Genomic DNA, 55846 nt, shown 5'->3' with positions numbered 1-55846 from the left:
AGCGCTCGTACGAGACCCGCGAGGGGGAGAAGCGCACCGTCGTCGAGCTGCAGGTGGACGAGATCGGTCCCTCCCTGCGCTACGCCTCCGCGAAGGTCACCCGCGCCCAGCGCTCGGGTGGCGGTGGCGGCGGCTTCGGCGGCGGTGGCGGCTACGGAGGTGGCGCCAACTCCGGCGGCGCCTCCGGCGGCGGATTCAGCTCCGGCGGCGGTCAGCAGCAGAGCGACGACCCGTGGGCCACGGCTGGCCCCGCGTCGTCCGGTGGTTCGTTCTCCGACGAGCCCCCGTTCTGATCGCCCGCCACTCCCAGAACACACACCCGTCCCCGTGGGTGCCGCACCGCTCGCCGGTGCGGACCGCGCGCGGGGATCGCACCTTGTAGAGGAGCAACACCATGGCGAAGCCTGTGGTGCGCAAGCCCAAGAAGAAGTCCAACCCGCTGAAGTCGGCCAAGATCGAGTCGGTCGACTACAAGGACACCGCGCTGCTGCGCAAGTTCATCTCCGACCGCGGCAAGATCCGTGCGCGTCGCGTGACCGGCGTCTCCGTCCAGGAGCAGCGCCAGATCGCCCGTGCGGTGAAGAACGCGCGCGAGATGGCGCTGCTGCCGTACACGTCGACGGCTCGCTGAGCGGGAAGGGAGAGAACTCATGGCCAAGCTGATCCTGACCCACGAGGTCACCGGTCTCGGTGAGCCCGGCGACGTCGTCGAGGTGAAGGACGGGTACGCCCGTAACTTCCTCGTCCCGCGCAAGCTCGCCACGCCGTGGTCCAAGGGCGCCGAGTCGCAGGTGACTGCGATCCGCAAGGCGCGCAAGGCCCGCGAGATCGCGTCGCTCGACGACGCGAAGGCGATCCGCGACTCGCTGCAGTCGAAGCCGGTCGTCGTCGAGGCGAAGGCCGGCGCTGCCGGTCGCCTCTTCGGTGCCGTGACGACGGCGGACATCGCGTCCGCCGTGACCGCCGCGGGCGCGTCGGTCGACAAGCGCAAGATCGAGATCGGCCAGCCGATCAAGGCGACGGGGGACTACACGGTCTCCGTCCGCCTCCACCCGGAGGTCTCCGCGACCCTCGCGGTGAAGGTCGTCGCTGCCTGATCTGCTGCTGAGCAGTCCTCGAAGGCCCGGTCCCTCCTCGGAGGGGCCGGGCCTTGGTGCTGTTCACGCCGTCCCGGTGACCATCCAGGCGCTGCCCCGGGCGCGCAGGCCCGTGGTGACGGCGCGGGCGGCCATGAAGACCCCCGCGAAGGCGAGCCACAACCACGCGAGGCCCGCTGCGCCGTCGGGCGCCCACTGCCGGACGGCGAGGGCGAACGGCACGTAGACCACGAGCGTGAGCATCCCGGCCCAGGCGAGGAACCGGCCGTCTCCGGCGCCGATGAGGACGCCGTCGAGCACGAACACCCAGCCCGCCATGGGCAGGAGCAGCCCGCACACGGCCATGCCGACCGCCACCGCGGCGCGCACCTCCAGGTCGGACGTGAAGAGCAGCGCGAACCACCAGCCGCCCGCGGCCATGACGACCCCGAGGGCTGCGCCCGCCGCGACCCCCCACTGCAGGGTGCGGCGCAGGACGGCCCGGACGCGCGGGACGTCGTCGGCCCCGAGCCCGTGGCCGACGAGCGCCTGCGCGGCGATGGCGAGCGCGTCGAGGGCGAAGGCGGCGAGCCCCCAGACGGAGTTCACGACCTGGTAGCCGGCGAGCGTGACCTCGCCGAGCCCGGTCGCGACGAACACGGTGAGGAGGATCGCGAGGCGCAGCGAGAGGGTGCGGACGAAGAGCGGCGCCCCGGCGCGCGCGTTCGACCAGATGCCGCCGGCCGCGGGGCGCAGGGACGCGCCGTGGCGGCGCGCGCCGCGTACGACCACGACGACGAGCACCGCGCCCATGGTGAGCTGCGCGACGGCCGTCCCGATGCCCGAGCCGGCGATCCCGAGGCCCGCACCGTAGACGAGGACGACGTTGAGGACCGCGTTGAACGTCGCGCCGCCTGCCGCGACCCACAGGGGCGTCTTCGTGTCCTGCATGCCGCGCAGGACGCCCGTGGAGGCGAGGACGAGGAGCATCCCGGGGAGGCCGAGGGCGGACCAGCGCAGGTAGACGACGGCGTGCTCGGCGACGTCGCCCGTCCCGCCCATCGCCCCGACGGCCCAGGGCGCGGTCGCCCACAGGGCGGCGGCGAGGAGCACGCCGAGCCCGACGGCGAGCCACAGGCCGTCCACGCCCGACTGGAGCGCCTCGCGCGTGTGCCCGGCGCCGATGCGGCGGGCGACGGCGGCCGTGGTCGCGTAGGCGAGGAAGACGCACAGCCCGACGAGGGTGACCAGGAGCGTCGAGGCGAGCGAGAGCCCGGCGAGCTGCGCGGTGCCGAGGTGGCCGACGACGGCGCTGTCGACGAGGACGAAGAGCGGCTCCGCGACGAGCGCGCCGAGGGCGGGGACGGCGAGCGCGAGGATCTCGCGGTCGAGCAGGGAGCGGGTGCGGCGTCCTGTGGACGACGGCGCGGGGTCGGGTGGCGTCCGGGTGTCGCCGGAGTGGCCGGGCGGTGTCCGGCGTGTCGTCGGCGTGTCGTCGGACTTTCTTTCTTCCACACCCCTGAGGGTAGTGACGAGGCTGGTCAGAGGCCCCTCGCGCTGATGTACACAGGGAGATCGTGACGTTGTCCACACGGTTATCCACCGGGTGTGCACAGTGACGGGGACTGTGTCCACAGGTTCGGGGGTCCCTGTCCACCGGGCGTGCACAGGGTCGTTTGCGGCCTGCAGGACGGCGTTCTAGTGTCGCGGGGTCGTGCCTGTCGGAGGCGGGAGGCGCGGTCACCGGGACAGTCGTGTGGGTGGCCCGCGGTAGAACACGTGTACGACGAAGGTTTGTCCCGGTCGCGCGGTCCCTCGTGGGTCGTGGCGGCTTCGGGGGAGCGAGGGGCGCATGTCGATCGAGGAGCTCGAGGAGAGCTACGGGGGCCCGGGGCCGTCAGGTTTCGACCGGACACCGCCCCAGGACGTCGCGGCGGAGATGAGCGTGCTCGGCGGCATGCTGCTGTCCAAGGACGCCATCGCCGACGTCATCGAGCAGATCCGCGGCTCCGACTTCTACCGTCCCGCGCACGAGGTCGTGTACGAGTCGATCATCGACCTCTACGGCCGCGGCGAGCCCGCCGACGCCATCACCGTCGTCGCGGAGCTCACCAAGCGCGGCGAGCTCCAGCGCATCGGTGGCGCCCCGTACATCCACGACCTCATGGCTGGCGTCCCGACCGCCGCGAACGCCGGGTACTACGCGCGCATCGTGCGCGAGCGCGCCGTGCTCCGGCGCCTCGTCGAGGCCGGCACGCGCATCGTCCAGCTCGGCTACGCGACCGACGGCGGCGACGTCGACGAGATCGTCAACAACGCCCAGGCCGAGGTCTACGCCGTCACCGAGCGTCGGACCACCGAGGACTACCTTCCGCTCTCGGAGATCCTCGGCCCGACGTTCGACGAGATCGAGGCGGCCCAGGGCCGCGGCGAGGGCATGACCGGCGTCCCCACCGGCTACTCCGACTTCGACCGGCTCACCAACGGTCTGCACCCCGGCCAGATGATCGTCGTCGCGGCGCGACCGGCCATCGGCAAGGCCCTCGCCCTCGACACGCCCCTCGTCACGCCGTCGGGCTGGACGACGATGGGCGACGTCGCGGTCGGCGACCTGCTCGTGTCCGCGGACGGAACACCCACGCGCGTCGTCGGGGCGACCGAGGTCATGGTCGACCGCCCGTGCTACGAGGTCGAGCTCGACGACGGCACGGTGATCGTCGCGGACGCGCAGCACCAGTGGGTGACCTCGACCCGCGCCCAGCGGCGCGCGGCACGCGCCGGCGAGACGCCTGAGTCGTCCGTGCGCACGACCGAGGAGCTCGCCGCCACGGTCCGGACCGCGACGGCCGACCGGCGCGCGAACCACTCGATCGCCACCGCGGCGCCGCTCGACCTTCCCGAGGCCGACCTCCCGATCCATCCCTATGCACTCGGGGTCTGGCTGGGCGACGGCAGCTCCCGACGCGCCGAGTTCACGTCCGCCGACCCCGAGATCGCGATGCGGCTCGAGGGGCTGGGCTACGTCGCGCGGCCGGACGCGGACGACCTGCGCGCGCCCGGTGCGTCGGGAACCGACCACATCCCGGCTGCGTACCTCCGCGCGAGCGAGTCCCAGCGCCGGGAGCTCCTGGCGGGTCTGCTCGATACCGACGGCACCGTCATGCCGCAGGGCAGCGTCCAGATCAGCCTGACGAACGAGCGGCTCGCACGCGAGACGCGTGAGCTCATCCTGTCGCTCGGGTACCGCACGGGATGGTCGACGAAGACCGTGAAGGGGCGGACCGAGGCGTCGTCGACGGCGTACACGATCACCTTCACGACCGAGGACGACGTGTTCTGGCTGGAGCGCAAGCGCCTCGTCCACAAGGAGCGTCGTCGCCCGGGCACCGCGCGGCCCACGTCACGGTTCGTCGTCGACGTCCGCCGGGTCGAGTCGGTGCCGGTGCGCTGCGTCGAGGTCGACCATCCCTCGCACCTGTACCTGGCAGGACGATCGATGGTGCCGACGCACAACTCCGTGCTCGGCATCAACGTCGCGACTCACGCCGCGGTGCACCACCAGATGGCGTCCGTCATCTTCTCGCTGGAGATGAGCCGCAACGAGATCACCATGCGACTTCTGGCCGCGGAGGCGCGGGTTCCGCTGACGCGGATGCGGTCCGGGAAGATGGACGAGCAGGACTGGCAGAAGCTCGCGTCGACCATGGGCAAGGTGGCGGAGGCGCCGCTGTTCATCGACGACTCGCCCAACATGTCGCTCATGGAGATCCGGGCGAAGTGCCGGCGCCTCAAGCAGCGTCACGACCTCAAGCTCGTCGTGATCGACTACCTCCAGCTCATGAGCTCCGGCAAGCGCGTCGAGTCGCGCCAGCAGGAGGTCTCGGAATTCTCGCGTGCGCTGAAGCTCCTCGCGAAGGAGCTCGAGGTCCCGGTCATCGCGATCTCGCAGCTGAACCGCGGTCCGGAGCAGCGTGGAGACAAGAAGCCGCAGATGAGCGACCTGCGTGAGTCGGGTTGCCTCACCGAGGACACGAAGATCCTGCGCGCCGACACCGGCGCAGAGACGAGCCTGGGCGAACTCTTCGCGCTCAACGCCAAGGACGTCCCCGTGTGGGCGCTCAACGACCGGCTCCAGTACGTCCGCCGCCACCTCACGCACGTGTTCCCCACGGGCGTGAAGCCCGTGTTCCGGATGCGACTGGCGTCGGGCAAGGAGATCGAGGCGACGGCGAACCACCCGTTCCTCACCTATGACGGCTGGACCGCGCTCGGAGACCTGGAGGTCGGGTCGCGCATCGGTGTGCCGCGCCACGTCCCCGGGCCGGAACGGAACCTCGAGTGGGACGACCGCAAGGTCGTCATGCTGGCTCACCTCCTCGGCGACGGGTCGTTCGTGAAGCGACAGCCGATCCGCTATGCCTCCATCGACGAGCGGAACCTCGCCACCGTCTCCGAGGCGGCGGGTGCCTTCGGGATCACCCCGATCCGCGACGACTACGCCGCGGCCCGAGTCACGACCCTGCGCCTCCCCGCGCCCTACCGGCTCGCCAGGGGTCGCCGGAACCCGATCGCCGAGTGGCTCGACGACATGGGGCTGTTCGGCGCACGCAGCCACGAGAAGTTCATCCCGACGAGCGTCTTCCACCTGCCGAAGCGCCAGATCGCGCTCTTCATCAAGCACATCTGGGCCACGGACGGCTTGGTGACGATCAACAAGAACGGGCGCAGCGGGCGGATCTACTACGCCTCGACCTCGCGCGAGATCGTCGACGGGCTGTCACGCCTCCTGCTGCGCTTCGGCATCTCGACGCGTGTACGGACGGCGACACCCAAGGGGTCGTACCGTCCCGGGTACACGCTGGACGTGAGCGGGGTGGACGACCAGCGCCGCTTCCTCCAGGAGATCGGCGTGCACGGCGACCGAGGCGATATCGCCGAGAAGCTGCTGACGATCATCCGCGAGACGCGCGCCAACACGAACGTCGACACCGTCCCGCGCCGGGTTTGGGACGACGTCCGCGACATCCTCGTCGAGCGCGGCATGACGCACCGTGAGTTCGCCGAAGCGATCGGGACCCAGTTCTGTGGCAGCGCGCCGTGGAAGAACTCTCCGTCGAGGCATCGCCTCGGCAAGATCGCGGCCGTGCTTGAGAGCGAGGAGCTCGAGATCATGGCGGTCAACGACCTCCTGTGGGACGAGGTCGTCTCGATCGAGCCGATGGGGGAGAAGCAGGTCTACGACGCCACCGTCCTCGACGGGCACAACTTCGTCGCCAACGGCATCGCCGCACACAACAGTATTGAGCAGGACGCTGACGTGGTGATCCTGCTCCACCGCGAGGACGCCTATGAGAAGGAGTCGCCGCGCGCGGGCGAGGCTGACCTGATCGTCGCCAAGCACCGTAACGGCCCTACCGACACGATCACCGTCGCGTTCCAAGGTCACTACCAGCGCTTCGCCGACATGCAGATGTAGCAACCTGAGTCGCCCCAGAGCGCCGCGTGCCGCGCGCGGCGGTCAGCCGACAGAGCTCTACCTGGATGTCATGGACGCGCCGACCACGCTGGATCGGGCCATCGCTTTGGGTGCGGAGCCGCTCGCGGATGCGGTGGCCAAGTCCTGGGGAGACGACGTGGGATACGCCCTCGCACCGGGGGGATTCGTGCTCGCCATCGCCGCCGCTCAGCCAACGAGCGTGTGAGGCCGACGGATCACCGCAGCACGGTACGACACCGCGTCTGGCTCAGAGTCTCGTCGGGGACCTTGCTGATCGTGCAAGACCACGAGACGATCATCGATCGGGAGAGGCGTGGTCCGCTGTCATCGCGCCGGCATGACTGGCCTGGCGGGTGCCGTTCCTCGAGCCTGGGCGCCTGGGGTTGCGGCTTCCCCAAGGGCACGATCTAGCGTCGCAGGCATGGACGAGTACACGACGGGTCAGGTCGCACACGCGGCGGGGTTGAGCGAGAAGGCGGTGCGGATGTACGCCGACCGCGGACTGCTCGTGGCGCATCGAGAAGGGGCTGACGCGCGGCGGATGCTCGGTGCTGACCAGGTGCCCAGGGCGCGGCTGATCCGGCTGTTGCGCGGGGTGGGCCTGTCGTTGGGCGAGGTGGACCTCGTGCTCGGTGCGACCGATGCCGTGGGCCAGTTCGACGAGCTGTGGAGCGAGAGACGCGCGTCGCTGGCGTTGTCGCTGGAGGCCGGGGAGTACGTGCGCTCAGTGCTCGCGGACGGTCCGCACCTCGACCTCGAGGTGAATCTGCGGGAGGTCCCGGGGCGTCTGGTGCTGGGCAGCGGCCGCGAGGCGACGCTGGGCGAGTTGCCTCGGGTTCTCGCCGAGGCGACGGAGTCGCTCTTCCAGGTGCTGCGGTCGGTCCAGGTGGACCTTGAGGGGCCTCCGTTCGTGGAGTATCACGAGCGAGCGACGGAGGGCTTCGCCGCGCGTATTACCGCTTGGGTTCCGGTCGCTGAGCTCCTGCGTCCTCCGCCGGGCTTCGTCCTGCGAACCGACGCTCGCCATCTCGAGTGCTTCGTCGCGCTCGACGCGAGCGGAGCTGAAGACCAGAGTCGGCTTGTGGTGATTCACGATCTCCTGTCGTTCGGGCGGGCCGCTCCCGGACACGTTCCGGTGGGCGACAACAGAGAGATCTACCTGCCGTCCTGGGGGACAGGGGAGACGGGACCGGTCATGGAGGTCGCCGTCCCCGTCGAGCCCACGCACTGAGCGCAGAACTCCCGCGCGTGCCCTCGGACGCCCGTTGACGCCACTCGGTGGCGTGCCGCACAGTGACCGTATGAAACATCTTACAGAATCTGAAAGTCCGATGCTCGTTTCGTCATCCGACATCGTGACGGGGTTGCGCGCACTGGGATTGGGACGCGGAGACGTCGCGATCGTGCACGCTTCGCTGTCTGCGTTCGGTGTCGTGCCTGGGGGCGAGCAGGTGGTCCTGCAGGCGTTGCGGGAGGTCGTGGGCCAGGAGGGGACGTTGGTGATGCCCGCGCAGAGCTGGCAGCTATGCGATCCGGACTTCCTTGACGACCCGGCGTGCGACGCGGCGACCCGGGCGAGGATCCGGGATGGGCTGCCGGTGTTCGACGTTGACCTCACGCCGACGCGTTCGATGGGGGCGTTGGCCGAGGTCTTTCGCGCGCAGCCGACGACTCGGCGCAGCCCGCACCCGCATCGCTCCTTCGCCGCCCAGGGGCCGCTCGCGGAACACATCGTTCGAACCCACCCCCTGCAGGACCCGTTCGGGCCCAACTCGCCCCTGGATCGCCTGGTCGAGCTCGATGCGATGGCTGTCCTCCTAGGGGTGGGTTTCGACAAGTGCACGGCGCTGCATCACGCAGAGCTCAAGGCCGCTGGCGCCACGCGAGAACTCGTCCGCAACGGCGCTCGCCTCGAGATGGACGGCGGCACTCAGTGGTGCAGCTGGCTAGAGCCAAAGGTGTCTTCGGCTGACTTTGCGCGGGCGGGGGATGCGCTCGAGAGCGAACCGGGTGCCGTCACTGCTGTGACCATTGGCCGCGCCAGGTGTCGTGCAGTGCGCCTGGGCGCCCTCGTTCGGTTCGCCGAACAGTGGTTCAGCAACGAACGCGGGTGAAACCCCTTGCAGTTGCTGTAAGTTTCTGCAATCGTACGAGGGCCGCCACGGAGCGAGGGACAAGGGCAGTCCAGCCTCCTGCGGTCCTACGCACACGCAGAAAGGCACACCAATGAAGGTGCAGACAAGGGCCACGGCTGGCCTGATCGCGGGGGCACTGCTCATGGCAGGAGCTCTGGGCGCTTGCTCGTCGGGAGACACCCCTGACGCCGAGGAACAAACTTCGGCCTCGACGCAACCGCTGACGGTCTGGGTCGATGCGAACCGCGCCGAGGAGCTCAAGGAGATCGCCACCCAGTTCGAGGCGGACAAGGGGGTGGCGATCAAGCTCGTGCAGAAGGAGTACGGGGACGTGATGAAGGAGGACTTCGTCAAGCAGGTCCCCACAGGCAAGGGCCCCGACGTCATCATCGGTGGCCACGACTGGCTCGGCCAGTTCGTGCAGAACGGGGTGGTGGCACCGGTCGAGCTCGGGGACAAGGCTGAGGAGTTCCCCGAGGTCGCGCTGCGCGCCATGACGTACGAGGGCACGACCTATGGGCTGCCGGTCTCGCTGGAGAACATCGCGCTGCTGCGCAACACCGCACTGGCTGACTCCACGCCGGCGACGTGGGACGAGCTGGTTGCCAAGGGGCAGGAAGTCGTAGCCAGTGGTGCTGCGGCGTACCCGGTGCTCGTGCCGTCGGGTCCGGAGTCGGATCCGTACCACCTCTACCCGCTGCAGACCTCGCTGGGTGCGCCGTTGTTCGGCACTGACGACGAGGGCAACTACGACCCGACCCAGCTCCTCATCGGTGGTGCGGGCGGGAACGAGTTCGCTGCCAAGCTGGTCGAGTGGGGGAGCGCCGGCGCGCTGAACACGAACGTCACCGGTGATATCGCCCGCGACGAGTTCGCCGCGGGCAAGGCTCCGTACATGCTCTCTGGCCCGTGGAACCTCCCGGCCTTCGACGAGGCAGGGATCGACTACGCGATCGAGGCGATCCCGCCGGCCGGGACGGAGCCGCTGACGCCGTTCGTCGGGGTGCAGGGCTTCTTCATCAGCGCGAAGAGCCAGAACGCTCTGGCCGCGAACGAGTTCGTCGTCAACTACCTCGGGCGTGAGGACGTCCAGCTCGACCTGTTCGCTGCCGGCGGTCGCCCGCCCGCGCTGACGAGTGCTTTCGAGGTCGCCTCGGAGCAGGACCCGAGCGTGGCCGCGTTCGGCGAGGTGGGCCTGGCGGGGGTGCCCATGCCGAACATCCCCGAGATGGGTGCCGTCTGGAACTACTGGGGCGCCACCGAGGCGGCGCTGATCAACAACACCGCCGGTGACCCGGCGACCGCGTGGGCGGACATGACGGCCAAGATCCAGGCCGACATCACGGGCTGAGCCCGGACTGCAGGACCCCAGGCTGGGGCGCGGTGCATGGGCGCCCCGGTCTGGTCCTGACTCAACCCACCCCCCCACGTACGACGGAGCAGCATGTCCCTCACCATTTCCCGCCCCGCGCCCCCGGCCGCCCCACGGCGAGGCGGTCTCGAGCATTCCCGGCCGGCCGTCCTGCTGGCCAAGATCGCCGCTCTGGCCGTACTGGACGCGTTGGTCGTCTACGCATCGAGCGTGCTCGCCCTGGATGGCCGCTGGCCGGTCGCCGCACTGGCGGTTCTCGGTGCTGTGGCCGTGAACGTCGTGTACCTGCGCCCCGGGATGCTGCCCGCGAAGTACCTGGTACCGGGCACCGTGTTCCTGCTCGTGTTCCAGGTTTACGTCATCGTCTTCAGCGCCTACATCGCCTTCACGAACTACGGCGACGGGCACGTCGGGAGCAAGCAGGACGCGATTGCGGTCATCGAGAGCAAGTCCGTGACAAGGGTCGAGGGATCACCCGCACTCGACATGGTCGTCCTCGAGCGCGCCGGAGACCTGTGGTTTCTCGTGACCGACCCTGACGGGAGCGCTTCGCTCGGCACCGTGGACACCCCGCTGCGTGCAGCACCGGATGCGACGTTCGACCAAGGACGTGCGGTCGGGGTCCCGGGCTACGCGACGCTCGGGTTCGCCGAGATGCTGGCGGACCAGCAGCGCATCGCCGCCATGAGCGTCCCTCTCGACGAGAACCTCGACGAGGGCGTGCTGCGCACCCCGGACGGCTCCCAGGCGTACCTCTACACCTCCACCATGACCTACGACGAGGCCACAGACACCTTCGTCGACACGGCTACGGGCGTCGTCTACTCCGACTCGGGCCGCGGCTCTTTCGCGGCCTCGGACGGAGCAGAGATCATGCCGGGCTGGAAGGTGAACGTCGGACTGGAAAACTTCGCCCGGGCCTTCGGGGAGCAGTCCATCCGTGGGCCGCTGTTGTCCGTCCTGGTCTGGACCTTCGTGTTCGCCGGTGTCACGGTCGCGGGCACGTTCGCGATCGGGGTCTTCCTCGCCATCGTCTTGGACGAGCCGCGCCTGCGGTTCCGACGCACGTTCCGCGTCCTGGTGATCCTGCCCTACGCGTTCCCCGCCTTCCTGTCCGCGCTGATCTGGGGTGGTCTGCTCAACTCTCAGTTCGGGTTCATCAACCAGGTCTTGCTCGGCGGCGCAGCAGTCCCGTGGCTGACCGACCCGCTGCTAGCGAAGGTGAGCATCCTGGTCGTGAACCTCTGGCTGGGCTATCCCTACATGTTCCTGGTCGCGACCGGGGCCCTGCAGTCGATCCCGAACGAGTACGTCGAGGCAGCCCGTGTCGACGGGGCGAACGCGTGGACAGTCTTTCGCGCCGTGAAGCTCCCCCTCCTCATGGTCTCCATGGCACCCCTGCTCATCGCCGCGTTCGCGTTCAACTTCAACAACTTCAATGTCATCTACATGCTGACCGAGGGCGGCCCGCAGGACATCTCGAGCGAGATGAACGTCGGCGCCACCGACATCCTCATCACCCTGGTCTACAAGGTCGCCTTCGGTGAGACGAGCGGGCGCGACTACGGCCTGGCGAGCGCGTTCGCCATCATCGTCTTCGTCCTCGTCGGTCTGATCTCCGTGATCAGCTTCCGCCGCACCCGAGCTCTGGAGGACATCCACTGATGCTGACCTCACCTGCCACGCAGCGCCAGCACACACGTAGTTCGGTCGGGCGTCGCCGTGGGCGCAGCCTCACGCTGGCCGGCCGCTACGTCGTGGCTATCGTCACCACGGTCGTCGCGGTGTTCCCGATCCTTTACATCGTCTCGGCCTCCTTGAACCCGCACGGCAGCCTGGTGAGCGCGAACGCGTTGTTCGCGTCCGTCCAGCTGACGAACTACGTCAGCCTGTTCACCAACCCGGTCCAGCCGTACGGCGCGTGGTTCGTGAACACTCTCGTGATCGGGCTAACCACCGCAGCCGCCACCGTGCTGCTCGGTGGCCTTGCGGCCTACGCGTTCTCAAGGATGCGGTTCCGCGGACGCCGGCTCGGACTGACCTCGATCCTGCTGATCCAGATGTTCCCTCAGCTCCTGGGCGTGGTGGCGATCTTCCTGCTGATGAACTCGATCAGCGAGGTCTTCCCCTCGATCGGCCTCGATACCCAGTCCGGACTCATCCTCGTCTACCTCGGGGGAGCTCTGGGCGTGAACACCTACCTGCTCTACGGGTTCTTCAACACGGTCCCGAGCTCGATCGACGAGGCCGCAAAGCTGGACGGCGCCGGGCACGCCCGGATCTTCTTCACGATCGTGATGCGTCTGTCGGCTCCGGTGCTCGCGGTCGTGGGGCTCTTGTCGTTCATCGCCACGACGAGCGAGTTCGTGGTCGCCAGCGTCGTGCTGACCGACCCGCACCGCCAGACTCTTGCAGTGGGACTGTTCCAGTTCGTCTCCCAGCAGACGTCTGCCAACTGGCCCGTCTTTGCCGCCGGGGCCGTGCTTGCCGCGCTCCCGGTGGTGACGCTGTTCTTCGTCCTGCAGAAGTACATCGTGGGCGGGCTGACTGCCGGCGCCGTGAAGTGACGTGACCCCAGCAGCGCACGCTGTGATGACGCGACGGCAACAGGGCCCGGAAAGTCCCCGATGTTAGCCTTGGCAACCATGACGGCGAAGCTCTCAGACATCGCCGCGCAGGCGGGCGTCAGCGAGGCAACCGTGAGTCGCGTGCTGAATGACCGCCCTGGTGTCGCCGCAGCCAAGAGGCAGGCGGTGCTCACGGCCCTGGACCTGCTCGGGTACGAGCGTCCGGCACGGCTGCGGCGACGCAGCGGTCGATCGGTCGGGTTGATCCTGCCCGAGCTCTCCAACCCCATCTTTCCGGCGTTCGCCCAGGCACTGGGATCGAACCTCGCCCGCCGCGGCTTCACGCCTGTTCTCGGCACGCAGAGCGATGGAGGCGTGCACGAGGACGAGTACATTGACATGCTCCTCGAGGCAGGTGCCGCAGCGATCGTGTTCGTCTGCGGACGTCACGCCGACACCACGCACGACCTGGCCCGATACCAGCAGCTACGAGAGCTCGGGATCCCGCTCGCGCTCGTCAACGGGCACCGCGAAGGGCTCGATGCCGCATTCTTCTCCGTCGACGACAAGGCCGGGGTGGCTCTCGCGGTCCGCCACCTGGCCTCGATGGGTCACCAGAGGATCGGTCTCGCCACCGGGCCCGTCGACTTCGTCTCCTCGCGCCGCAAGGTCGAGGCGTTCGAGGCTGTGACCGAGGCGGTGGGAGCCGACGCAAGGGTCGAGTGCGCCCCGTTCACCGAGGACGGCGGTAGCGCCGCTACGCGAGCGCTGTTGGCTCAGGACTGCACGGCGATCGTCTGCGGTAGCGACGTTACCGCTCTCGGCGCTCTGACTCAGGCCCGCCGCGACGATCTGGACGTGCCCGACGACCTGTCGGTCGTTGGCTTCGACGACTCTCTCGTCGCGCGGCACTCCTGGCCCCCGCTGACGACCATCCGCCAGCCGGTCACCGCGATGAGCCTCGCCCTCGTCGACGCCTTGGTCGGCGAGATCAACGGCATACCGGCCTCCCGCACCGAGTACGTCTTCAGCCCCGAACTCATCGTCCGGGAATCCACAGGACCCCGCCGCACTGTCTGAAAGTTCTTGCAGAGCCTGAAATCACTTGCTAGCGTGGATGGTGACCCCACGCGGTGAGCTCTTCTTCGCGTGGCCATGCGTCCATCACCCCGACGCTCGCGAAGAAGGCGATGATGCTGAAACTCTCTTCCCACCCACACCACGACGGCTCCGAGCTGTACGTTCCGCACCCTCCTCGAGCTCTGGGTGACCAGGTGCGTGTGCGGGTCCGCGTGCCCAAGGCCTTCGGGGCACCGGTCTCGGTCTTCGTCCGCGCACTGAACGACAACGAGGCACGCTTTACCCCGCTGGCACCGCTCAAGACTGCACCCCGCCGGGATGTCGATGCCGTGTGGTGGGAGGGCTCACTGAGCGCGGAGAACCCTGTCACGCGCTACCGGTTCCTGGTCAACGCCGCCGACGGCAGCGCGTGGTGGCTCAACGGTGCCGGTCTCGGTGCGAGCGAGCCGGTCGACGCGCTCGACTTCCGGATGACGACGTACCCCCCTGCGCCCGCCTGGGCGACTGACCAGGTCATCTACCAGATCTTCCCCGACCGCTTCGCACGGTCCAAGCGCGCCGGCAACCGGGAGATCCCGGACTGGGCATCCCCGGCCCAGTGGACGGACTCGGTCGTAGCGCGCGGACCGCGCACGCAGGTCCAGTTCTTCGGAGGAGATCTCGACGGAGTGGTCGAGCACCTCGACCACATCCAGTCGCTCGGCGCGACGTTGATCTATCTGACCCCGTTCTTCCCCGCACAGTCCAACCACCGGTACGACGCTTCGACGTTCGACTGGGTCGACCCGGCCCTAGGGGGAGACGGCGCCCTGGTGCGCCTCGTCCGCGCCGCCCACGAGCGAGGCATGCGCGTTATCGGCGACCTGACGACCAACCACACCGGCGCTCTGCACGAGTGGTTCCAACGCGCCTACGGAAACCCGGACGCGCCCGAGAGCGACTTCTACTACTGGAAGAACGCCGAGCAGACCGACTACATCGCCTGGTACGGCGTACGGTCCCTGCCCAAGCTGAACTGGAACTCACCCGAGCTGCGCCGCCGCTTCGTCGAAGGGCCCGACTCCGTCGTCGCGCGATGGCTCAAGCCCCCCTTCGAGCTGGACGGCTGGCGGATCGACGTGGCCAACATGACCGGCCGACTCGGGCGGGACGACCTCAACCTGGAGATCCAGAGGACGATCCGCCAGACCATGGCCGAGGTAGCGCCCGACACCGTCCTCTACGCGGAATCGACGAATGACGCCGGCCCCGACCTCGATGGTTCGGGATGGCACGGCACCATGAGCTATGCCGGGTTCACTCGACCTGTGTGGCACTGGCTTCGGACTCCTGGGTCGGGTGGCGACCTGGAGTTCGGCATCCCCTACGAGGGCCGGCCCCGCATCAGCGCACGGTCCCTCCTGGACGCTTACCGCCACTTCACCGCCACCTACCCCTGGCCCGTGCGCCTGGCAAGCCTCAACGCAATCGATACCCACGACCTCGCCCGGTTCGCCCAGCGAGCCGACGCGGCGACCCAACGGATCGCGCTCGGACTGTCCATGACCCTCCCGGGCACGCCGATGCTCTTCGCCGGCGACGAGTTCGGACTCACCGGTGAGAACGGCGAACACTCCCGTACACCCATCCCCTGGGGCGAAGTCCCTTCCCTCGCCGATGATTACCGCGCCGCCGCTATTCTCAGGGCGGCCTTTCCCGCTCTCCGGGACGGCTCACTGCGGTGGCTCTACGCCCACGACGATGCGCTGCTCTTCGTGCGTGAGGACAAAGACACTCGTCTGCTCATCCTCGCTGGGCGCGGGCCGGTGCAGATCCAGATCCCAGGAGAGAGTCTCCAGGGTGCCGAGAGAGTGCTTGGAGACGCCTCGCTCGTCGAGGGCGTTGAGCACGAGGTCAAGTCCACCCAGGCAACGTTCACCGTCTGGAATCTCCAAAACGCCTAGCCCACTGCTCCGGCCGCTCGCCCTTCGCGGCGAGCGGCCGAAGCAGACGGGCCTGACGCTAGTCAGCTCGCTCAACCTCGTTGGCGGCCCTCTCGAACTCCGCATGAACCCACGACATCCAGTCGCCAGAGTCGGCGACCAGGCAGAATTCGTTCTCTTCGGGATCGCGCAGCACGATGTAGCCGTCCACGTCCGAATTCCCCGCCTCCGTACGCACTGTTGCTGCACCCAGAGAAAAGGCGCGTCGGCAGAACCGCTCGAGGCTGTCCACCTGCACGTCTATGTGCAGACGGCTCTTGGGTACAGTCTTCCCCTCGGGGACTCGCTGAAAGGCGATGAGTAGCGGAGTAGCGTCGACCATCGCCCAATCGGCGCGCGGCGACGCCCAACGAGCCCCTAACAGCTCTCCCCAGAAGGTTCGGTTGAGACGCTTCGGCAGTGGGTGCGTCGCGGGCAGGTCATCGGCAGTGGCATGGTGATCATCTCGAGGGTGGGTCTCTCGAACGTGTAGCGCGTGCACTAGGCACCTTCTTGGTCTCTCGCGCTGACACCGTGTCGCGCTCCTGGACGAGCCGCGTCCCGCGCCGGTTTCGAGTCCTATCGTTGCCGGGTGACGGACGCACGGATCGCTCGCCAGTTCGTGGTGCTCACCTTTCTGATCGCCTATGGGCTCTCCGGTGGGCTGATCGTGGCGGTCCGCTTCGGCTACGAGGTGCACAACGTCGTCTCCACGGTCCCCGAACTCCTGGCGAACGTGCCGTTCGCGATCTACATCATCTCGCCCGCGATCGCCTCCTACGTCGTCCTGCGAGCGAACCACAGAGTCTCGGGTCTCCGAGGGTGGCTGGGGCTCGTCTTCGCCGCCCGGGGTCGTCCTGCGGGGCATCTGCTCGCCTTCTCCGCGCTCGCGGTGTACTTCGCGCTCCACCTGCTGGTCTCCGGCCCTTCCGTGCACGCGGTCCCGTGGTTCATGTTCTTCCTGTCGTTGCCGGGCAATCTCGTCATCGGCGGCATGGAGGAGGCCGGCTGGATGACCGCGCTGCAGCCCGGCCTTGATCGTCGGTGGGGATTCGTCGCCTCCTCGCTGGTGGTCGGGATCATCTGGCTCCTCTGGCACGTGCCGCTCTTCTTCATCCCTGGCACGAACCACGAGTCCGGTCTGATCGACTTCTGGATGTTCGCGGTCCAGATCATGGCGTTCCGCTTCCTCTACGGCGCGATCTTCAGGATGGCGGGCACGAACGGGGTGCTCCTGTGCATCCTCAGCCACACGGTGTTCAACGCCGCCAGCTTCACTCTCGGCATCCCGCCGACGACCTGGGCAGGAACTCTCGTCGCCAACGCGGGGGTTCTGATTCTTGCCCTCGCGTCGGTGATGCTCTCCCACAGGTCTCGGGCGACTCGTCGATGGCGCGTCGGGCGCTGAGTATCGCTCAGGGCTGCGGCGAGGCGGATGCGTGCCACCTTCCACCCCGGTTGCCTACCGGCCCCCCAGGGTGGCCCGCCAGGCGGGTCCGACCGGCGGGCGGCGGGCCGGCCCCCGTCGGTCGTGGAGTCAGCGACCGATGGTGTCGAGCTCGGCGATGTCCTCCTTCGAGAGGGTCAGCGCTGCTCCGGCGAGGTTCTCGCGCAGGTGCGCGACCTGGGAGGTACCGGGGATGAGGAGGATGTTCGCGGAGCGTTGCACGAGCCAGGCGAGGGCGACGGCCATCGGGGTGGCGTCCAGACGCGCTGCCACGTCCGAGAGGGCATCTGCCTGCAGGGGACTGAACCCTCCCAGGGGGAAGAACGGGACGTAGGCGATGCCGTCCGAGGCGAGGTCGTCGATCAGCCGGTCGTCCCCGCGGTGGGCGAGGTTGTACATGTTCTGCACGCACACGATCGGCGCGACCGCACGGGCTTCGGCGACCTGCTCGGCGGTGACGTTGCTGACTCCGAGCCGTCGGACGAGTCCCTGCTGCTGGAGCTCGACAAGCGTCTCCACGGCTTCGGTGATCGAACCGGGCTGTGGCCCGTGGGCATCGCCCATGCGCATGTTCACCAGGTCGAGCTGCTCGACGCCGAGGGACTCGAGGTTCTCTCTCACCTGGCGGCGCAGATCCGCTGGCGTGCGGGCAGTGGGCCAGCCGCCCTCGGCGTCGCGGTCTGCCCCGACCTTGGTCGAGATCAGCACCGACTCCGGGTAGGGGTGCAGCGCCTCGCGGATCAGCTCGTTGGTGACGCGCGGCCCGTAGGCGCCGCTGGTGTCGATGTGGGTGATCCCCTGCTCGACGGCGTCGCGCAGTACCGCGATCGCGCCGTCCCGATCGGTGGGCGGCCCCATCACCCAGGGTCCGGCGAGCTGCATCGCCCCGTACCCGAACCGGGTGACGGTGCGTCCGCCGAGGTCCCACGTCCCCCCGGGGAGCGTGGTCGTGTCCGTGGTCATCTCGTCATACCTCTCGTGTGCGTGCTTCATCGGCTGGTGCTCCACCTCGCCGTGCACGAGCATGAGAGAGCAACTCTCCAGAAGGAAGTGCGCACCCTGAAGTGCGTAACCTCCCCGAGCAAGGACGGGACTCATGGCGACGCAGACCGCAGCCGAACGGCGTGCCCGGGCCAGGAATGCCTACAACGCGTTCCTGACCACCTGCCCGAGCCGTCAGCTGCTGGACCGGCTCTCCGACAAGTGGGTCGTGCTGGTTCTGTGCGCGCTGGGCGGCGACGGCCCCGGCGGCGACGGGGAGCCGATCTCGCTGCGCTACTCCGAGCTGTCGCGCATGATCGCGGGGGTGAGTCAGAAGATGCTCACCCAGACCCTCCGCTCTCTCGAACGGGACGGGATGCTCACTCGCACCGTGACCCCGACGGTCCCCGTCACCGTCGACTACACGCTCACCGATCTCGGTCTCTCGCTCCAGCGGACCACGCGCCAGCTCAGGGCCTGGGCGCAGGACAACATGGACGCCGTGCAGGCCAGCCGTAGCCAGTACGACACGAACGGCTGACGAGATACACGATGATGGCCGCCGGACCTCGGGCTCCTCTGGATCACCGCGGCCGAGCGCGTCCGCACCGCGGCGGCACGACGACGTCCCACGCGCTCTCCCGGTTCCGTCGGCCCTCCGACCCCACGAGACCGTCCCAGGGTCGCCACCCGTTGACCGGCCCCACTGATCGGGCTACCCTCGCCGCCCCCATTCGGAAAGCTCGGCCGAAATTTCGGGGCGCGACACGAAGGAGTGCCTGATGGATGGATCGACCGACCGCGCGTGCGAGACGACGCGGTGCCGACGCAGAGCGACGGGCCTCGTCGCCGGTGGGCTCGCCGGCGGACTCGCGCTCGCCGTGGGCCTCGCCGTCCCGGCCGCGGCGGAGAGCGCCCCGCGCGGGGCCGGCGTCCCGGCCACGGCGACGCCTGACGTCGGGCCGCCAGCCCTGACCGGTGCGCAGCGCGCGACGCTGGAGACGTACCTGGAGGACACGTACACGTCGCTGGAGGCCATGACGGACGAGGAGACCGGTCTGCCCGCGGACAACATCGAGGGTGACCTGGACCCGGCGTCGAGCAGTGCGTACACGTCGCCGACGAACATCGGCGGCTGGCTGTGGTCCACCGTCGTCGCGCGCGACCTGGGCCTGGTCGGCGCGGACGAGGCGCGCGACCGTCTCGCGACGACGCTCGACACCGTCGCGTCGCTGGACCGGCACGAGGCGAGCGGGATGTTCTACAACTGGTACGACCCGGCGACCGGCGACCGGGTCGAGACGTGGCCGGACAGCGGCGACGTCGTCCACCAGTTCCTCAGCTCGGTGGACAACGGCTGGCTGGCCGCGGGGCTGCGCGTCGTCGCGGAGGCGAAGCCGAGCCTCGCGGACGAGGCGCGCGCGATCTACGACGACATGCACTTCGGCGCCTTCTACAATCCGGACGCGCGCCCGGACCTCGGCGTGGGGCTGCTGCGCGGCGGGTTCTGGGACGAGGAGCCGCCCGGCTGCTCCGTGGCGGGCGACTACCTCGGCACGGGCACCGACGTCTACTACACGTGCCACCACTACGACACGACGGTCTCCGAGACGCGCATCGCGACCTACCTCGGCATCGCCGAGGGCGAGGTGCCGCCCGAGGCGTACTACGCGAGCCACCGGACGTTCCCGGACACGTGCGACTGGTCGTGGCAGGAGCAGAAGCCGATCGGCGAGACGCGCGAGTACCTGGGCGTCCCCGTCTTCGAGGGCGCGTACCGGTACCGCGACCTCGCGGTCGTCCCGGGCTGGGGCGGCTCGATGTTCGAGGCGCTCATGCCGGACATGCTGGTGCCCGAGGCGGAGTGGGGCCCGACGTCGTGGGGCGTCAACCACCCGCTCGTGGTGCGCGCGCACAAGGAGCACGGCCTCGAGGAGGCCGGCTACGGGGCCTGGGGCTTCTCGCCTGCGAGCAACCCCCTCGGCGGGTACGCGGAGTACGGCGTCGACGCGATCGGCCTGCGCTCCGACGGCTACCTGTCCGACGGCGAGACCGACGTCGACCTCGGGTTCGAGGGCTGCCGCGAGGCGACGAACCCCGCGCCGGAGTTCGGCGACGGCGTCGTGACGCCGCACGCGTCGTTCCTCGGGCTCGCGTACGACACCGAGGGCGTCCTCGACAACCTCACCCACCTCGCCGACGACCTCGGCGCGTACGGGCCGGGCGGGTTCTACGACTCGGTCGCCGTCCGCTCGGGCACCGTCGCCGAGCGCTACCTGTCGCTCGACCAGGCGATGATCGTCGCCGCGATCGGCAACGTCCTCGACGACTCGCGCCTCAAGGACTACTTCGTCGACGACCAGCTCGAGCAGCGGCTGCGCCCGCTCATGGCGGCCGAGTCGTTCTCCGCCACGGCCGACCTCACGCCCGGCGTGGGCGCCGACGTGCAGGTCCAGGCACGCTGCCTCGGCCACCGGGCGGCCGTCGCCGTCCGGGCGACGAGCACGGGGGACGGCCGCGCGGACGTCACGCTCGCCACGCCCTACGGGTCGCGGTCGTTCGACGACGTCGTCCCGCACCGCAGCACCTACCAGTCGTTCGCGGCGCGCACGGCGGAGATCCCGTCGGGCACCGCGACGGTGACGGTCACGTCCGACGACGGGTCGACGACCCAGGAGCTGTCCTACCGCTACGCGGGCGTCTCCTGCGGCTGACCGGCGGCCTGCTCGCCGGTCGACCGGCACGCGACGACGGGAGGGACGCGGACCGCGTCCCTCCCGCCCGCCGCGGTCCCGGCACGCGCCGGGGCGCGCGTCAGGGTCGCGTCACGACCGCGGGGGAGCGGTGGACTCGCGGACGACGAGGCTCGTCGCGAGCTCGGTGCGCAGCGTGTGCCCGCTCGCGGTGCGCGCGCGGTGCACGAGCCCGACGGCCGACGCGCCCATCTCGACGAGCGGCTGGCGGACCGTGGTGAGCGGCGGGTCGGTCCAGGGTGCGACGGGGAGGTCGTCGAACCCGACGAGCGAGACGTCGCCCGGGACGGACCGCCCGGCCTCGCGCAGCGCCCGCAGCGCGCCGAGCGCCGTGTCGTCGCTGCACGCGAAGATCGCGGTCGGAGGGTCGTCTCGGGCGAGGAGGCGCTGCGTCCCCTCGTAGCCCGCGGGGACGCCGTACGTGCTCAGGCAGACCAGGTCGTCGTCGACGGGCACGCCCGCCTGGATCATCGCGGCACGGTAGCCGGCGAGCCGCGCGATCGCGTTGTCCTGCTCCGGGACGCCGGTGATCGTCGCGATGCGCCGGTGCCCGAGCGCCAGCAGGTGCGCGGTCGCCTCGAGCGCCCCCTGGAAGTTCGCGGCGCCCACGCTGAGCACGTCCTCCGGCGGCCGACGGCGCGGGTCGACGACGACGAGCGGCACCCCGGCCGCTGCGAGCGTCGCGCGTGCCTCGGCGTCGGGGACCGCGACGACGCTCACGAGCCCGTCCGTGCCCCGGGTCAGCGCGTGCCGGACCCACGCGCCGCAGTCGTCGGGATCCAGCTCCACGGACAGCACGACGTCGAGGCCCAGGCGTCGCGCCTCGGCGACCGCACCGCGCACGACCGCCTCGGACCACGGACCCTCGAAGTCGACGATGCGGACGTCGACGAGTCCCGTCCGCCGGGGAGTGGGAGGCCGGATCTCGTAGCCGTGGCGCCGCAGGACCTCGGCGACGCGCTCGCGCGTCGCCGCCGAGACGTCCGCGCGCGCGTTGAGCACCTTCGACACGGTCGGGACGGACACCCCGGCCTCGGCCGCGACGGCGGCGAGCGGGACGTTCCGTCGACCGGGCTGCGTGGCGCTCATCCGGCTCCTTCGGCCTCGTCGCGCCGCGGAGCGATCCCTGTCGCACGCGCCGCCGTGAGCCAGCCGTGCGGGTCGTCGCTCGCGACGAGGTCCGTCCCGGACACGAGCCACGTGGCCCCCGCGCGGAGCGCCTGCGGGACGATCGAGCGCGTGACGCCGCCGTCCAGGCCGACGGCGTGACCCGGGGCGGCGACCTGCCCGACCGTGGCGAGCGCGTCGACCTGGAACGTCGACCCGGCGTGGCCGGGGGTGATCGACATGACGAGGACGTCGGTCCCGGGCTCGACCTCCGGCACCTCGACGCCGGGCGAGAGCGCGACGCCGGCACGCGCGCCCCGGGCGCGGACGCGGTCGAGCGCGGTGTGCCAGTCGCGCGTCCCGGCGTGGACGACGACGAGCTCGCAGAAGTCGGTCCAGCGGTCGACCTCGCGCAGCGGCTCCTCGACCATGAGGTGCGCCTCGGCGGCCAGCCCGCTGGCGGCGGTCACGGCGGCTGCCTCCGCGGCGGTGAAGCCGCCCGCTGCGGCGTAGCGGCCGTCGGTCCGGTCCCAGTGGACGGTGCGGAGCCCGGCGCGCGCGAGCCGGTCGGCCTCCGAGGCGACGCGGTCGCGCGGCGTGGACCAGAACGAGGCGGCGACGCGGGTGCGGGGGGCGCTCATCGGCCCGTGCCGCGCGCGACGGGCGGGAGGTCGAGCAGGGCCTCGGCGCACCGCTGCTCGGTGACGAGGGCGGAGACGAGTCCGGACCGGGTGACGGCGTGGACGGCGGCCGCCTTCTCGTGCTCGGCGGCGACGGCGATCACCTGGGGCACGCGGGCGAGCTGGCGTGCGGAGATCGAGAGGCACCGCTCGGCGAAGTCGGGGACGAGGTCGCCCTCGGCGGTGAGGAGTATGCCCGCGATCTCGGCGCGGACCCCGCGTGCGGTGAGGTCGTCCCGCTCGTCGCGCCCGAGGACCTCGCGGAGCTGGGAGATCGGCGGGTCCCACGAGCCGATCGCCACGACCGCGACGTCGACGCGGTCGAAGAGCGAGAGCGCACGGGCGATGTCGGGCTGGCGGCGCAGCGTGGCCGCGGTCGCGGCGTCCTCGACGACCAGGGGCGCGAAGATCGCGTGCGCGTCGCCCCCGGCGCGCAGGGAGACGCGGCGGATCACCTCGACGGGGGAGTCGGAGAGGTCGGAGCCGACCGCGCCGGTGAGCTGGACGACGGTCACGGGCGGCAGCGCGGTGAGGCGCTCCGTCATGGCGGTGAGCGTCCGCCCCCAGGCGAAGCCGAGGGTGTTCCCCGGGCGCAGGGACCGGGTGAGCAGCTCCGCGGCGGCCGCGCCGACGTCCTCGCGCAGCTCGGACACGGTGTCGCGGCCCTGGACCACGAGGCACTCGTCCAGGCCCAGGTGCGAGCGCAGGCGCGCGGAGAGGGCCGGGTCGACGACGCCGGCGTCGTCGATGGTGATGGTCACGATCCCGGCCTCGAGCGCCTGCTCGAGCATCCGGGCGACCTTGAACCGTGAGACGCCGAGCTCCTCGCCGATCTCGACCTTGGAGGCCGAGTCCACGTAGTAGCGGCGGGCCACGTGTGCGAGCTCGTGGCGCGAGAAGTCCGTCATGTCACCCATTCTTGCTCATCTGAGCGCTCGTCTGCGCATGTGTTACCGATCTGTGATCGAGGCGCGTTGCTTGCGGCCTCGTGGTGTTCATACTATCGACATACGAGCAATCGCGTGCTCATATGAGCACCCGCAAGGAGGCGAGAAGTACATGTCGCGACGACGCGTCCCCGACGAGGTCGGGATCGCGGGGATCTTGGTCCTCGTGGTGGTGGTGATGAGTCTGCTGTCCCCGAACTTCCGCACCGCCGGGAACTTCGAGGTCCTGCTGCTGAACGGTGCCGTGGTGGCGCTGCTCGCGCTGGGCCAGACCTTCGTGCTGCTCACCGGTGGCATCGACCTCTCGACGGGGTCCAACCTCGCCCTCACGGGCATGGCCGCGGCGCTCGGGATGCAGGCGGGGCTGCCCTGGTGGGCCGCCACGGTCCTCGCGCTCGTCGTCGGCGTCGCGGTCGGCCTCGTCAACGGGATCTTCGTGCACTACCTGCGCCTGCCCCCGTTCATCGCGACGTTCTCGATGTTCGGCATCGCCGGGAGCATCCCCATGATCCTCACGGGCGCGGCGTCGGTCACGGTGCGCGACCCGATGTTCGCCTTCCTCGGGCGCGGCGGGGTCTTCGGCATCCCGACGCCGATCCTCATCGTGGCGCTCGTCGCCGTCGTCTTCAGCGTCCTCCTGGCGCGCACGAGCACGGGCGTCCACATCTACGCGCTCGGCGGCAACAAGGAGACGGCGCGCCTCGCGGGCATCCACACCGGGCGCACCACCCTCTTCGTCTACGCGGTCTCCGGCCTGTGCGCCGCGCTCGCCGGCGTCGTGACGACCTCGCGCCTCATGGTCGGGTACCCGTCCGCCGGGTCGGGCAACGAGCTCTTCTACTCGATCGCCGCCGCGGTGGTCGGCGGGGTGAGCCTGTTCGGCGGGGTCGGCTCGATCGGCGGCGCGCTGCTCGGCGCGGTGCTCATCGCGACCGTCTCGAACGGCATGAACGTCGTCGGCGTCGACAGCTTCTGGCAGCCGCTCGTCATCGGCGTGATCATCCTCGCCGGCGTCAGCCTCGACACCTACCGCCGCTCGCTCTCGACCACCGGGGGGAGAGGCCGCCTCTTCCTCCAGCTCCTGCAACCACGTCGCGCCGCGCGCGCCACGTCCTGACCCCCCACCGCTCGAAGGAGAGTACTCATGCGACGCAAGATCATCGTCTCGGCCCTCGCCGTGACCGCCCTCGCCCTCGCGGGCGCCTGCTCCGCCGTCGACACCGGCACCGGCACCGGCGACGCGAGCGGGAGCGGCTCGACCGACCAGGCCGAGACCACCCTGCCCGCGTCCTGCGACGGGGAGAACCCGTACGTCGCGGTCAGCCTCCCGAACCTCACCAACCCGTACTACGTGGCCATGAAGCAGGGCTTCGAGGACGGCGGCGCCGCCAACGGGTTCGACGTCGAGGTCCAGGTCGCGAACGACGACGACGCCCAGCAGCTCGCCCAGGTCGAGGCCATGCTGCAGAAGGACCCGTGCGCGCTCGCGCTGAACCCCGTGAAGTCGGAGCCCGCCGCGGGGATCGTCAAGGCGGCGAACGACGCCGGCGTGCCCGTCTTCACCGTGAACGTCATCGTCGACGAGGACGCGCTCGCCGCGCAGGGCGCGACGATCGTCCAGTACCTCGGCGCGGACAACGAGGCGGGCGGCCGCGCGATGGGTGAGAAGGTCCTCGAGGACCTCGGCGCCGACGCCGCGCTGAGCATCGGCTTCATCACCGAGCCCGACGAGCGCCCGGTCGTCATCCGCGACGAGGGCTTCACCGACGCGGTGTCGGCCAACCCGAACGCGGAGGTCGTCGCCAAGGTCGACGGCAACGTCAAGCCCGACGACTCGCTGCGCGTCACGGGCGAGATGCTCCAGGGCAACCAGGACATCAACGTCATCTGGGCCTCGACCGGCCCCGCCGTCTACGGCGCGCTCCAGGCCCTGGGCAACCGCACCGACGTCGCGCTCTACGGGTTCTGCGCCTCCGAGGAGACGCTCACCGAGGTCTACCGCGGGTGCGTCGCGCAGGAGCCGGAGAGCTACGGCACCCAGGTGACCGAGCAGATCCGCGCGTACGTCGACGGCGAGGACGTCGAGCCGGAGATCCTCCTGCCGCTCAAGGCGTTCACCGTCGGCGAGACCCCTGCGCCGGGGGAGGTCGGCTGACATGACCGACGTCACGACGTCGGTCCCGCGGGGCGCCGCCGAGGGCGGCGCCCTGCGGGCCAGCGGGATCGTCAAGAGCTTCTCGCACGTGCGGGTGCTCAAGGGCATCGACCTGACGCTCGCGGCGGGCACGGTCACCGGGCTCGTCGGGCACAACGGCGCCGGCAAGTCGACGCTGCTCCGCGTGCTCGCCGGGGCGCACCCCGCCGACGAGGGCACGGTGACCGTGGACGGCGACGCGCTGCCCCAGGGCTCCCCGACCGCCGCGCTCGACGCCGGGATCTCGACCGTCTACCAGGAGCTGTCGCTCCTGCCGAACCTCACGGTCACGCAGAACGTGTTCCTCGGCCGTGAGCTGACGCGCGGCGGAGCGCTCGACCGCCGCACCATGCGCGAGCAGTCCCGCGCGCTCGCGGACCGGTTCGGCCTCGCGGTGGACGTCGACCGCAAGCTCGGCGCCTACCCCGTCGCGACCCGCCAGCTCCTCGAGATCGCCGTGGCCGTGGCGCGTGACGCGCGCTACCTGCTGCTCGACGAGCCGACGACGAGCCTCGAGGGCGGGCAGGTCGAGCGGTTCCTCGAGACCGTGCGCGACCTGGCCCGCACCGAGGGCCTGGGGATCCTGCTCGTCGACCACAAGCTCGACGAGCTGTACGCGGTCGCCGACCACGTCGTCGCGCTCGTCGACGGCGAGGTCCGCATCGCCGGCCCGGCAGGGACGGTCGACCGGCAGGCGGTCGTGCACGCGATCGCCGGGGACGAGGCCGTCGCCTCGACGGGCGGCGTCACCGAGGCGGCGCACCGCACCGACGTCGTCCCGCTCGACGCGGGCGCACGCCCGTCCCTCGTGGTGCGGAACCTGCGCACGCCCGCGCTCGCCGACGTCAGCCTCACGGCTCACCCCGGCCGCGTGCTGGGCGTCTACGGGCTCATCGGCGCCGGCCGCACCGAGCTGCTGCGCACGCTCGTCGGCCTCGACAAGGTCCTGGCCGGGAGCATCGAGCTCGACGGTGCGCCGTACCGGCCCGCGACCCCCGCCGAGGCCCAGCGGCGCGGGCTCGTCTACCTGACCGAGGAGCGCAAGGTCGACGGCATCGTCGGCGGGCTGGACGCGACGACGAACGTCGTCCTCCCGGTCCTCGACCGGTACCGCCGGCTCGGCCTGCTCGACAAGCGGCGGATGCGCCGCGAGGCGACGGCCCTCATGGACCGCATGCAGGTCCGCGGGGACCGCGAGGGACCCGTCGAGCGCCTGTCCGGCGGCAACCAGCAGAAGGTGCTGCTCGCCCGGGTCCTGGCTCAGGCACCCCGCGTGCTGCTGCTCGACGAGCCGACCAAGGGTGTCGACATCGGCGTCAAGACCGAGATCCACCGGCTCCTGCGCTCGCTCGCGCACGACGACGGGCTCACGGTCGTCGTCGTGTCGAGCGAGGAGGAGGAGATCCTCGAGCTCGCGGACGACGTCGTCACCCTCACGGAGGGCCGGTGCGACGGCGACGTCGTCGCAGCCGGCGACCTGTCCTCCGTGGACCTGCGGCACGCGGCCTGGAGCGCCGCGTGACCACACCGAGAACCCCTGGACGAGGAGTACCCATGACCATCCCCGACACCACGACGCGACGCCGTGCCGCCGTGCTCGAGACCGCGCGGGCCGTCGTCGCGCACGAGGCGCAGGGGGTCGCCGCGAGCGTGACCGACCTGGGCGACGTGTTCCTGGACGTGGTCCAGCGGGTGTACGAGTGCACGGGCAAGGTCTTCGTCACCGGGGCCGGCACGTCCGGCGCGGTCGCGCGCCGCATGGCGCACCTGCTCTCCGTGTCTGGCACCCCGTCGGTGTTCATCTCGGGCGCGGACGCGCTGCACGGCACGATGGGCGCGATGGCCCCGGGCGACATCCTCGTCGCGATCTCCCGCGGGGGCGGGAGCGACGAGATCAACGACCTGGTCGTGCGCGCCAAGGAGCGCGGCGTCGACACGGTCGTCGCGGTCACGGCGGACGCCTCCTCGCGCCTCGCGCGGAACGCGGACGTCGTGGTCGAGCTGACGATGATCCCCGGGATCGACCCCGGCGAGGTCATCGCGATGGGCTCTACCCTCGTGACGGCAGCGTGGGGCGACGCGCTCGCCGTGGTCCTCATGCGGATGCGCGGGTACTCGTGGGCGAACGTCCTGCACTCGCACCCCTCCGGGGCGGTCGGCAAGATCGACGAGGCGCCCCAGGAGCTGCCGCCCCTCGAGCCCTACTGGAAGTAGCCATGGACCTTGTCGCAGGGGTCGACTCGTCGACCCAGTCCTGCACCGTCGAGCTGCGCCGCCGCGACGACGGCGCGCTCGTCGGGACCGCCTCCGCGCCCCACCCCCGGACCGCACCGCCCGTCAGCCGGCAGGACCCGCGGGACTGGTGGGCCGCGTTCCGGGCGGCGTTCTCGGGTGCCCTGCGCGACGCCGACGCCGACCCGGCGCAGGTCGTCGCGTTCGCCGTCGGTGCGCAGTGCCACGGGCTCGTGCTCCTGGACCGGAGCGGGGAGCCGCTGGCCCCCGCACCGCTGTGGAACGACACGACGGCGGGCCCCGCGGCGGCGCGGATCGCCGAGGAGTACGGGCTCGAGCCGTGGATGCGCGACGTCGGCATGGCGCCGTCGTCCGCCCTGACGATCATGAAGCTCGCGCACGTGGCGGAGACCGACCCCGCGCTCCTCGGGCGCGTCGCGCACGTCCTCGTGCCGCACGACTACCTCACCTACCGGCTCACCGGGTCGACGGTCACCGACCGGTCCGACGCCGCCGGGACCGGCTACCTCGACGTGCACCGCGGCGTCTGGCGGCCCGAGCTCCTGGAGCGCTTCGTCACGTCGGACGTCGCCTGGGCGGACGTCCTCCCGACCGTCCTCGGGCCCGACACCGCGGCCGGGACCGTGCGCCCGGACGTCGCGGCCGAGCTCGGGCTCGGGCTGGGCGTCGTCGTCGGACCGGGCGGGGGAGACCAGCACCTCGCCGCCGTCGGGCTCGGCCTCGTCGAGGGCGACCTCGGGGTCTCCCTCGGCACCTCCGGCGTCGTGCTCAGCCCCCGCCGCACGTCCGTCGTCGACCCGCTCGGCACGGTCGACTCCGTGTGCGACGCGACCGGCGGGTACCTGCCCCTCGCGTGCACGCTCAACGCCGCCAAGGTCACCGACATGTTCGCGCGCCTCCTCGACGTCGACCACGCGACCCTGGAGCGGCTCGCCCTCGCCGCCCCCGTCCGGGGGGAGCGGCCGACGCTCGTCGCCTACCTCGACGGCGAGCGCACCCCGCGGCGACCGGGCGCGACCGGCGTGCTCGGCGGGATCACCGGCGAGACCACCCGGGAGGACCTCGCGCTGGCCGCGTTCGAGGGTGTCGTCGCCGGCCTCGTCGGGGCGGCCCGCGCGCTCGAGCGGGTGGGCGTCGACACGAGCGGGGAGGTCGTCGTCAACGGCGGGGGCGCCCGGTCGCTCGCGTACCGGCAGGTCCTCGCCGACGCCCTCGGCCGCCCCGTCGTGCGTCGTGCGGCCCCCGAGGCGACGGCGCGCGGGGCGTGCGTCCAGGCGGTCGCCGTCCTCGAGGGCGCCACCGTCGCGGACGTCGCCGCGTCGTGGGCGCCCGCCGTGCTCGACGCCGTCCCGCCGCGCGACGCGCCCGCGACGATCGACGCCCCCTACTACGACCTGCTCGCCACGGTCGCGGACCGGCCCCGGCCGACCGTGCCCTGACCGCACCGCACCACCGCGGCCCGACCGCACCACCAGGGAGAACGCATGCTGTACATCGACTCCGCCGACCGCGACCAGGTCGAGCGGCTCCTCGCGACCGGCCTGTTCGCCGGCGTCACCACGAACCCGACGATCCTGTACCGGTCGGGGCTCACGGTCGACGACGTCCCCGCCGTGCACCGGTGGGCGCGCGCGGCCGGGGCCGAGACGGTGTTCCTCCAGGCCGTCGGCGCGGACGAGGCGGCGCTCGAGGCGCACAGCCGCGAGCTCGTCGACCTGGGGCCGGACGTCGTCGTCAAGCTGCCCGCGACGCGCGACGGCCTCGCCGTCTCCCGCCGGCTGACGCGCGAGGGGGTTCCCGTGCTCGTCACGGCCGTCTACCACGCCTCCCAGGCGCTCCTCGCGGACGCGGCCGGCGCGGGCTGGGTCGCGCCCTACGTGGGGCGGATGGGCGACCTCGGGCTCGACGGCGTCGAGCAGACGGTCGACCTCCACGCCACGCTGCGGCGAGGCCGGGCGAGCGGTGACGGCGGGTGCCGCGTGCTCGCCGCGAGCCTGCGCGACACGACCAAGGTCGCGGCGCTCGCGGCCCGCGGGATCGAGGACTTCACGCTGTCGACCGCGCTCTGCGCCGCGCTCCTGGAGAACCCGGACACCGTCGCCGCGGCGGCGCAGTTCGAGACCGACGCCCGCGCGGCGGGCTGACGACCCGGCGGACGGACGACGACGGGGGGCGGGGACGATGTCCCCGCCCCCCGTCGTGACCTGTGGGAGCGTGCGGCGCGCGGCCGTGGCCGCGGCGTGTCAGTCGTCGAGCGAGACCGTGCCGCGCGCGACGCCGCCGAGCCAGCCGAGGCTGGGCTTGGGCGTGCGCTCGAACGTCTCCGGGTCCCACGCGACGAGCCCGAACGTCGGGGCGAACGAGCCCCACTCGTAGTTGTCGATCAGCGACCAGTGCAGGTAGCCGAGCAGCGGCAGGCCCGCCTCCATCTCGGCGTGCAGCGCGCGCAGGGCGTCGCGTGTGTAGTCGATGCGCCGCGCGTCGTCCGCCGTCGCGATGCCGTTCTCGGAGACGAGGACCGGCAGGCCGGTGATCTCGTGCCCGAGGCGCGCGGCCTCCGCGATGGCGGCCGGGTAGTACTCCCACCCGGTGAGGGTCTTCTCGGAGTCCTCGGGAGCGGGCAGCGGGCCGTCCACCGTGATGCGCGTGCGCGTGTAGGCCTGGACGGCGATGAAGTCGTCGCCCTTCGCGGCTTCCAGGAAGACGGTCTCGCGCGGGTAGGCGTACTCGCGCAGGACCTCCTCGGCGCCCGGGTCGGCGAAGAACTGCTGCGGCGCGACGGGCCACCCGACGGGCACCCCGACGGTCCGCACGAGCTCCACGGCCCGGCGGTGCGCGGCGATGAGGTGCTCGGTCGCGACCGGGTCGGGCGCGTGCATCGTGCCGGCCTGGAGCTGCTCGGTGCCCTTGGCGGCCGTGATCATCATCGCGAGGATGTTCGGCTCGTTGATGGTGAACACGTGCGACGCGCGGTCGAGCAGCGGCAGCACGTGCTCGACGTACCGAGCGAACCGCTCGACGGACCGCGGGTCGGTCCAGCCGCCGTCCTCCGCGAACCAGCGCGGCGACGTGAAGTGGTGCAGCGTGACGAGCGGCGTGACCCCGTGCTCGAGGCAGCAGTCGATCATGCGGCGGTAGTGGTCGACCTCGGCCCGCGAGAAGCGGCCCTCGGCCGGCTCGATCCGCGCCCACTCGATCGAGAACCGGTATGAGGTGAGCCCGGACTCGGCCAGCAGCCGGATGTCGTCGGCGTACCGGTGGTAGGAGTCGGCGGCGTCGCCCGACGGCTCGGCGAGGGTCGAGGCCGGGTCGACCTCGCGCGCCCACCAGTCGCTGTTGACGTTGTTGCCCTCGATCTGGTGGGCCGCCGTGGCGGCGCCCCAGACGAAGGACTCGGGGAAGGTGATCGACACAGGCACTCCTCGTCGGTCGCCGGTCACTTGATGCCGGTCATGGCGATGCCCTGCACGAAGTAGCGCTGCAGGAACAGGAACAGGATGAGGATCGGCGTCACGACGAGCACGGACCCGGCCATGAGCAGGCCGTAGTAGGTGCCGTTCGAGCCGACCGAGTACAGCGAGAGCGCGACGGGAAGGGTGTACATGTTCTCCGTCTGCGCGACGACCAGGGGCCACAGGAAGTTGTTCCACGACCCGAGGAACGTGAGGATGCTCAGCGTCGCGAGCGGCGGCCCGCACTGGGGGAGCACGATCCGGAAGAAGACCCGGAACTCGCCCGCGCCGTCGATCCGGGCGGCCTCGATGAGCGCGTCCGGGATGCCGAGCATGAACTGCCTCATGAGGAACACGCCGAGCGGGCCGGCGAGGAACGGCAGGATGAGCGCCGGGTAGGTGTTGACGAGCCCCATGTTGGACACGAGCACGAACATCGGCACGAGCGTGACGACGCCCGGGACCATGAGCGTGAGCATGACGAGCGCGAACAGCACCTTCTTGCCGGGGAACTGCATCTTCGCGAGGGCGTAGCCGACCATCGAGCAGAAGATGATGTTGCCGAGCACCACGACGACGGCGACGACGATCGAGTTGGTGAAGTACTGCCCGTAGTTGAGCTGGGACAGCCACCGCTCGTAGTTGTCGAGCGTCGGGTTCTCGGGCCACCAGGTGATGGGCCGCTGCAGGAGCTCGCCCTGCGTCTTGAAGCTGCCGAGCGCCATCCAGATGAACGGCATGAGGGTCAGGAGCAGCCCGACGACGAGCGCCGTGTACGTGGCGCCGCGCGACCAGCGGATCGGGCGTCGCGGCCGACGGCGGAGCGCGCCCTCCGGCGTCGACGTCGCGGAGGTGGTCCGCGAGGACGTGACGGTCATGTCAATCCTCCTTCGACCGCAGCAGGCGGAACTGGACGGCGGCCAGCGCGGCGATCAGCGCGAACAGGACGTACGCGGCCGCGGAGGCGAACGCGTAGTTGCCGTAGCCGAACTGGTTGTAGACGTAGTAGCTGATGGTCAGCGTGGAGTTGACCGGGCCGCCCTTGGTCATGACGAACGGCTCCTCGAACACCTGGAGGAAGCCGACGGACAGCAGCACGGCGCCGAGCAGCAGGGTGGGGCGCATGAGCGGGACCGTGATGGAGCGGAAGCGGCGCCACGAGCCGGCGCCGTCGACCTCGGCGGCCTCGTAGACGTCGCGCGGGATCGCCTGCAGGCCGGCCAGGAAGATGATCATGAGCGTGCCCATGTTGCGCCAGGCGGCCATGACGATGATCGACGGCATGGCCCACGTGCTGTCGTTGAGCCAGTCGGGGCCGTCGATGCCGACCCAGCCGAGCACGGTGTTGACGAGGCCGGAGTCCTGGAGGATGAACCGCCACACGACCGCCACCGCCACGATCGACGTCACGACGGGCGTGTAGTAGCCGACACGGAAGACGCTGCGGAACTTCTCGATGCCCGAGTTGAGAGCGACGGCGAGTGTGAGCCCGAGCACCATCGTCAGCGGGATGCCGACGAGGACGAAGTAGAAGGTGTTGAGCAGCGCCTTGCGGAACAGCTCGTCCTGGAAGACGCCGGTGAAGTTCTCGAGCCCGACGAAGTTCACCGCGAACGGCGTCTTGATGTCACGGATCGTGAGGTCCGAGAACGACATCCCGAACGACGCGAGCAGCGGCCCCAGCATGAAGACCGCGAAGATCGCGACGAACGGGAGAGCGAACAGCCAGGCGACGAGCGCTTGCCGTCGCCGGTGGACGGCGCCGGCCGTGCGCCGGCGCCGTCCCTCGGTGGTGGTGGTCATGACTGACGGGCCCTGTTACCAGCCGAGCCCGAGCGTGTCGGCCTTGGCCTGGATCGCCTTCGCGGCGTCCTCGGACGTGACCTGACCGTTCGCGACCTTCTCGGCCTCGGTCTCGATCGTCGCGGAGAGCTCGTCCCAGCTGGGCACGGTCGGCGGGGCGATCGTGTTGTCGAGCTGCTCCTGGAGCACCTGGGTGCGCGGGTTGGACGTCAGCGGCTCGTAGTCCCACGCGGTGGTGAGGGCGGGCAGGTCGCTCGTGGCGTCGAACCAGGCCTGCTGCGTCTCGGGCTGGGCGAGCCAGCGCACGAGCTTCCACGCGCCGTCGGGGTTCTCGGCCTCGGCGAAGACGCCGAGGTGGCCGCCGCCGATGTACGAGTCGTTGTTCGCGGAGCCCGCGGGCACCGGGACGGTGGCGACGTTCTGCTCGACCCAGTCCTCGCCCTGCAGGTCGGCGAGCACGTTGACCATCCACGGGCCGGAGATGAACGCCGGGTCGGAGCCGTCGACGAACGCGCTGTTCTGCGAGTCGCCGTAGCCCGACAGCGGGGACAGACCCTCGGTGAAGAACGACGCGTAGTAGTCGAGCGCGTCGATCATCGCCTGGTTGTCGAGGTCGAACGCGTCGCCCGCCTCGTTGAGGACCGAACCGCCGGCCTGCGAGTAGAACGGCAGGATGACCTGCGTGGAGTCCTCCGCGTCGCCCATCGGGAGCTGGAGGCCGTAGGTCGAGCCGTTCGCCTGCATGGCCTGCGCGAAGGCGGTGAGCTCCTCCCACGACGTGGGCGCCTCGACCCCGGCCGCCTTGGCCAGGTCGGAGCGGTAGTACAGGACACGGGTCTCGACGTACCACGGCACGCCGTACTCGACTCCGTCCGCGACGGTGGAGGCGGCCGCGCCCTCGACGAAGTCGGCGCTGTCGACGAGGCCGTCCGGGACGGGCGCGAGGCCGCCGGTGGCGACCATCGTCGGCATGAAGGACGAGCCGATCATGATGGCGTCGGGCACGGTACCCGCGGCGACGGCGGTCTGGAACTTCGTCATGACGTCGGCCCACGGGATCGTGGTGACCTCGACGTTCGCGTCGGGGTTCTCGTCGGTGAAGCCCTGGACGAAGTCGGGCAGCTTCTCGCCCTCCTCACCCATCGCCCAGATCGTGATGTCACCCTCCGCGGGGGCGTCGTCGACCGTCGTGGTGGACCCGGCTGCGGTCCCCTCACCCGTCGACTCGTCGTCCGCGCGACCGCACGCGGTCAGGGCCAGGAGTCCGACGACGCCGATGGCGACCGCCTTGCGTCCGAGCTTCATGAGCAATCCTCCTCATCGAGCAGTCGGCTCGTCTGGTGTGAGCCGCTGTGGAAACTACCTTAGCGTGCGCTCGGTTAGTATTTTCAACCGGGGCGTCCAGGCCGTACCGTTGGCGCCGAGAGACTGGCGAAGGAGACGGTGATGAACGAGAGCGACTCCGCAGGTGGCGGCGCCACGACGGGGACGGCGGGGGCCGTGGGGAACCGAGCGACGACGACCGCGACCCGCGGCACGACGGCGGCCGGGCTGCCCGACCGACGCATCGTCCGGGGCGAGCAGCGCCGTCGCGAGATCCTGCGCACGGCCGTCGAGGTGTTCGGCGAGCAGGGCTTCCGCGGCAGCTCGCTGCGCGAGATCGCGGCGCGCGTCGGCATCTCCGAGGCCGGGCTCCTGCACCACTTCGGCAGCAAGGCGGGCCTCCTGACGGCGACGCTCGAGGAGCGCGACCGGCGCGACCTCGTGCGCCGCACCGAGGACGAGGCCGCCGGCGCGGACCTCCTCACGACCATCCGCGACCAGGTCCGGCGCAACGCCGAGACCCCCGGCCTCGTGTCCCTGCACGTGGTGGTCGCCGCCGAGGCGACGGACACCGCCCACCCGGCCCACGACGTCGTGCGCGACCGCTACCGCGCCCTGCGCCACCAGGACGACACGCGCTTCCAGGACGCCGTCGCGCGCGGCGAGCTGCGCCCCGAGGTCGACCCGCAGGCGATCGGCCAGCTCTTCTCCGCCGTCATGGACGGCCTGCAGCTCCAGTGGCTGCTGGACCCCGACAACGTCGACATGGTCGCCCTCTTCGACCAGTTCCTCGCGCTGCTGCGCCCCGAGGGCACGACCCCCGCAGCACCCGAGACCCGCACCACCGAGCAGGAGACCGCGTGACCCTCACCGCCAGCCCCGCACGCACGACCCCCCTCGCGGGCGCGACGCTCGCCTCGGGCGAGCTGACCGTCGAGCTCACCGGCGGGGGTGACGTGCGCGCCGTGAGCACGGGCGGCCTGCTCGTCAACCAGTACCTGCCGGGCGAGCACGACCGCATGCCCGGCGGCGTCCTGCTGCGCGCGACCCGCGCGGACGGCGGCGTCGAGGTCGCGCGACTCACGGGGTCGTCACCTGCGGTGACGTCGGTCGAGGTCGGCACCGACCGCGTCGTGTGGTCGGGCGAGGCGCTCGGGCTCGCCACGCGCGTCGCGCTGACGCTCGACGGGCGCACGCTCGTCTGGCGGGTCGACCTCACGGCCGGGCCCGCCACGCCCGCGGACGTCCGCTACGACGTCGTGCACGCGCAGGACCTCGCGCTCGCGCCGCCCGCCGCGGCGCTGTCGAGCGAGCCGTACGTGTGCCAGTACCTGCTGCACCGTGCGATGGAGCACCCCGACGCGGGCACCGTGCTCGTCAGCCGGCAGACCATGTCCGCCCAGCCGCGCCTCCCGCTGGCCGTCGCGTTCCTCGTCGAGGGCGCGGTCGCGCACCTCACGGACTCGCTCCAGGTCTTCACCGCGCGGGCGCGGCGCGACGGCGTCCCGCACGGCCTGCTCGGGCCCGTGGACTCCGGCGTGCTCCAGTACGAGTACGCGATGCCGACCCTCGTCTCGCGTCCCCTCGACCTGTCCGGCGGGACGGCCCGCGTGCACGCGGTGACCGTCGTCGACCCCGACGCGCCGGGCCCGCTCGCCGCGCACCTCGACGAGGTGGCAGGCTGGGCCGCGGCCGCGGTCGCCGCCGCGGCGGACGAGCGCGCGACCACCCCGCTGCCGCGGTCCGGGTCCGTGCTGCGCGACGCGCCGCTCCTCGCGGGCGACGAGCTCGGCGAGGCCGACCTGCTCGCCGCCGTCGGGCTCGGCTCTGACGACGTGCTGCTGCCCGAGCGCGACGCCGACGGCACGCTGCTGTCGTTCTTCACCGCGACCGGGACGCACGTCGTCGACGCGCGCAAGGACACCGTGACCGAGCGCTCGCACGGGCACGTGCTCAAGGCGGGCGACGACGTGCTGCCCACCGACGACGTCCTCTCCACGACGGCGTTCGCGCCCGGGGTCTTCGCCTCGCACGTCGTGCTCGGCAACACCACGGCCAACCGGCTCGCGACCGTGCACCGGCACCACCTCAACCTGCTGCGCAGCAGCGGGCTGCGCGTGCTCGTCGAGGACGGCCACGGGCCCCGGCTGCTCGGGCTGCCCTCCGCGCTCGTCCTCGACGTCGGGGGCGTCCGCTGGGTCTACGAGACGCCGCTCGGCCGCGTGGACGTGCGGACCGTCGCGCACGACCGCGAGAACCGGATCGACGTGGACGTGCGCTGCGACCGACCACTGCACGTCACCGCGACCCTCGAGCTCGACGACGAGGCGGGCGGCTGGGTCGTCGAGCACGTGGCCCCGGCGGCGGACGCCGGCGAGGCCGTCGTCGTGCACCCCGTCCCGGGCGGCGACGTCGACGCGCACTACCCGGACCTGCGGTACGTCGTGGCGTCGAGCGCGCCGGTCGCGCTCGACCCGGAGGCTCCCGCGGGCACGTCCGCCGGGACCGCGCACCGCCTCACGAGCACGACCGACACCGGCGCGCTCCGGGTCGCGATCACCGCCTCGCTCCAGGGACCCGACGCCGCGCTCGCCCTCACGGAGCCTGCGCACGACCCGCTCGCCGACCTCGGCGCGACCCTCGCGGGCCACCTCGCGACCGTCCGGGGGGTCGTGCGCGGCCTGCGGTTCGCGCCCCACGCGGAGCTGGAGACGCAGGAGCTCGACCTGCTCGTGCTCTGGTACGCGCACGACGCCCTGATCCACTTCCTCGTCCCGCACGGCCTGGAGCAGTACTCGGGCGCGGCGTGGGGCACGCGCGACGTGTGCCAGGGACCGTTCGAGCTCGCGCTCGCAGGCGGGCGGCACGACGTCGCGCGGGCGATCGTGCTGCGCGTCCTCGCGCACCAGCACACGTGGGGCGAGTTCCCGCAGTGGTTCATGTTCGACGCGTACGGCGAGCGCTACAACGACTCCTCGCACGGCGACGTCGTGGTGTGGCCGCTGTTCGCGCTCGCGCAGTACCTGGAGGCGAGCGGCGACCTCGCGGTGCTCGACGAGCCGGTCCCGTTCTGGGACCACGCGCACCGTCGCCCCGCGCGGACCGGGCCCGACGCCGAGGCGACCGTCCGCGACCACGTCGCCCGCCTGCTCGACCACCTCGACCGCGATCGCCTGCCCGGCACCGCCCTGCCCGCGTACGGCGAGGGCGACTGGGACGACACGCTCCAGCCCGCCGACCCGCGCATGCGGACGGACCTCGCGTCCACGTGGACGTCCGCGCTGCTCGTGCAGGCCGCCGAGCTGCTCGCCCGCACCACGTCCGGCAGCGGCGACCACGCCGCCCTCTCGGCGCGCGCCGGGGCCCTGGCCGCCGAGGTGCGTGCCGACCTGCGCGAGCGCGCGCTCGTCGACGGCGTCCTGGCCGGGTACGTGCGGCACGGGTCCGACGGCGACGAGCTCGTGATCCACCCGTCCGACACGGTCTCCGGGATGCGGTACCGCCTCATCCCCATGACGCAGTCGATCATCGCGGGCATCCTCACGCCCGAGGAGGCGGACCACCACGAGCGCCTCGTGGTCGAGCACCTCCACTTCCCCGACGGCGTGCGCCTCATGGACCACCCCGCCGCGTTCGACGAGGGCGTCCCGCACACGTTCCTGCGGGCCGAGCAGGCGGCGAACGTCGGCCGCGAGATCGGGCTCATGTACGTGCACGCGCACATCCGCTACGTCGAGGCGCTCGCGGCCCTGGGCCGCGGCCGCGCGCTCGACGAGCTGCTGCGCATCAGCCCCGTCGACCTGGGTCGTCGCCTCGCGCACGCCGCGCCGCGGCAGCGCAACGCGTACTTCTCGTCGAGCGACGCCGACTTCCCGGACCGCCAGAGCTTCGCGCGCGACTTCGACCGGCTGCGCGACGGCACGGTGGGCGTGCGCGGCGGGTGGCGCGTGTACTCCAGCGGGCCGGGCATCTACCTGCGTCAGCTCGTCCAGGGCGTGCTCGGCCTCACGGAGCGCTCGGGGTCGACCGGCGCGCTCGTCGTCGACCCCGTGCTGCCCGCCGCGGCCGACGGCCTGGCCGTCGACCTCTCGCTCGCCGGGCGGACGCGCCGGGTCGTCTACCGGGTCGCCGAGCCGGGCGAGAGCGTCCGGGTGCGCGCAGGGTCCGACCTCGGCGCGCTCGTCGACGTCCCCACGACCCCGCGGGCGGGCGACTACCGCGAGCGCGGCGTCGTCATCGCGACGGGCGACCTGGGTGACGCGACGCTCGTCGAGATCACCGTGCCCGCGGGGTCGTAGACCCCGAGATCTCGCCGTCCCGAGCCGTTCCCCGCGCGTGGGTCGGAGGCGCTAGCCTTCGGACCACGCCGCCGTCGGGACGGCGACACCCGCGACGAAGGAACACGCCGTGAGCCAGCCTCCGTATCAGCAGCACCCGGGCGGCGACGCCCAGCAGCCCCCGCAGGCCCCCGGGCCGTACGGGCAGGGCCAGCCCGCCTACGGGCAGCCGGCCGCCCCCGGTCCCTACGGGGCGCAGGCGCCGTACGGCCAGGGCCAGCCCGCGTACGGCCAGCCCGCGCAGCCCGAGCAGCACCAGCCGGCCTACGGGCAGATGGCTCCGCAGGCTCCGCCCGTGGCGCCGTACGCGCCGCAGGGGCAGCAGCCCTACGGGGCGCCGTACCCGCCGCAGGGCCAGCAGCCGTACGGCGCCCCCTACGGCCAGCCCGGCTACGGCGCGTACGCCCCCGTCGGCCCGCAGCCGATGACGTGGCGCACGATCCTCGCATACGTGTTCAGCCCGATCGCGGTGTTCTTCCTGCCGATCGTGTTCGGCGTGCTCGCGATCGTCTTCTCGGCGATCGCGGTCCGCCGGAACGAGAAGACGGCGAAGATCGCGCTCGGGGTCGCGATCGCGTGCACCGCGGTGGGCTTCATCCTGGGCGCGATCAGCGGCTACCAGGCGGCCAGCCAGTACTTCTGACGGTCACCCGGGCAGGCCGACCAGGACGCCCGCCCTGCTCAGCCGCAGTCGACCCCGGCGTACGGCGTCTCGACGACGACCGGTCCGTCGTCGCCCGCGACCGTCAGCGTGGCCGTGCCCGCCTCGACCGACGCTGCCCGCGTGCTGAACGCCTGGTAGGCGTTGCGGCCCGGCCGGACGTCGGCGAACGAGCGCTCGCCCGTGGCCGCGCCGAGGGTGAGGTCCACGGCGTCCTCCCCGACGTTCAGCGCGCGCACGGCGACGTGCGCCGTCCCGGCCAGGCACCGCGCGTCGACCTCGACGTGGACGGGCGGGAGCTCGCGGACCCGCACGTCGCGGTAGGTGACGACGTCGGGCGCGGACCCGTGCGCCTGCAGGCCGACGTACCCGACGAGGCCGCGGCTGCTGGAGTCCGGGTCGAGCGGGCGGTCGGGGAACGGGACGCCCGGCAGGTTCTCGTACTCGTTGATGACGACCCCGTCGCGGATCACGGTGTAGTGCTGCCCGACGACGCGCACCTCCAGCTCGTTCCACGTGCCCTTCGCGGTGGGTCGGGCGCGGTCGAGCCCGATGTCGGCGAACCCGTAGACCGAGCCGGTCTTGCGCGGGTCGTTCGACCCTCCCTCGGGCGAGTCGTTCACCTGGATCTCGTGGCCGCAGTTCACGGCGATCCACGAGAGGTTGCCGGTCTCGTTGCCGTTGAACGTCGTCGGGCACCCGTCGACGGGCCCGGAGAGGTCCGGGAACCGGACCTGGACGCCGCTGTTGGCGCGCGCGTCGCCGGGAGCGTCGTCGCGGAACTGCACGACGAGCGAGAAGTCGCCGTACTGGCGCACCGGGTACCAGAGCGTCCCGAACCCGCCGCCCGCGCCCGCGCGGGAGCGGATCGTGCCGTCGTCGAGCAGGTCGAAACCGCCGTCGCCCGCGTACTCCCAGGCCTCGAACGACGCCGCGGTGCCGTCGAAGATCACGTCGTACCCGTCGTCGGGCGCCGCCGCCCGGGGTACCGCGGCGCCGGGTGCCGCGGTCTCGGGTGCCGTGGGCACGACCGCCGCGGCCGGCGCCGCGAGCGCGACCCCGACGGCGAGCGCGACCGCCCCGGCGAGGCGGGCGCGGTGCGCCCGGCGGAGGACGGGGGGACGGGTGGTGCTCGACATCGGAACTCCCTCGTTCGACGCGTGTCCCTCCACCCTCCCACGGATGCCGGGCGCTCTCCACGGCACGGGGAGCGAGCGCGCACCCGGGGGCCCCGCCCGTCCGCACCCGCGTGCGCGCGTCGGGCGCGGTGGGAGAATCGACCGGTGTCCGGAGCCGAGGAGCGAGTGCTGGAGTCCGCCCGGGTCGCGGCGATGCTGCGCGACGAGATCCTGGACGGGGTGCGCGTCCCGGGGTCCCGGCTGGTCGAGCGGGACCTGGCAGCCGACTTCGGCGTGAGTCGCATCCCCGTCCGCGACGCGCTCAAGGCGCTCGAGGGGGAAGGGCTCGTCGTGCTGCGGCCGCACACGTGGGCGGTGGTGCGGGAGTTCTCGGAGGCGGACCTCGCCGACCTCGACGAGGTCCGTGAGGTGCTGGAACCGCTGGCGTTCCGTCTCGCGGCGGAGCGGCACGGCGCCGAGGGCCTGGACCGGCTCCGGCGCGCGCTCGCGAGCGAGCAGGAGGGGGCGCGCACGGCCGACAGCGTCGGGTCGCGCCGTTCGGCGGCCGACTTCCACGAGATCGTGACCGAGCTCGCGGACAACCGGCTCCTGCGGGACATGATGCAGGGCATCCGCAGCCGCGTGCGCTGGGCGCTGTCGCAGCACGACGACCTCGCGCACGTGACCGAGGAGCACGCGGAGCTGTTCGAGGCGGTCGCGTCGCGGGACGGCGCGCGTGCCGCCACGCTGGCGGAGGCGCACGTGGACAGCAGCCGTCGTCAGCGCGCCGCGCACGTCGCGGCGCTGCGCGCCGGGGGCTGAGCGACCCGACGTCGGCGCCGGGACGCCGCGACCTCAGACGGGGCCGGACGTCCCCTCGTGCGACGTCGCCGGGCGGGCCGGGATCTCCACGGCCTTCTGCCACGAGCCGACCAGGCGGCCGTCGCTCGTCTCGAGCCGGAACGGCGCGAGCGGGAGGTTGCCCGCGCGGCGTCGCGCGCGGAGCACGTCGATGGCGTCCTCGTCGCTGTCCGCGCCGAACGGCTCGCCGCGCCGGGCGCCCGTGGCGGTGACCACGTGGTAGCTGGTCATGCTGTCGTCGTCGTGGTGGACCTCGTCGGCGAGCGCGGCGACCTCCTTGGCCACCTCGAGGTTCGGCAGCGCGACCCAGGTGCGTCCCGGCCCGTCGAGCGTCCACGTGTCGGCGTCGTCGCGCCGGATCACGTACTCGCGCGACGCGTTGCGGGCACGCCAGGTCCCGTTGTCTACGGCAGTCCAGGTGAGCATGTTCATGAGCGCTGGTTGCGGGTCGGACGGCGGTCCGGTCTCTCGTCGGTCGAGCGGTAGTTCCCCCTGCCCGTCGTCCGGTGACCCACCCGCAGCGTACGCTGCCCGCCCCGCGGGCGTGTCCACCCTGGGGAGGAGATCACCCGTCAGACAGGTCACACGCCGTCCGCCGTACGGACGACCCGCCGCGGCAGGGGTGGTGTCAGGAGCCGAGCGGGGCGACGGGCGCCCGCCAGTCCGTGCCGACCGGGATGTTCTTCACGGGTACCGCCAACGCGTCGCCGCCGTCGAGCCACGGCATCCCCGGCGCGAGGGTGCCGAAGCCCGGGCGGCCCTGCGACGGCCCGAAGGTGGGGAGGTGCGCGCCGTAGATCGCCAAGGTCTCCTGGATCGGCCGGTAGCACCCGGTCCGGGTGCTCGGGTCGTACGCCTGGATCGTGCCGAGCGCGCGCAGGCCGGTGGCGTCCGAGCGCCAGACCGGGGCGCCCGCGTCGCCGAGGTCCGTGCGCATGTCCGTGCAGAGCAGCGTCATCCCGCGGAACATGACGGCCCCGGTGATCCGGCCCTCGGTCCAGCCGCTCCCGATTCCCATCTTGCCCACGAGCATCCCCCGCGGCTGCGCCGCGGACGCGGTCCATCCCACGACGCGGCCGTCGCCCGGCGTCCTCCCCGTGAGTGGGTCGCGGACGACCTGGTACGCGTCGTCCCCCGGGACCTCGCGCACGAGGGCGTTCCCGTCAGGGTAGTTCTGGGAGAACGTCCAGCCGTAGAGGCGGTCGCTGCCTCGCACCGACGAGAAGATCACCGAGCACGCTCGCGGACCGAGGAGGAAGGTCCCGCTGTCCCCGGCGACCGCGTAGCCGCCCGTGCAGGCGCCCTCGTAGCCCCCGGACGCCGTCCCGCCGTTGTGGAAGATCATGGGGTCGCCGGGCCGGAAGACGTAGCCCCCTGCCGCCGGGGCCGTGACGCCGGGAGCGGCGACGGCCGTGACCGTGCCTCCCGTCGCCGCGCCGGCGTCCTGCCCGAGCGCGGTCGCGGTGCCCAGGCCGAGCGCCAGGGCACAGATCGTGCCGAGCGCCACGTGCAGTCGTCTCCCCATGGACCGATCCTGGCGTCCCGACGGTCCGCGCGCCAGGGGTGGCGCCACGTGCGTCGTGGGCCGTGAGGGTCCCGCACGACCGCGCGCGCGACTCCGCTACCCTGCACGAGCCGCCCGCGACGAGAGGACCCGTCCGATGTCCCACCCCACCGACCCGAACGAGCCGGTCGACGACCACACCGTCATGCGGCCGCCGCGACGGTACGGGGACGACGGCGGGACGAGCCCGGGCGGACAGGGCGCCTCCGCCTCCGGCTACGGGTACCCCCACGCGCAGGCGCCGTACGACACCGACCCCTACGGCACGGGAGGTCGCCGGGGCCCCGGGCAGCAGGGCGACCCGCACGCGACGCTCCCGCCCGCGGACACCGGGGCGACCTGGCCGCCCGCGGGGACGGCGCCGGGGTACGCGCCGCCGCCACCGCCTCCCGGCCCGTACGCGGGCCCGTCGGCGCCCGGCGCGCCGTACGGCAGCCCGCCCGCTCCGTACGCGTCGGGGCCGGCCTACGGCGCGCCGGACGACGCGACGGTCGTGCCGGGGCCGCCGGCCCCGTCGTCGGACCCCTACGGCTTCTCCCCGTACACGACGCCGCCCGGTCGCGGCTCGCGGAAGTGGCTCGTCCCCGTCCTGGCGGGCGTGGGGGCGTTCGTGCTCGTCGCGGGCGGCCTCGGCGTGTGGCTCGCGGTGCGCGACGACGCGTCGCCCGCCCCGGAGCCGACGACCGCCGAGCAGGCGCCCGCGACGGACACCCCGGCGGAGCCGGAGGAGACCGACGAGCCGGAGGCGACCGAGGAGCCGGTGGACACCGACGTCACCGACGACGACCCGTGGCTCGAGCAGCAGTACCGCGCGGGCGCGGAGATGGACCCGGAGTCGGGCCCGGCGCTGGCGCCGATGTCGTGGGACTACTTCTCCGACAACGACTACCTCGTCAACGAGGACCGCATCGCGCTCGTGGCGCGGCGCGACTTCGCGTGCGACGACCTGCCCGCGATCCCCGCCATCGAGGCGATCGCGGGCTCGTGCCAGGCCGGGTTCGAGGCCCGCGTCGTGTCCGACGACGGCCCGACCCTCGCGCTCGACCTGGTCCTGGTGGACGTCGGGTCGGAGGAGGAGGCCGAGCGCGTGGCCGCCGCCTTCAACGCCGCACCCGAGGGCGACCCCCTCGCCGACACCTCGGGCCCTGCGCACCCCACCCTCGCCGCCGCGGTGCCGCAGCCGGGGTTCCAGGGCTCGTACGCGCTGCTCGACGACGGGGACTCGCCGGGGGTCATGCTCAACACCGGGACCGTCGTCATGCTGTACCGGCTCGGCATCGACGACGGGCTGGAGCGCGACCAGATCCTGCCCGTCGCGCAGGCCGTCGGGTTCGTCATCACGGACCACGAGCTCGCCAAGTCGTTCGGCGAGAAGAAGTGGCTGGACACCAAGGCCGGCTGAGCGGTCGGCGGCCGGGCTGGTTACCCTGGGGGCGGTGATGGATCCCGCCGGGGCATAGCCGCCCGAACCGCCGCCAGGGCTGATGGTTCCTGTCTCGTCGCACGTCGGCGGGCAGGGTGCTGCCCGCGGGAAGAGGTCCGCATGAGAGCCAGACCCGTGCCCCAGCCCGCGCTCGACCGCATGGTCCCGTTCGCCGGGCACCCCGTGGTCGTGGGCGTCGTGCCGGGCGGCGACCCGCTGGTCGTGCGGACGGCCGCGGCCTGGGCGGGAGCCGCCGGGTCGCGCGTCGTCGCCGCGTACGCCGACACCTCCCGCCACGTGGTCGAGGAGCACCCCGACGGCTCGGTGACGCACGCGCCGCTCGACCCGGACTCCGCCGACGACATCTGGCAGGACGTCGAGGCGCGCCTGCGGGACGAGGTCGACGCGGGGCTGCGGGGCACAGGCGTGGCGTGGGGCCTGCGCTACCTCGCGGGCCGCCCCGACCGCGCGCTGACGCACCTCGCGCGGGCGGTCGACGCCGCGGTGATCGTCGTGGGGACGCGCGCGCCCGGGTCGACGGCGCACCTGCGCGAGCTCGTCGAGGGGTCCGTCGCCGCGCACCTGGCCCACCACCAGCACCGCCCCGTGCTCACGGTCCCCCTCGCGGTCGTGGACTGGAAGGAGCTCCGCACGCCGTGGGAGAGGTGAGACGACGGACCCCGCTCCTCGCGCTCGCGGGCCTCGTCGCGGTCGGGGGAGCGGTCGGCACGACGGCGCGCGCGCTCCTCGAGCAGGCGTTCGCCCCCGTGCCCGGGTCGTGGCCGTGGACGACGTTCTGGATCAACCTCGCGGGGTCGTTCGTGCTCGGCGTGCTGCTCGAGACGCTGCTCCGCTCGGGTCCGGACGCCGGGTGGCGGCGGGGCGTGCGCCTCGGCTGCGGGACGGGCGTGCTCGGCGGCTTCACGACGTACTCGACGTTCGTCGTCGAGGTCGAGCGGCTCGCGAGCGGGGGGCACGCCGCCCTCGGCGCCGCGTACGCGCTGGGGAGCGTCGCGCTCGGCGTCGCGGCCGCGGTGGGCGGGATCGCGCTCGCCGCTGTGGCTCGACGGCGGCTGGTCGCCCGGGGCGGTGCGGCGCGGTGACGGGCGTGCCCGAGCTGGCGCTCGTCGCCCTCGCCGGTGGGCTCGGCGCGGCGTCGCGGTTCCTGCTGGACACGCTCGTGGCCCGGCACAACCGGTGGTCGACGCCGCTCGGCACGGTCGTCGTGAACGTCACCGCGTGCTTCCTCCTGGGCCTGCTCACGGGCTGGGGAGTGACGCACCCGGGGCACGGGGACGTCGCGGCGGTGCTCGGGGTCGGGTTCCTGGGCGGCTACTCGACGTTCTCGACGGCCTCCGTGGAGGGTGCGCGCCTCCTGCTCGCGGGCCGCGGCGCCGTCGCGCTGCTGCACGCGCTCGGGATGCTCGTCGTGTGCCTCGCGGCCGCGGTGGCGGGGATCGCGCTCGGGGGCGCGTGACCGGGCGCGCCTTCGATTTGGTGCAACCTGAGGGTTGCGCCCGGGTGGAGGTCCGTGCAACTCTGGGGTTGCACGCAGTTGCCCTTCCCAGCGGAGAAGAAGCACCATGACCACCACCAACGAGCCGGCCGTCGTGGACCGCGAGTCGTACACCGTGTCCCGGACCGTGACCATCGACGCCCCGGCGGCCCGCGTCTGGGCGGCGCTCACCCAGGAGGACCTCATCAGCGGCTGGTTCGGCCAGCGGACCGAGCTGCCGGACCTGCGCGTCGGCGGCGAGGGCGTGTTCAGCTGGCCGGACGCGCCCGACGTCCAGGTGCGCATCGAGGAGTACGACCCCACGACGGCGTTCGCCTTCCGGTGGGGGACCCCGGTGGGGCAGGTCATGGACGAGACCAGCTCGACCGTCGCGCGCTTCACGCTCGAGCCTCAGGGGCCGACGACCGTCCTGCGCGTCGTCGAGACCGGGTTCGACCTCGTCGCCGACCCCGACGGGCTGCTCGAGAGCCACCAGCAGGGGTGGACGAGCGAGCTCGACGAGCTCGTCGAGCTCCTCGAGGGGGCGCTCGCGGCCGAGGGCGGTCGCGCGTGACCGCACCCGCGACGGAGCTCGCCCCCGTGTTCTCGGCGCTCGCGGACGACACGCGATGGCGGATCCTCCAGGAGCTCGGCAGCGCGGACCTCTCGGCGTCCGCGCTCGCCGAGCGTCTGCCGGTGAGCCGCCAGGCCATCGCGAAGCACCTGGGGGTGCTCGCGGAGGTGGAGCTCGTGGAGTCCGTCCGCGTGGGCCGCGAGGTCCGCTACCGCGCGGTCGGCGCCCGGCTGGAGGAGACCGCGCGCGCCCTCGAGGCCATCGGCGCGGCCTGGGACCGCCGCCTCGCGGCGATCAAGCGCATCGCGGAGTCGTAGCGGTCGTCGGTCAGGAGCCGGGGGCGGGGACCGGGTGCGCCTCGAGCGCCGTCGCGACGGCGTGCAGGTTGTGCGCCATGAGGCGGCCCGTCTCCCGCGCCCACTCGTGGCCGTGGCCGGTCTGCACGTAGTCCGGGCCGGGCCCGGGGCCCTGGTTCCAGTAGGTCCAGGCCTGGCCGGGGATCGTGTAGCCGATGTCGGCGAGCGCACCGCTGACCTCCGAGATGACGTGGTGCGCGCCGTCCTCGTTGCCCGTCACCACGACGCCCGCCACCCGGTTGTAGGCGACCGGCGCGCCGTCGGGCCCGTCCTCGGAGAGCATCGCGTCCATGCGCTCGAGCATGCGCTGGGCGACCGACGACGGGCGGCCCAGCCACGTCGGCGTGAGGACGACGAGGATCTGTGACCCCAGCAGCCGCTCGTGCACGCCCGGCCACTCGTCGCCCTCGCCGGCGTCGGTGACGACGCCCGGCAGGACGTCGAGGTCGACGAGCCGGACGTGCTCGACCTCGACGCCGCGGTCCTGGAGCGCCTCGGCGACCACGCGACCGAGCGCCTCGGTGTTGGACGGCTCCGGTGACTTCTTGAGCGTGCAGCTCACGAACAGCGCCTTCATGGGTCCTCCCGTGTCGCCGGGCGGGGCGCGGTGTCGTCGTGCCTCCGCCCGGACGTCCGACGGCGGGTGGCTTCACCGTCCCGTCCAGCGTCACGGGGCGACGGCCCGCTCGCAACGCGCCGAGCGCTGCACCCTCGGCCGAGCGCTGCACGCGGAAGTGCCTCCCTCGACCGGATGTGCCTCTCCGGCCGACCGTCGCGCCCGACGTCAGGGGAGCGCCGGGTCCTCCTGCCGGTACCCCGCGGCGAGGCGGACCTCCCCCTGCCCGACGGCGGCGACGTCGTCCCACGGCACGAGGAACGTCCCGCGGTGGCGGCGACGGACGAGCTGCGGGACCGGCCACGGGGCCGTCACGCCCGTGCGTTCGTACCCGAGCATCGACGACCCGGTCCGCGGGCTCACGAGGATCCCGACGACCCGCGCCCGCCCGACCCGGCTGCGTCGCCGGACGCTCGCGCTCAGCGCCCGGTCCTCGGGGTGCGCGTCGTCGGGGTCGTCCGCTCCGTCGGACGGGCCGTCGTCGGGCAGCGTGTCGAGCGCGAGCCGGACGTCCACGAGGAACCCGAGGCCCGCGCCGTCCGGCCCCAGGACGCGCGCGTCGAGCAGGTCGCCGAGGATCACCGCTCCTCCTCCGGGTCGTGCCGGCCGCCGGGGACGCGGCCGACGACGTGCTCGCGCAGCCAGTCCTCGGTCCAGTGCAGGTCGAGCGAGTCCGCGCGGACGGTGAGCTCGAGCGCCGTGCCCACGTGCCCGACGTCGGACCACGGCACGCGCTCCCAGCGCGACGCGGGCGGTCGGCCGCCGAGGAGACGCGTCACGAGCACCGGGCCGGTGAGGAGCGCGCCGACCTCCGCCGGCTCGCCGGGCACCGCGTCGCGCCGGGCGTCGTCCGACCGGTCGCCCGGCCCGGTGCCGTCCGCGGCGACCAGCTCGAGGTCGTCGACGGTCGTGACCGGCTCGCCGTCGACGTCGAGCACCTGGCGGCTGAGCAGGTGCAGGCGCGCGTCCACGACGCGCACCCCCGTCGGCGTGGAGGCGTCCCGGCTCATGACCCCGCTCCCGTCGCGATCATCAGGGGTATCGCCGCGACGGCCGCGACGACCACGATCACCAGGTACACCATGCCCAGCGCGTTGGTCGCGCGCCCGTTGACGTGCTCGCCCATGTACTCCGGGTCGTTCGCGACCAGGAGGATCGGCACGTACGTGAGGGGCAGCGCGACGGCCGAGAACACGACCGACATCTCGGTGACCGCCACCGGGTCGACGCTCGTCATGAGGATCGCCACGGCGAGCAGCAGCGCGACGACCATCGACACGTGGAAGCGTGCGGCGCGTGCCGGGCGGCGAAACTTCCCCCACGACCAGCCGAGGTACTGCGCGAGCGTGTAGCCGCTCGACAGCGCGGTCTCCAGCGCCGCGCCGAACGTCGCCGCGACGATCCCGACGATCACGACCGCGAGCAGGAGCGTCCCGCCGGCCTCCGCCACGGGGAGCACGATCTGCGACAGCGACGACACCCCGATGCCCGCCGGGAGGAGCACCACGGCCGCGCACGCGGCGATCGCGACGGACAGCAGCCCGCCGAGCGGGAACCCGACGAGCACGTTGACCCGGTTCTGCGCGAGGTCCTTCGCGGTCCACCCCTCCTCGACGGCGCCGGAGGAGAAGAAGAACACCTCGTACGGCGTCATCGCGGCCCCGAACAGCGCGACGGCGTAGTACCAGTACGTCGCGACGTGCTCCGTCGCCGGGGGCGAGGGCGGCACGGCCTGGCGCAGCAGCTCGCCCCAGTCCGGGCCGAGCAGGAAGAGCGCGACCCCGAACCCCACGAGCAGCAGCCCGAGCAGCCCCGCGACGTTCTCCATGACCTGGAACTTCACGCGCCACAGCACGAGCCAGACGGCGAGCGCCGCCACCGGGATCCACAGCCGCGGCTCGACGCTGCTCGCGAGGTGCAGCGCGAGCGCGATGCCGCCCACCTCGGCGGTGAGCGTGAGCAGGTTGATCGCGAACGACGACGCGAGGTTCGCGCCCGCCGCGCGGGGGCCGAGGCGCTCGCGGATGATCTCGAACGTCGCGCGCCCGCTCACGGCCGCCACGCGGCCGGACATCGACGCGAACAGGCAGATGCCGACGACGCCGACGACCACGACCCACACGAGCGACAGCCCGAACCGCGACCCGACCACGGCGTTCGTCACCAGATCGCCGATGTCGACGAACCCGCCGATCGCCGTGAGGATGCCGAGCGCGACCCCCAGGAGCCGCTTCACGCGCCACCCGCCCCGTCCGAACTCGAGGCCGACCTCGCCCGCGCCGCCGACGACGTGGACACGGCGCTGGCCCTGCGCGTGAGATCACGGGTCGCGGTGCCGCCGTCCTAGGAGAGCCGGTGCGGATGGTTTTGCGATCTGTACCGGATCTGTGGACAGAGACAAGCGATTCCGTTACCTTATGGCCACCTCGGACGATCTCTCGGGGCAACTACCGAGAGGATGACAACGTGGATTCCATGGGTAGGAAGGTGGCCGGGACGCTGACCGCGTTCGCGCTTGGTGTCGCGGCAACGGTGGGAGTGGCGGGTTCAGCATCCGCGATCGACAGCCGGTGCGGCGTGTACCCGTCGTCGCCGACGAGCGGGGCTGGCAAGATCTATTTCAGCTCTACGACGACGTGCGGCACCAACGCCTTCGTGGCTGAGTCGTGGGCGCGGCTCGAGGGTACCAAGACCGTCACCGCACCGATCAAGTACTCGAGCGGTACGACGACCCTCACGGCGTCCTCGTCCACCAGCTGCACCGGCGGTTCGTACCGCACCGCGGGTGGAGGAGTCGACATCTGGACGAGTGCCGCCGAGAAGCGCACCGCCTACAAGCCGCTCTCTTGCTGATCGGCGAACTGCTCGCGTGATCAATCGTGGAGTGAAGGGTCTTGCCCTGGTCGTGCTTGCCGTCTCGTTCACCGCGTGCAGCGGGGGCGGGGCGGCCAGCACGACCGCTGGGGTCGAGCCGTACGAGGGTGGCGAGATCTCCGAGGCGCAGTACAAGGGGATCGTGCAGTACGCGCGGGACTGCATGGAGGAGAAGGGCTACCCGGTCGGTGACGTCTACCAGCGTGAGGACGAGTTGACGTACACCTTCGATCTGGACGGTACGGCTGCCGAGATGGGCGAGGTGGAGCAGCGGCAGGACGATCTGCTGGCGTGTGAGTCCGAGATGAACTACGCGGACGCCGAGATCGCCTACCAGGACCAGAACGTGCTCTCGGGCGCCGAGCGCGAGGAGAAGTTCGCGGAGTTCGCCGAGTGCATGGCGAGCACCGGCGTCGAGGTGACGGCAGCCGACGACGGCGCGGCCGTGATCGAGAAGATCCGCGCGTTCGTCGATGCGGGAGGCGCCGAGCACCCGGTGATGTCCTGTTACGACCGGTTCTCCGTGCGCTTGTACGGGTTCGAATGAGCAGGACGACGAGCGCTGGGCGCCCCCGCGGCACGTGGTACACCGTCGCGGTGGTCGTGCTCGTGCTGGGTGCCGTGGCGGTGTCGTGGGTGGTGACGCGAGGGTCGGCGGGCGCGTTGGCAGAACTGGATCCGGACCCGGTCGCGGTGTCCGTGCCTGTCGGTGAGACGGTGGTGGACTTCTCGGAGCCGGCGTCGTTGTCGGGTGTGCCGGAGCAGGCGCCGCCGGTGGTGTCCTCGGGCCGGTCGGGCACGGTGACCGCGGTCACTATCGGTCCGGGGGACGCGGTGGCGTCCGGGGCACCGGTGTTCGCGGTCGACGGTGTGCAGGTCGTGGCGTACGCGGACGACGCGGTGCTCTTCCGCTCCCTCTCTGCAGGGGCGAAGGGCCCGGACGTGGCTGCGGCACAGAGGGTGCTGTCGGTGCTGGTCCCGGAGCAGGCGGTCGAGGCGACCGGGACGATGGACGCCGCGACGGTGCGGCTCGTGCGCGCGTACGAGAGTGCGCTCGGGGCATCGTCACCGACGGGGACGGTGGACCCGACCTGGTTCGTCCACCTGCCCTACGACGGCTACGTCGCGCAGACGGTCGAGGTCGTCGCGGGCGCCCCGGCCCCGGCTGCGGGCGAGGAGGTCCTCACCGCGGCGGCGACGATCACCGAGGCGAGCGTGTCCGGGACGACACGCGGCCCCGCAGGGCCGTACGAGTTCCTCGTCTCGGGAGTCGCCGTGCCTCTGGAGCGCGCCGAGGACGGGACATGGACGGTGCCCGACCTCGCCGCCGCGGCGAGCGTGCTCCTCTCCGGCGAGGTACCTGCGCAGGGACCGGTTCGGGTCGAGGGGCGGACCCGGTTCGTCGACGGTGCCCCGGGGCAGTCCGTCCCGGGCGCGTCGGTCGTGACCGACGAGTCGGGGGCGACGTGCGTCGTGCTCGCCGACACGCGGGAGCCCGTGGCCGTCACGGTGCTGGGCGCATCGCTCAACGGCGCCGCCCAGCTCGCGCCCGACCTGCCCTCGGCTGTGGAGGTGCTGGTCAACCCGCTGCAGGTCGTTGGTGACGTGACGTGTCCCTGACCCTGCGCGGGATCACCGTCACCTATCCCGGTTCGGCGCTGCCGACCGTGCTCGACCTCGACCTCGACGTCCCGGTCGGCACGTCGCTCGCGCTCATGGGTCCGTCAGGCGCGGGCAAGTCCACCGTGCTCGCCGTCGCCGGGCTCCTGCTCGCCCCTGACCGGGGGGAGATCCTGGTCGCAGGCACGCCACGGACCGTGCGCGACGCACCGACCGTGCTCGGTGACGAGCTCGGCTGGGTCCTGCAGACCGTCAACCTCCTGCCGCGCCGCACCGCACTGGACAACGTGACCTTGCCCGCCCTGGCGCGCGGGCGTCGGCGCGTCGCGAGCGAGGACCGTGCCCGCGATCTGCTCGACGCCGTCGGCATCACGGCTCACGACCAGGTCGCGCGCACCCTGTCCGGAGGGCAGGCGCAGCGTGTAGGCGTCGCCCGCGCGCTCATGACGGCCCCGGCCGTCATCGTCGCGGACGAACCCACTGCCAACCTCGACCTTGCCACCGCGAGGTCTGTGGCGCGGACCCTGTTCGAGGCGACGGCAGGGACCACCGTCCTGCTCGCCACGCACGATCCCGCGATCGCCGAGATGGCCGACCGGGTCGTCCACCTCGAACCCGTCACCGCTGCCTCACGGACGCAGGAGAGCGCCGATGTGGCGTCCTGACGAGCTTGCCGCCGAGGCGCGCCGCAACCTCGGCCCGCGTCACGCCATGACCGCGGCCTTGGCGTTCCTGGTGCTCGCCGCGGTACTCGCGTTCGTCGTCGTCCAAGCCCAGCAGGCGCTTGCCCAGGAGGCGCAGCGCCGCGTGGGCGGGTCGCTCGTCTGGACGATCACCGCCGACGACGGCATCACCTTTCCCGGTACCGCCTGCACCCGCCTCGCCCTCGTCCCCGGCATCGCCGCTGCGGGCGGCGTCACCGCGAGTGCGCCGGGACCCTTCTACCCCTACCGCGGCTCCCGATCCGTTCAGGCCGTGGGCCTGACCGGCAGCGCCGTCCAGGTCTTCTACCCCGACGCCCCACCCAGCACCGCGACGCTCGGCGCAGACCTGCAGTCCCTCGGTACCGTCGGCCCCGGCGGGTGGCTCCACGATGCTGACGGCGACCGCGTCGCCCGACTCGACATCACTGTCCCCGCCACCGTGCCTCTCGGCCTGCTCACCTCCGGGGTCACCGTCCCCGCTCCCGCCGACGCCCCGCTCAGCCAGTGCTGGATCCGCACCGAACCCGGCGCGGTCGAGACCGGGCACGACCTGCTGGCCTACACCTTCACGGGCCTGCCCGCGACCATCGCCCCCTTCTCCCCGCCCGCGGCCGACGTCCTCGGCCCCGCCGACCAATGGAGCGCCGCGATCGCACTACAACCCTGGGCCGTCGGCGCCATCCTGCTCGGACTCGTCGCCACCCTCGCCACCTGGTCACGGCGCACCGAGCTCGCCGTCTACCGGGCCTTCGGCACGAGGACCGCCACCCTCACCACGCTCGTCGCCGTCGAGCTCGCCCTCGTCCTCGCCCCAGCGCTCCCCGCCGCCGTGCTCGTCACGACCACCGTCCTCGCTGCCACGAATGGTGGCATCGCCACCCCGGTCTTGACGGTCGCCCTCACCCAGGCAGGCGCCGCCGCACTCGCCGGCTATGCGCTAGCCGTCGCGTTCACCCCCCTCGTCCTGCGCGGCCGCGTCACTGATCAGCTCAAGGACCGCTGACCAGCGGACCCCGCTCCGCGCCGGCACCATGACGCACACGAAACGTGGTCCTCGCCATCGCCTACGTCCCGTGCGCCAGTACCGAGTACCACTCGATCGGCGACCTGCACGACCTTGCCCTGGACGGCACCTCGCCCGAGGTCGTCGGCGAGGTGCGTCGTCAGGGGCGCAGCAGGGACTTGATCGCGCGCCGCTCGTCCATCGCGGCGTAGCCCTCGGCGGCGTCGTCGAGGGAGAGCTCGAGGTCGAACACGCGCGCGGGGTCGATGCGACGCTCGAGCACGAGGTCGATCAGCTCGGGCAGGTACTGGCGGACCGGCGCCGGGCCACCCGACCAGTGCACGTGCCGGTAGAACATGTCGACGACGGGAAGCTCGACGCCGTGCGGCAGCCCGACGACGCCGACGTGTCCGCCCGGGCGCACGGCCCCGAGCGCCTGGGCCATCGACCCCGGTGTGCCGACGGCCTCGACCACGCCGTGCGCGCCCAGCCCGTCGGTGAGGTCGCGGACCCGCGCGACGCCGTCGTCGCCCCGCTCGGCGACGACCTCCGTCGCGCCGAACGCCCGCGCGAGCTCCTGGCGGGGCGCGTGCCGGCTCATGGCGATGACCTGCTCCGCCCCGAGCTGCGCGGCGGCGAGGACCGCGAGCAGGCCGACGGCGCCGTCGCCCACCACCACGATCGTCCGGCCCGGTCCCGCCTGCGCCTCGCGGGCGCCGAACCAGCCGGTGCCCAGGACGTCGGACGCGGTGAGCAGCCCGGGCAGGAGGTCGTCGTCGGGCCGCTCGGGCGTCGCGACGAGCGTCCCGTCGGCGAGCGGGACGCGCAGCAGCTCGGCCTGGGCGCCGCGCACGGGCTCGCGGTGGACGCACGACGTCTGGTAGCCGGCGCGGCAGATCGGGCACGTGTTGTCGGACGCGAAGAAGGACCCGACGACGAGCTGTCCCGGGTGCACGGTCCGGACGTCGGCGCCCACCTCCTCGACGGTGCCGACGTACTCGTGGCCCATCGCCACGGGGTGCTCGATCGGGTTCGCCCCGCGGTACGTCCACAGGTCCGAGCCGCACACGCACGCGGCCTCGACGCGCACGACCGCGTCGGTCGGTGCGAGCAGTCGCGGGTCGTCGCGCTGCTCGACGCGGACGTCGTACGGGGCGTGGATGACGGTCGCGCGCACGGTGGCTCCCCTCGGGGCGGACAGGACGACGCCGTCGAGCCTATGGCGGTCCGACCGGGCCTGCTCGGGTCGTGCGTCAGGGCTCCTCGGCCCGCAGCGTCCGGACGGTGTTGCTCGCGTCGTACGTGAAGCTCAGGCGTCGTCCGACGACCTCCTCGGCGACCTCCTCGAGCGTGGTCGACCGGGCGAAGGCGTGCGCCCGGAGCACGGCGAGCGCGTCGCGGGGCGCGACCCGGAGCTGGACCGTGACCATCCCCGTCGCCTGGTGCACCTCGGCGCGCGTCGACCAGTCGAGCGACTGCAGGTCGGCCAGGAGCGACAGCCCGACGACGTCCGCGAGGAACTGCACGTCGACCGGCTCGCGCGCGAGCGTGGACGAGGCGGTGAGCAGGCTGAGCACCCCCACGACCTGGCCACCGGCGTGCATCGGGACGGCGTGGTACGTGCCGTCGATCGGTCCGACGACGCGGGAGAACACTGGGAAGGCGCCGCCGTCACGGCTCCCGTCGGCCTCACGCACCACGACGCGGTCCTCGGCGAGCGCGAGCCGGGCCGGCCCCTCGCCCAGGGTGTCCTCGAGGTCCTCGACGCGCGCCGCGACCCCGTCGACCGTTGCGACCGTGAGGCGGTCGTCCGCCGTCGCGGCGACCGTCAGCGCGGCGCTCTCGGCGCCGAGCACCGTGGCGCACGCCTGACACATGCGCTCGGGCATCGGCAGGTCGCCGTCGGACTCGGCGAGCGCTCGGGCGAGGAGGCCCAGCAGCTCCGACGCGCCCACGTCCGCCTCCGTCCGGTCCTCGTGCTCCTCGTCCAGTTTTCCACCACCCCGGGCGCT

Annotated in this window: 55 protein-coding genes and 1 riboswitch (1 of these 56 cut by a window edge); of the genes, 36 read left to right on the top strand and 19 right to left on the bottom strand. The window is 72.2% G+C overall.

Annotated elements, in window-relative coordinates:
• The 3 genes from ACZ402_RS13755 to rplI all read left to right on the top strand — a co-directional run.
• A protein-coding gene (locus tag ACZ402_RS13755; protein WP_021481583.1) for a single-stranded DNA-binding protein crosses the window boundary here: on the top strand, positions 1-293 show its 3' portion. It extends 253 nt beyond the left edge of the window; the window shows 293 of its 546 coding nt (coding positions 254-546); the start codon falls outside the window, past its left edge; it ends in the stop codon at positions 291-293.
• 101 nt (positions 294-394) lie between these two features.
• Positions 395-631, top strand: coding sequence for a 30S ribosomal protein S18 (rpsR, locus tag ACZ402_RS13750; protein WP_021481584.1), 237 nt, complete (start codon positions 395-397; stop codon positions 629-631).
• Between the two features lie 19 nt (positions 632-650).
• Positions 651-1097 (top strand): 50S ribosomal protein L9, encoded by a 447-nt coding sequence (gene rplI, locus ACZ402_RS13745; protein ID WP_047230914.1) that lies wholly within the window; start codon positions 651-653, stop codon positions 1095-1097.
• A 63-nt stretch (positions 1098-1160) separates the two neighbouring features.
• On the opposite strand, the gene ACZ402_RS13740 is transcribed toward rplI, so the two are convergent.
• The gene (locus ACZ402_RS13740) at positions 1161-2471 is read right to left on the bottom strand and encodes an MATE family efflux transporter (protein WP_375823490.1); all 1311 of its coding nucleotides are present in this window, start codon (positions 2469-2471) and stop codon (positions 1161-1163) included.
• Positions 2472-2928: 457 nt separating this feature from the next.
• Between ACZ402_RS13740 and ACZ402_RS13735 the strand changes: the two genes are divergently transcribed.
• The 9 genes from ACZ402_RS13735 to ACZ402_RS13695 all read left to right on the top strand — a co-directional run bounded on the left by ACZ402_RS13735 (position 2929) and on the right by ACZ402_RS13695 (position 15670).
• Complete coding sequence (locus ACZ402_RS13735; protein ID WP_375823258.1) at positions 2929-6552, top strand: replicative DNA helicase; 3624 nt, start codon at positions 2929-2931, stop codon at positions 6550-6552.
• A 70-nt stretch (positions 6553-6622) separates the two neighbouring features.
• On the top strand, positions 6623-6778 hold the full coding sequence (locus tag ACZ402_RS13730) for a hypothetical protein (RefSeq protein ID WP_375823259.1): 156 nt from the start codon (positions 6623-6625) through the stop codon (positions 6776-6778).
• Between the two features lie 216 nt (positions 6779-6994).
• The gene (locus ACZ402_RS13725; RefSeq protein ID WP_375823260.1) at positions 6995-7804 is read left to right on the top strand and encodes a MerR family transcriptional regulator; all 810 of its coding nucleotides are present in this window, start codon (positions 6995-6997) and stop codon (positions 7802-7804) included.
• 100 nt (positions 7805-7904) lie between these two features.
• The gene (locus ACZ402_RS13720; RefSeq protein ID WP_375823261.1) at positions 7905-8687 is read left to right on the top strand and encodes an AAC(3) family N-acetyltransferase; all 783 of its coding nucleotides are present in this window, start codon (positions 7905-7907) and stop codon (positions 8685-8687) included.
• A 112-nt stretch (positions 8688-8799) separates the two neighbouring features.
• A complete protein-coding gene (locus ACZ402_RS13715; protein WP_465272267.1) occupies positions 8800-10059 on the top strand; it encodes a sugar ABC transporter substrate-binding protein in 1260 nt (419 codons plus the stop codon).
• 93 nt (positions 10060-10152) lie between these two features.
• A complete protein-coding gene (locus tag ACZ402_RS13710; RefSeq protein ID WP_375823263.1) occupies positions 10153-11745 on the top strand; it encodes an ABC transporter permease subunit in 1593 nt (530 codons plus the stop codon).
• Positions 11745-12647: a sugar ABC transporter permease gene (locus ACZ402_RS13705; protein ID WP_375823264.1), complete on the top strand. Its 903-nt coding sequence runs from the start codon at positions 11745-11747 to the stop codon at positions 12645-12647. The genes ACZ402_RS13710 and ACZ402_RS13705 overlap by 1 nt, the downstream gene beginning before the upstream one ends.
• A 78-nt stretch (positions 12648-12725) precedes the next feature.
• Positions 12726-13727: a LacI family DNA-binding transcriptional regulator gene (locus tag ACZ402_RS13700; protein ID WP_375823265.1), complete on the top strand. Its 1002-nt coding sequence runs from the start codon at positions 12726-12728 to the stop codon at positions 13725-13727.
• A gap of 53 nt (positions 13728-13780) precedes the next feature.
• The gene (locus tag ACZ402_RS13695; RefSeq protein ID WP_375823266.1) at positions 13781-15670 is read left to right on the top strand and encodes a glycoside hydrolase family 13 protein; all 1890 of its coding nucleotides are present in this window, start codon (positions 13781-13783) and stop codon (positions 15668-15670) included.
• 58 nt (positions 15671-15728) lie between these two features.
• On the opposite strand, the gene ACZ402_RS13690 is transcribed toward ACZ402_RS13695, so the two are convergent.
• Positions 15729-16190 carry a VOC family protein gene (locus ACZ402_RS13690; RefSeq protein ID WP_465272266.1) on the bottom strand — a complete coding sequence of 154 codons (462 nt, stop codon included), beginning with the start codon at positions 16188-16190 and terminating at the stop codon, positions 15729-15731.
• A gap of 90 nt (positions 16191-16280) precedes the next feature.
• Here ACZ402_RS13690 and ACZ402_RS13685 point away from each other — a divergent pair, with 90 nt between their 5' ends.
• Entirely contained in the window at positions 16281-17096 is an 816-nt protein-coding gene (locus ACZ402_RS13685) for a CPBP family intramembrane glutamic endopeptidase (RefSeq protein ID WP_375823268.1), read from the top strand.
• A gap of 129 nt (positions 17097-17225) precedes the next feature.
• Here the strand turns inward: ACZ402_RS13685 and ACZ402_RS13680 are convergent, their stop codons facing one another.
• Positions 17226-18098, bottom strand: a complete 873-nt coding sequence (locus ACZ402_RS13680) for an aldo/keto reductase family oxidoreductase (protein WP_375823491.1) — start codon at positions 18096-18098, stop codon at positions 17226-17228.
• Between the two features lie 133 nt (positions 18099-18231).
• On the opposite strand from ACZ402_RS13680, the gene ACZ402_RS13675 reads away from it, so the two are divergent.
• Both ACZ402_RS13675 and ACZ402_RS13670 read left to right on the top strand, forming a co-directional pair.
• Entirely contained in the window at positions 18232-18657 is a 426-nt protein-coding gene (locus ACZ402_RS13675; RefSeq protein ID WP_375823269.1) for a winged helix-turn-helix transcriptional regulator, read from the top strand.
• 241 nt (positions 18658-18898) lie between these two features.
• A complete protein-coding gene (locus ACZ402_RS13670) occupies positions 18899-20830 on the top strand; it encodes a glucoamylase family protein (protein ID WP_375823270.1) in 1932 nt (643 codons plus the stop codon).
• 111 nt (positions 20831-20941) lie between these two features.
• Here ACZ402_RS13670 and ACZ402_RS13665 read toward each other — a convergent pair whose 3' ends face one another.
• The 3 genes from ACZ402_RS13665 to ACZ402_RS13655 are packed head-to-tail and all read right to left on the bottom strand — an operon-like array spanning position 20942 to position 23564.
• The gene (locus tag ACZ402_RS13665; protein WP_375823271.1) at positions 20942-21958 is read right to left on the bottom strand and encodes a LacI family DNA-binding transcriptional regulator; all 1017 of its coding nucleotides are present in this window, start codon (positions 21956-21958) and stop codon (positions 20942-20944) included.
• Positions 21955-22617, bottom strand: coding sequence for a beta/alpha barrel domain-containing protein (locus ACZ402_RS13660; RefSeq protein ID WP_375823272.1), 663 nt, complete (start codon positions 22615-22617; stop codon positions 21955-21957). The genes ACZ402_RS13665 and ACZ402_RS13660 overlap by 4 nt, the downstream gene beginning before the upstream one ends.
• On the bottom strand, positions 22614-23564 hold the full coding sequence (locus tag ACZ402_RS13655) for a sugar-binding transcriptional regulator (protein ID WP_375823273.1): 951 nt from the start codon (positions 23562-23564) through the stop codon (positions 22614-22616). Before ACZ402_RS13655 ends, ACZ402_RS13660 begins: the two co-directional genes overlap by 4 nt.
• Before the next feature lie 151 nt (positions 23565-23715).
• On the opposite strand from ACZ402_RS13655, the gene ACZ402_RS13650 reads away from it, so the two are divergent.
• Genes ACZ402_RS13650 through ACZ402_RS13625 form a run of 6 tightly spaced genes read left to right on the top strand, consistent with a single transcriptional unit; the run spans position 23716 to position 30194 of the window.
• Positions 23716-24720, top strand: coding sequence for an ABC transporter permease (locus ACZ402_RS13650; RefSeq protein WP_375823274.1), 1005 nt, complete (start codon positions 23716-23718; stop codon positions 24718-24720).
• Between the two features lie 27 nt (positions 24721-24747).
• Entirely contained in the window at positions 24748-25758 is a 1011-nt protein-coding gene (locus ACZ402_RS13645; RefSeq protein ID WP_375823275.1) for a substrate-binding domain-containing protein, read from the top strand.
• Position 25759: 1 nt separating this feature from the next.
• Positions 25760-27319 (top strand): sugar ABC transporter ATP-binding protein, encoded by a 1560-nt coding sequence (locus tag ACZ402_RS13640; protein WP_375823276.1) that lies wholly within the window; start codon positions 25760-25762, stop codon positions 27317-27319.
• A 32-nt stretch (positions 27320-27351) separates the two neighbouring features.
• Positions 27352-28011 (top strand): KpsF/GutQ family sugar-phosphate isomerase, encoded by a 660-nt coding sequence (locus ACZ402_RS13635; RefSeq protein WP_087470396.1) that lies wholly within the window; start codon positions 27352-27354, stop codon positions 28009-28011.
• A gap of 2 nt (positions 28012-28013) precedes the next feature.
• Entirely contained in the window at positions 28014-29489 is a 1476-nt protein-coding gene (locus tag ACZ402_RS13630; protein ID WP_375823277.1) for an FGGY family carbohydrate kinase, read from the top strand.
• Between the two features lie 45 nt (positions 29490-29534).
• Positions 29535-30194, top strand: coding sequence for a transaldolase family protein (locus tag ACZ402_RS13625; protein ID WP_375823278.1), 660 nt, complete (start codon positions 29535-29537; stop codon positions 30192-30194).
• A gap of 99 nt (positions 30195-30293) precedes the next feature.
• On the opposite strand, the gene ACZ402_RS13620 is transcribed toward ACZ402_RS13625, so the two are convergent.
• Genes ACZ402_RS13620 through ACZ402_RS13605 form a run of 4 tightly spaced genes read right to left on the bottom strand, consistent with a single transcriptional unit; the run spans position 30294 to position 34610 of the window.
• On the bottom strand, positions 30294-31463 hold the full coding sequence (locus tag ACZ402_RS13620) for a glycoside hydrolase family 1 protein (RefSeq protein ID WP_375823279.1): 1170 nt from the start codon (positions 31461-31463) through the stop codon (positions 30294-30296).
• Between the two features lie 23 nt (positions 31464-31486).
• The gene (locus tag ACZ402_RS13615; RefSeq protein ID WP_375823280.1) at positions 31487-32380 is read right to left on the bottom strand and encodes a carbohydrate ABC transporter permease; all 894 of its coding nucleotides are present in this window, start codon (positions 32378-32380) and stop codon (positions 31487-31489) included.
• A gap of 1 nt (position 32381) precedes the next feature.
• Positions 32382-33305: a carbohydrate ABC transporter permease gene (locus ACZ402_RS13610; protein ID WP_375823281.1), complete on the bottom strand. Its 924-nt coding sequence runs from the start codon at positions 33303-33305 to the stop codon at positions 32382-32384.
• Between the two features lie 15 nt (positions 33306-33320).
• On the bottom strand, positions 33321-34610 hold the full coding sequence (locus tag ACZ402_RS13605; RefSeq protein ID WP_375823282.1) for an extracellular solute-binding protein: 1290 nt from the start codon (positions 34608-34610) through the stop codon (positions 33321-33323).
• Between the two features lie 141 nt (positions 34611-34751).
• Here ACZ402_RS13605 and ACZ402_RS13600 point away from each other — a divergent pair, with 141 nt between their 5' ends.
• From ACZ402_RS13600 to ACZ402_RS13590, 3 genes are all read left to right on the top strand, one after another.
• Positions 34752-35492: a TetR/AcrR family transcriptional regulator gene (locus ACZ402_RS13600; protein ID WP_087470391.1), complete on the top strand. Its 741-nt coding sequence runs from the start codon at positions 34752-34754 to the stop codon at positions 35490-35492.
• On the top strand, positions 35489-38926 hold the full coding sequence (locus tag ACZ402_RS13595; protein WP_375823283.1) for a GH36-type glycosyl hydrolase domain-containing protein: 3438 nt from the start codon (positions 35489-35491) through the stop codon (positions 38924-38926). The genes ACZ402_RS13600 and ACZ402_RS13595 overlap by 4 nt, the downstream gene beginning before the upstream one ends.
• A 109-nt stretch (positions 38927-39035) precedes the next feature.
• Positions 39036-39608, top strand: coding sequence for a hypothetical protein (locus tag ACZ402_RS13590; protein ID WP_375823284.1), 573 nt, complete (start codon positions 39036-39038; stop codon positions 39606-39608).
• Positions 39609-39646: 38 nt separating this feature from the next.
• Here the strand turns inward: ACZ402_RS13590 and ACZ402_RS13585 are convergent, their stop codons facing one another.
• Positions 39647-40765 carry a 3-keto-disaccharide hydrolase gene (locus tag ACZ402_RS13585; RefSeq protein WP_375823285.1) on the bottom strand — a complete coding sequence of 373 codons (1119 nt, stop codon included), beginning with the start codon at positions 40763-40765 and terminating at the stop codon, positions 39647-39649.
• Positions 40766-40909: 144 nt separating this feature from the next.
• Between ACZ402_RS13585 and ACZ402_RS13580 the strand changes: the two genes are divergently transcribed.
• Positions 40910-41566: a GntR family transcriptional regulator gene (locus ACZ402_RS13580; RefSeq protein ID WP_375823286.1), complete on the top strand. Its 657-nt coding sequence runs from the start codon at positions 40910-40912 to the stop codon at positions 41564-41566.
• Positions 41567-41599: 33 nt separating this feature from the next.
• Here the strand turns inward: ACZ402_RS13580 and ACZ402_RS13575 are convergent, their stop codons facing one another.
• Positions 41600-42037, bottom strand: coding sequence for a hypothetical protein (locus tag ACZ402_RS13575; protein ID WP_375823287.1), 438 nt, complete (start codon positions 42035-42037; stop codon positions 41600-41602).
• Between the two features lie 196 nt (positions 42038-42233).
• The gene (locus ACZ402_RS13570; RefSeq protein ID WP_375823288.1) at positions 42234-43130 is read right to left on the bottom strand and encodes a chymotrypsin family serine protease; all 897 of its coding nucleotides are present in this window, start codon (positions 43128-43130) and stop codon (positions 42234-42236) included.
• Positions 43131-43266: 136 nt separating this feature from the next.
• Here ACZ402_RS13570 and ACZ402_RS13565 point away from each other — a divergent pair, with 136 nt between their 5' ends.
• The 6 genes from ACZ402_RS13565 (at position 43267) to ACZ402_RS13540 (ending at position 46978) form a co-directional block, all read left to right on the top strand.
• Positions 43267-44571 (top strand): hypothetical protein, encoded by a 1305-nt coding sequence (locus ACZ402_RS13565; RefSeq protein ID WP_375823289.1) that lies wholly within the window; start codon positions 43267-43269, stop codon positions 44569-44571.
• 24 nt (positions 44572-44595) lie between these two features.
• Positions 44596-44670, top strand: a riboswitch (Fluoride riboswitch).
• A gap of 42 nt (positions 44671-44712) precedes the next feature.
• Positions 44713-45261 carry a universal stress protein gene (locus ACZ402_RS13560; protein WP_375823290.1) on the top strand — a complete coding sequence of 183 codons (549 nt, stop codon included), beginning with the start codon at positions 44713-44715 and terminating at the stop codon, positions 45259-45261.
• A complete protein-coding gene (locus tag ACZ402_RS13555; RefSeq protein WP_375823291.1) occupies positions 45258-45695 on the top strand; it encodes a fluoride efflux transporter FluC in 438 nt (145 codons plus the stop codon). The genes ACZ402_RS13560 and ACZ402_RS13555 overlap by 4 nt, the downstream gene beginning before the upstream one ends.
• Positions 45692-46069, top strand: coding sequence for a fluoride efflux transporter FluC (locus ACZ402_RS13550; RefSeq protein WP_375823292.1), 378 nt, complete (start codon positions 45692-45694; stop codon positions 46067-46069). The genes ACZ402_RS13555 and ACZ402_RS13550 overlap by 4 nt, the downstream gene beginning before the upstream one ends.
• A gap of 106 nt (positions 46070-46175) precedes the next feature.
• Positions 46176-46661: an SRPBCC domain-containing protein gene (locus tag ACZ402_RS13545; protein ID WP_375823293.1), complete on the top strand. Its 486-nt coding sequence runs from the start codon at positions 46176-46178 to the stop codon at positions 46659-46661.
• Positions 46658-46978 (top strand): ArsR/SmtB family transcription factor, encoded by a 321-nt coding sequence (locus ACZ402_RS13540; protein ID WP_375823294.1) that lies wholly within the window; start codon positions 46658-46660, stop codon positions 46976-46978. The genes ACZ402_RS13545 and ACZ402_RS13540 overlap by 4 nt, the downstream gene beginning before the upstream one ends.
• Positions 46979-46988: 10 nt before the next feature.
• On the opposite strand, the gene ACZ402_RS13535 is transcribed toward ACZ402_RS13540, so the two are convergent.
• From ACZ402_RS13535 to ACZ402_RS13520, 4 genes are all read right to left on the bottom strand, one after another.
• A complete protein-coding gene (locus ACZ402_RS13535) occupies positions 46989-47594 on the bottom strand; it encodes a flavodoxin family protein (protein WP_375823295.1) in 606 nt (201 codons plus the stop codon).
• Between the two features lie 207 nt (positions 47595-47801).
• Complete coding sequence (locus ACZ402_RS13530) at positions 47802-48215, bottom strand: PRC-barrel domain containing protein (protein ID WP_375823296.1); 414 nt, start codon at positions 48213-48215, stop codon at positions 47802-47804.
• The gene (locus tag ACZ402_RS13525; RefSeq protein ID WP_375823297.1) at positions 48212-48643 is read right to left on the bottom strand and encodes a hypothetical protein; all 432 of its coding nucleotides are present in this window, start codon (positions 48641-48643) and stop codon (positions 48212-48214) included. The genes ACZ402_RS13530 and ACZ402_RS13525 overlap by 4 nt, the downstream gene beginning before the upstream one ends.
• Positions 48640-49869 carry an NRAMP family divalent metal transporter gene (locus tag ACZ402_RS13520; RefSeq protein ID WP_375823298.1) on the bottom strand — a complete coding sequence of 410 codons (1230 nt, stop codon included), beginning with the start codon at positions 49867-49869 and terminating at the stop codon, positions 48640-48642. Before ACZ402_RS13520 ends, ACZ402_RS13525 begins: the two co-directional genes overlap by 4 nt.
• Positions 49870-50099: 230 nt before the next feature.
• Here ACZ402_RS13520 and ACZ402_RS13515 point away from each other — a divergent pair, with 230 nt between their 5' ends.
• Genes ACZ402_RS13515 through ACZ402_RS13495 form a run of 5 tightly spaced genes read left to right on the top strand, consistent with a single transcriptional unit; the run spans position 50100 to position 53834 of the window.
• Entirely contained in the window at positions 50100-50486 is a 387-nt protein-coding gene (locus ACZ402_RS13515) for a hypothetical protein (protein ID WP_375823299.1), read from the top strand.
• A 31-nt stretch (positions 50487-50517) separates the two neighbouring features.
• Positions 50518-51054 carry a hypothetical protein gene (locus ACZ402_RS13510; protein ID WP_375823300.1) on the top strand — a complete coding sequence of 179 codons (537 nt, stop codon included), beginning with the start codon at positions 50518-50520 and terminating at the stop codon, positions 51052-51054.
• Positions 51051-52127, top strand: a complete 1077-nt coding sequence (locus ACZ402_RS13505) for a hypothetical protein (protein ID WP_375823301.1) — start codon at positions 51051-51053, stop codon at positions 52125-52127. The genes ACZ402_RS13510 and ACZ402_RS13505 overlap by 4 nt, the downstream gene beginning before the upstream one ends.
• Positions 52118-52792: an ABC transporter ATP-binding protein gene (locus ACZ402_RS13500; protein WP_375823302.1), complete on the top strand. Its 675-nt coding sequence runs from the start codon at positions 52118-52120 to the stop codon at positions 52790-52792. The genes ACZ402_RS13505 and ACZ402_RS13500 overlap by 10 nt, the downstream gene beginning before the upstream one ends.
• The gene (locus tag ACZ402_RS13495; RefSeq protein WP_375823303.1) at positions 52779-53834 is read left to right on the top strand and encodes a hypothetical protein; all 1056 of its coding nucleotides are present in this window, start codon (positions 52779-52781) and stop codon (positions 53832-53834) included. Before ACZ402_RS13500 ends, ACZ402_RS13495 begins: the two co-directional genes overlap by 14 nt.
• Positions 53835-53994: 160 nt before the next feature.
• Here ACZ402_RS13495 and ACZ402_RS13490 read toward each other — a convergent pair whose 3' ends face one another.
• Positions 53995-55011: a zinc-binding dehydrogenase gene (locus ACZ402_RS13490; protein ID WP_375823304.1), complete on the bottom strand. Its 1017-nt coding sequence runs from the start codon at positions 55009-55011 to the stop codon at positions 53995-53997.
• A 76-nt stretch (positions 55012-55087) separates the two neighbouring features.
• A complete protein-coding gene (locus ACZ402_RS13485) occupies positions 55088-55789 on the bottom strand; it encodes an ANTAR domain-containing protein (RefSeq protein WP_375823305.1) in 702 nt (233 codons plus the stop codon).
• Between the last annotated feature and the right edge of the window lie 57 nt (positions 55790-55846).

The organism is Cellulosimicrobium sp. NPDC030954, assembly GCF_055571305.1.
This window is presented reverse-complemented; position numbering and strand designations above follow the sequence as displayed.

Bases quoted from the DNA above. Each gene is read 5' to 3' on its own strand.
- rpsR (WP_021481584.1), top strand. From the start codon at position 395: ATGGCGAAGCCTGTGGTGCGCAAGCCCAAGAAGAAGTCCAACCCGCTG.
- ACZ402_RS13670 (WP_375823270.1), top strand. From the start codon at position 18,899: ATGGATGGATCGACCGACCGCGCGTGCGAGACGACGCGGTGCCGACGC.
- ACZ402_RS13635 (WP_087470396.1), top strand. From the start codon at position 27,352: ATGACCATCCCCGACACCACGACGCGACGCCGTGCCGCCGTGCTCGAG.
- ACZ402_RS13535 (WP_375823295.1), bottom strand. From the start codon at position 47,594: ATGAAGGCGCTGTTCGTGAGCTGCACGCTCAAGAAGTCACCGGAGCCG.
- ACZ402_RS13710 (WP_375823263.1), top strand. From the start codon at position 10,153: ATGTCCCTCACCATTTCCCGCCCCGCGCCCCCGGCCGCCCCACGGCGA.
- ACZ402_RS13505 (WP_375823301.1), top strand. From the start codon at position 51,051: ATGAGCAGGACGACGAGCGCTGGGCGCCCCCGCGGCACGTGGTACACC.
- ACZ402_RS13660 (WP_375823272.1), bottom strand. From the start codon at position 22,617: ATGAGCGCCCCCCGCACCCGCGTCGCCGCCTCGTTCTGGTCCACGCCG.
- ACZ402_RS13545 (WP_375823293.1), top strand. From the start codon at position 46,176: ATGACCACCACCAACGAGCCGGCCGTCGTGGACCGCGAGTCGTACACC.
- ACZ402_RS13725 (WP_375823260.1), top strand. From the start codon at position 6,995: ATGGACGAGTACACGACGGGTCAGGTCGCACACGCGGCGGGGTTGAGC.
- ACZ402_RS13665 (WP_375823271.1), bottom strand. From the start codon at position 21,958: ATGAGCGCCACGCAGCCCGGTCGACGGAACGTCCCGCTCGCCGCCGTC.
- ACZ402_RS13645 (WP_375823275.1), top strand. From the start codon at position 24,748: ATGCGACGCAAGATCATCGTCTCGGCCCTCGCCGTGACCGCCCTCGCC.
- ACZ402_RS13655 (WP_375823273.1), bottom strand. From the start codon at position 23,564: ATGACGGACTTCTCGCGCCACGAGCTCGCACACGTGGCCCGCCGCTAC.
- ACZ402_RS13525 (WP_375823297.1), bottom strand. From the start codon at position 48,643: ATGAGCCGGGACGCCTCCACGCCGACGGGGGTGCGCGTCGTGGACGCG.
- ACZ402_RS13570 (WP_375823288.1), bottom strand. From the start codon at position 43,130: ATGGGGAGACGACTGCACGTGGCGCTCGGCACGATCTGTGCCCTGGCG.
- ACZ402_RS13625 (WP_375823278.1), top strand. From the start codon at position 29,535: ATGCTGTACATCGACTCCGCCGACCGCGACCAGGTCGAGCGGCTCCTC.
- ACZ402_RS13715 (WP_465272267.1), top strand. From the start codon at position 8,800: ATGAAGGTGCAGACAAGGGCCACGGCTGGCCTGATCGCGGGGGCACTG.
- ACZ402_RS13720 (WP_375823261.1), top strand. From the start codon at position 7,905: ATGCTCGTTTCGTCATCCGACATCGTGACGGGGTTGCGCGCACTGGGA.
- ACZ402_RS13605 (WP_375823282.1), bottom strand. From the start codon at position 34,610: ATGAAGCTCGGACGCAAGGCGGTCGCCATCGGCGTCGTCGGACTCCTG.
- ACZ402_RS13560 (WP_375823290.1), top strand. From the start codon at position 44,713: ATGAGAGCCAGACCCGTGCCCCAGCCCGCGCTCGACCGCATGGTCCCG.
- ACZ402_RS13610 (WP_375823281.1), bottom strand. From the start codon at position 33,305: ATGACCACCACCACCGAGGGACGGCGCCGGCGCACGGCCGGCGCCGTC.
- ACZ402_RS13700 (WP_375823265.1), top strand. From the start codon at position 12,726: ATGACGGCGAAGCTCTCAGACATCGCCGCGCAGGCGGGCGTCAGCGAG.
- ACZ402_RS13495 (WP_375823303.1), top strand. From the start codon at position 52,779: ATGTGGCGTCCTGACGAGCTTGCCGCCGAGGCGCGCCGCAACCTCGGC.
- ACZ402_RS13675 (WP_375823269.1), top strand. From the start codon at position 18,232: ATGGCGACGCAGACCGCAGCCGAACGGCGTGCCCGGGCCAGGAATGCC.
- ACZ402_RS13680 (WP_375823491.1), bottom strand. From the start codon at position 18,098: ATGACCACGGACACGACCACGCTCCCCGGGGGGACGTGGGACCTCGGC.
- ACZ402_RS13640 (WP_375823276.1), top strand. From the start codon at position 25,760: ATGACCGACGTCACGACGTCGGTCCCGCGGGGCGCCGCCGAGGGCGGC.
- ACZ402_RS13565 (WP_375823289.1), top strand. From the start codon at position 43,267: ATGTCCCACCCCACCGACCCGAACGAGCCGGTCGACGACCACACCGTC.
- ACZ402_RS13730 (WP_375823259.1), top strand. From the start codon at position 6,623: ATGGACGCGCCGACCACGCTGGATCGGGCCATCGCTTTGGGTGCGGAG.
- ACZ402_RS13705 (WP_375823264.1), top strand. From the start codon at position 11,745: ATGCTGACCTCACCTGCCACGCAGCGCCAGCACACACGTAGTTCGGTC.
- ACZ402_RS13575 (WP_375823287.1), bottom strand. From the start codon at position 42,037: ATGAACATGCTCACCTGGACTGCCGTAGACAACGGGACCTGGCGTGCC.
- ACZ402_RS13650 (WP_375823274.1), top strand. From the start codon at position 23,716: ATGTCGCGACGACGCGTCCCCGACGAGGTCGGGATCGCGGGGATCTTG.
- rplI (WP_047230914.1), top strand. From the start codon at position 651: ATGGCCAAGCTGATCCTGACCCACGAGGTCACCGGTCTCGGTGAGCCC.
- ACZ402_RS13735 (WP_375823258.1), top strand. From the start codon at position 2,929: ATGTCGATCGAGGAGCTCGAGGAGAGCTACGGGGGCCCGGGGCCGTCA.
- ACZ402_RS13585 (WP_375823285.1), bottom strand. From the start codon at position 40,765: ATGTCGAGCACCACCCGTCCCCCCGTCCTCCGCCGGGCGCACCGCGCC.
- ACZ402_RS13600 (WP_087470391.1), top strand. From the start codon at position 34,752: ATGAACGAGAGCGACTCCGCAGGTGGCGGCGCCACGACGGGGACGGCG.
- ACZ402_RS13615 (WP_375823280.1), bottom strand. From the start codon at position 32,380: ATGACCGTCACGTCCTCGCGGACCACCTCCGCGACGTCGACGCCGGAG.
- ACZ402_RS13630 (WP_375823277.1), top strand. From the start codon at position 28,014: ATGGACCTTGTCGCAGGGGTCGACTCGTCGACCCAGTCCTGCACCGTC.